The 56,810-nt window shown below is 74.1% G+C and carries 47 protein-coding genes and 1 pseudogene (1 of these 48 only partly in view); 26 read left to right on the top strand and 22 right to left on the bottom strand.

The window, feature by feature from the left end; all coding sequences use genetic code 11:
• Positions 1-1,322, top strand: the 3' portion of a protein-coding gene (locus tag PUR56_RS41135; RefSeq protein ID WP_329952733.1) for a S8 family peptidase. It extends 271 nt beyond the left edge of the window; the window shows 1,322 of its 1,593 coding nt (coding positions 272-1,593); its start codon lies off the left edge, out of view; it ends in the stop codon at positions 1,320-1,322.
• A gap of 23 nt (positions 1,323-1,345) precedes the next feature.
• Here the strand turns inward: PUR56_RS41135 and PUR56_RS41130 are convergent, their stop codons facing one another.
• Positions 1,346-2,248, bottom strand: a complete 903-nt coding sequence (locus PUR56_RS41130; protein ID WP_329952732.1) for a LysR substrate-binding domain-containing protein — start codon at positions 2,246-2,248, stop codon at positions 1,346-1,348.
• Between the two features lie 119 nt (positions 2,249-2,367).
• Between PUR56_RS41130 and PUR56_RS41125 the strand changes: the two genes are divergently transcribed.
• The 3 genes from PUR56_RS41125 to PUR56_RS41115 all read left to right on the top strand — a co-directional run bounded on the left by PUR56_RS41125 (position 2,368) and on the right by PUR56_RS41115 (position 4,925).
• Positions 2,368-3,294 (top strand): pseudouridine-5'-phosphate glycosidase, encoded by a 927-nt coding sequence (locus tag PUR56_RS41125; RefSeq protein WP_329952731.1) that lies wholly within the window; start codon positions 2,368-2,370, stop codon positions 3,292-3,294.
• Positions 3,295-3,297: 3 nt separating this feature from the next.
• Positions 3,298-4,188, top strand: coding sequence for a carbohydrate kinase family protein (locus PUR56_RS41120; protein WP_329881020.1), 891 nt, complete (start codon positions 3,298-3,300; stop codon positions 4,186-4,188).
• 299 nt (positions 4,189-4,487) lie between these two features.
• Positions 4,488-4,925, top strand: coding sequence for a hypothetical protein (locus PUR56_RS41115; protein WP_329952730.1), 438 nt, complete (start codon positions 4,488-4,490; stop codon positions 4,923-4,925).
• Between the two features lie 169 nt (positions 4,926-5,094).
• Here the strand turns inward: PUR56_RS41115 and PUR56_RS41110 are convergent, their stop codons facing one another.
• Positions 5,095-5,646: an HAD-IA family hydrolase gene (locus tag PUR56_RS41110; protein WP_329952729.1), complete on the bottom strand. Its 552-nt coding sequence runs from the start codon at positions 5,644-5,646 to the stop codon at positions 5,095-5,097.
• Positions 5,647-6,150: 504 nt separating this feature from the next.
• Between PUR56_RS41110 and PUR56_RS41105 the strand changes: the two genes are divergently transcribed.
• From PUR56_RS41105 to PUR56_RS41090, 4 genes are all read left to right on the top strand, one after another.
• Positions 6,151-6,966: a putative protein N(5)-glutamine methyltransferase gene (locus PUR56_RS41105; protein WP_329881015.1), complete on the top strand. Its 816-nt coding sequence runs from the start codon at positions 6,151-6,153 to the stop codon at positions 6,964-6,966.
• A gap of 195 nt (positions 6,967-7,161) precedes the next feature.
• On the top strand, positions 7,162-8,022 hold the full coding sequence (locus PUR56_RS41100; protein WP_329952728.1) for an NmrA family transcriptional regulator: 861 nt from the start codon (positions 7,162-7,164) through the stop codon (positions 8,020-8,022).
• A 164-nt stretch (positions 8,023-8,186) separates the two neighbouring features.
• Positions 8,187-8,756, top strand: coding sequence for an anthrone oxygenase family protein (locus PUR56_RS41095; protein WP_329952727.1), 570 nt, complete (start codon positions 8,187-8,189; stop codon positions 8,754-8,756).
• Between the two features lie 62 nt (positions 8,757-8,818).
• Positions 8,819-9,907 carry an AraC family transcriptional regulator gene (locus PUR56_RS41090; RefSeq protein ID WP_329952726.1) on the top strand — a complete coding sequence of 363 codons (1,089 nt, stop codon included), beginning with the start codon at positions 8,819-8,821 and terminating at the stop codon, positions 9,905-9,907.
• A 93-nt stretch (positions 9,908-10,000) separates the two neighbouring features.
• Here the strand turns inward: PUR56_RS41090 and PUR56_RS41085 are convergent, their stop codons facing one another.
• Together PUR56_RS41085 and PUR56_RS41080 are read right to left on the bottom strand one after the other, a co-directional pair.
• The gene (locus PUR56_RS41085) at positions 10,001-10,528 is read right to left on the bottom strand and encodes an anthrone oxygenase family protein (protein WP_329952725.1); all 528 of its coding nucleotides are present in this window, start codon (positions 10,526-10,528) and stop codon (positions 10,001-10,003) included.
• A 513-nt stretch (positions 10,529-11,041) separates the two neighbouring features.
• Positions 11,042-11,443 carry an SH3 domain-containing protein gene (locus tag PUR56_RS41080; protein ID WP_329952724.1) on the bottom strand — a complete coding sequence of 134 codons (402 nt, stop codon included), beginning with the start codon at positions 11,441-11,443 and terminating at the stop codon, positions 11,042-11,044.
• 250 nt (positions 11,444-11,693) lie between these two features.
• On the opposite strand from PUR56_RS41080, the gene PUR56_RS41075 reads away from it, so the two are divergent.
• Entirely contained in the window at positions 11,694-13,604 is a 1,911-nt protein-coding gene (locus PUR56_RS41075) for a protein kinase domain-containing protein (RefSeq protein WP_329952723.1), read from the top strand.
• Positions 13,605-13,705: 101 nt separating this feature from the next.
• Positions 13,706-14,197, top strand: a complete 492-nt coding sequence (locus tag PUR56_RS41070; protein WP_329952722.1) for a histidine kinase — start codon at positions 13,706-13,708, stop codon at positions 14,195-14,197.
• A gap of 49 nt (positions 14,198-14,246) precedes the next feature.
• On the opposite strand, the gene PUR56_RS41065 is transcribed toward PUR56_RS41070, so the two are convergent.
• On the bottom strand, positions 14,247-15,290 hold the full coding sequence (locus tag PUR56_RS41065) for an ArsR/SmtB family transcription factor (RefSeq protein WP_329952721.1): 1,044 nt from the start codon (positions 15,288-15,290) through the stop codon (positions 14,247-14,249).
• Between the two features lie 62 nt (positions 15,291-15,352).
• Between PUR56_RS41065 and PUR56_RS41060 the strand changes: the two genes are divergently transcribed.
• Positions 15,353-16,606 (top strand): MFS transporter, encoded by a 1,254-nt coding sequence (locus PUR56_RS41060; protein WP_329952720.1) that lies wholly within the window; start codon positions 15,353-15,355, stop codon positions 16,604-16,606.
• Between the two features lie 143 nt (positions 16,607-16,749).
• Here PUR56_RS41060 and PUR56_RS41055 read toward each other — a convergent pair whose 3' ends face one another.
• Together PUR56_RS41055 and PUR56_RS41050 are read right to left on the bottom strand one after the other, a co-directional pair.
• Complete coding sequence (locus PUR56_RS41055; protein WP_329952719.1) at positions 16,750-17,562, bottom strand: SDR family NAD(P)-dependent oxidoreductase; 813 nt, start codon at positions 17,560-17,562, stop codon at positions 16,750-16,752.
• A 337-nt stretch (positions 17,563-17,899) separates the two neighbouring features.
• Positions 17,900-18,106: a cold-shock protein gene (locus tag PUR56_RS41050; RefSeq protein WP_329952718.1), complete on the bottom strand. Its 207-nt coding sequence runs from the start codon at positions 18,104-18,106 to the stop codon at positions 17,900-17,902.
• Between the two features lie 462 nt (positions 18,107-18,568).
• On the opposite strand from PUR56_RS41050, the gene PUR56_RS41045 reads away from it, so the two are divergent.
• The 6 genes from PUR56_RS41045 to PUR56_RS41020 all read left to right on the top strand — a co-directional run bounded on the left by PUR56_RS41045 (position 18,569) and on the right by PUR56_RS41020 (position 25,550).
• The gene (locus tag PUR56_RS41045) at positions 18,569-19,537 is read left to right on the top strand and encodes an alpha/beta hydrolase (protein ID WP_329952717.1); all 969 of its coding nucleotides are present in this window, start codon (positions 18,569-18,571) and stop codon (positions 19,535-19,537) included.
• A 429-nt stretch (positions 19,538-19,966) separates the two neighbouring features.
• Entirely contained in the window at positions 19,967-20,332 is a 366-nt protein-coding gene (locus tag PUR56_RS41040) for a hypothetical protein (protein ID WP_329952716.1), read from the top strand.
• 425 nt (positions 20,333-20,757) lie between these two features.
• Positions 20,758-23,475 (top strand): M4 family metallopeptidase, encoded by a 2,718-nt coding sequence (locus tag PUR56_RS41035; protein WP_329952715.1) that lies wholly within the window; start codon positions 20,758-20,760, stop codon positions 23,473-23,475.
• Between the two features lie 254 nt (positions 23,476-23,729).
• On the top strand, positions 23,730-24,038 hold the full coding sequence (locus PUR56_RS41030; protein ID WP_329880997.1) for a GNAT family N-acetyltransferase: 309 nt from the start codon (positions 23,730-23,732) through the stop codon (positions 24,036-24,038).
• Entirely contained in the window at positions 24,035-24,484 is a 450-nt protein-coding gene (locus PUR56_RS41025) for an OsmC family protein (protein ID WP_329880996.1), read from the top strand. Before PUR56_RS41030 ends, PUR56_RS41025 begins: the two co-directional genes overlap by 4 nt.
• Positions 24,485-24,557: 73 nt before the next feature.
• Positions 24,558-25,550 carry a pirin family protein gene (locus PUR56_RS41020; protein WP_329952714.1) on the top strand — a complete coding sequence of 331 codons (993 nt, stop codon included), beginning with the start codon at positions 24,558-24,560 and terminating at the stop codon, positions 25,548-25,550.
• A 1,117-nt stretch (positions 25,551-26,667) separates the two neighbouring features.
• Here PUR56_RS41020 and PUR56_RS41015 read toward each other — a convergent pair.
• Positions 26,668-27,573 carry a universal stress protein gene (locus PUR56_RS41015; RefSeq protein ID WP_329952713.1) on the bottom strand — a complete coding sequence of 302 codons (906 nt, stop codon included), beginning with the start codon at positions 27,571-27,573 and terminating at the stop codon, positions 26,668-26,670.
• Between the two features lie 326 nt (positions 27,574-27,899).
• On the opposite strand from PUR56_RS41015, the gene PUR56_RS41010 reads away from it, so the two are divergent.
• Positions 27,900-28,595, top strand: a complete 696-nt coding sequence (locus PUR56_RS41010) for a CBS domain-containing protein (protein WP_329952712.1) — start codon at positions 27,900-27,902, stop codon at positions 28,593-28,595.
• Between the two features lie 344 nt (positions 28,596-28,939).
• On the opposite strand, the gene pflA is transcribed toward PUR56_RS41010, so the two are convergent.
• From pflA to PUR56_RS40985, 5 genes are all read right to left on the bottom strand, one after another.
• Positions 28,940-29,713 carry a pyruvate formate-lyase-activating protein gene (gene pflA, locus PUR56_RS41005; protein WP_329952711.1) on the bottom strand — a complete coding sequence of 258 codons (774 nt, stop codon included), beginning with the start codon at positions 29,711-29,713 and terminating at the stop codon, positions 28,940-28,942.
• Between the two features lie 77 nt (positions 29,714-29,790).
• Positions 29,791-32,061 (bottom strand): formate C-acetyltransferase, encoded by a 2,271-nt coding sequence (gene pflB, locus PUR56_RS41000; RefSeq protein ID WP_329952710.1) that lies wholly within the window; start codon positions 32,059-32,061, stop codon positions 29,791-29,793.
• 14 nt (positions 32,062-32,075) lie between these two features.
• A complete protein-coding gene (gene adhE, locus PUR56_RS40995) occupies positions 32,076-34,724 on the bottom strand; it encodes a bifunctional acetaldehyde-CoA/alcohol dehydrogenase (protein WP_329952709.1) in 2,649 nt (882 codons plus the stop codon).
• Positions 34,725-34,968: 244 nt separating this feature from the next.
• Positions 34,969-35,829 carry a universal stress protein gene (locus tag PUR56_RS40990; RefSeq protein WP_329952708.1) on the bottom strand — a complete coding sequence of 287 codons (861 nt, stop codon included), beginning with the start codon at positions 35,827-35,829 and terminating at the stop codon, positions 34,969-34,971.
• A 463-nt stretch (positions 35,830-36,292) separates the two neighbouring features.
• Positions 36,293-37,249: a proline dehydrogenase family protein gene (locus PUR56_RS40985; RefSeq protein ID WP_329952707.1), complete on the bottom strand. Its 957-nt coding sequence runs from the start codon at positions 37,247-37,249 to the stop codon at positions 36,293-36,295.
• A gap of 133 nt (positions 37,250-37,382) precedes the next feature.
• On the opposite strand from PUR56_RS40985, the gene PUR56_RS40980 reads away from it, so the two are divergent.
• Positions 37,383-38,387, top strand: coding sequence for a GlxA family transcriptional regulator (locus tag PUR56_RS40980; RefSeq protein ID WP_329952706.1), 1,005 nt, complete (start codon positions 37,383-37,385; stop codon positions 38,385-38,387).
• A gap of 522 nt (positions 38,388-38,909) precedes the next feature.
• Complete coding sequence (locus tag PUR56_RS40975) at positions 38,910-39,515, top strand: hypothetical protein (protein WP_329881521.1); 606 nt, start codon at positions 38,910-38,912, stop codon at positions 39,513-39,515.
• A gap of 113 nt (positions 39,516-39,628) precedes the next feature.
• Here PUR56_RS40975 and PUR56_RS40970 read toward each other — a convergent pair whose 3' ends face one another.
• The 3 genes from PUR56_RS40970 to PUR56_RS40960 all read right to left on the bottom strand — a co-directional run bounded on the left by PUR56_RS40970 (position 39,629) and on the right by PUR56_RS40960 (position 41,915).
• Positions 39,629-40,183, bottom strand: coding sequence for a hypothetical protein (locus PUR56_RS40970; protein ID WP_329881520.1), 555 nt, complete (start codon positions 40,181-40,183; stop codon positions 39,629-39,631).
• Positions 40,184-40,726: 543 nt separating this feature from the next.
• Positions 40,727-41,110 carry a pyridoxamine 5'-phosphate oxidase family protein gene (locus tag PUR56_RS40965; protein ID WP_329952705.1) on the bottom strand — a complete coding sequence of 128 codons (384 nt, stop codon included), beginning with the start codon at positions 41,108-41,110 and terminating at the stop codon, positions 40,727-40,729.
• Positions 41,111-41,213: 103 nt separating this feature from the next.
• Complete coding sequence (locus tag PUR56_RS40960) at positions 41,214-41,915, bottom strand: response regulator transcription factor (RefSeq protein ID WP_329881518.1); 702 nt, start codon at positions 41,913-41,915, stop codon at positions 41,214-41,216.
• A gap of 299 nt (positions 41,916-42,214) precedes the next feature.
• Between PUR56_RS40960 and chrA the strand changes: the two genes are divergently transcribed.
• Positions 42,215-43,375: a chromate efflux transporter gene (chrA, locus tag PUR56_RS40955; RefSeq protein ID WP_329952704.1), complete on the top strand. Its 1,161-nt coding sequence runs from the start codon at positions 42,215-42,217 to the stop codon at positions 43,373-43,375.
• A 92-nt stretch (positions 43,376-43,467) separates the two neighbouring features.
• On the opposite strand, the gene PUR56_RS40950 is transcribed toward chrA, so the two are convergent.
• From PUR56_RS40950 to PUR56_RS40935, 4 genes and pseudogenes are all read right to left on the bottom strand, one after another.
• Positions 43,468-44,001, bottom strand: coding sequence for a flavodoxin family protein (locus tag PUR56_RS40950; protein ID WP_329881516.1), 534 nt, complete (start codon positions 43,999-44,001; stop codon positions 43,468-43,470).
• A 327-nt stretch (positions 44,002-44,328) separates the two neighbouring features.
• Entirely contained in the window at positions 44,329-45,264 is a 936-nt protein-coding gene (locus PUR56_RS40945; RefSeq protein WP_329952703.1) for a dsRBD fold-containing protein, read from the bottom strand.
• Positions 45,265-45,276: 12 nt separating this feature from the next.
• Positions 45,277-46,630: pseudogene (locus PUR56_RS40940) on the bottom strand (nicotinate phosphoribosyltransferase).
• Between the two features lie 3 nt (positions 46,631-46,633).
• Positions 46,634-46,873 carry a DUF1918 domain-containing protein gene (locus PUR56_RS40935; RefSeq protein ID WP_329952702.1) on the bottom strand — a complete coding sequence of 80 codons (240 nt, stop codon included), beginning with the start codon at positions 46,871-46,873 and terminating at the stop codon, positions 46,634-46,636.
• Positions 46,874-46,982: 109 nt separating this feature from the next.
• Here PUR56_RS40935 and PUR56_RS43730 point away from each other — a divergent pair, with 109 nt between their 5' ends.
• Positions 46,983-47,789, top strand: a complete 807-nt coding sequence (locus PUR56_RS43730) for an Rv1733c family protein (protein WP_443034630.1) — start codon at positions 46,983-46,985, stop codon at positions 47,787-47,789.
• A 98-nt stretch (positions 47,790-47,887) separates the two neighbouring features.
• Here the strand turns inward: PUR56_RS43730 and PUR56_RS40925 are convergent, their stop codons facing one another.
• Both PUR56_RS40925 and PUR56_RS40920 read right to left on the bottom strand, forming a co-directional pair.
• Positions 47,888-50,311 carry a glycoside hydrolase family 65 protein gene (locus tag PUR56_RS40925; protein ID WP_329952700.1) on the bottom strand — a complete coding sequence of 808 codons (2,424 nt, stop codon included), beginning with the start codon at positions 50,309-50,311 and terminating at the stop codon, positions 47,888-47,890.
• A gap of 58 nt (positions 50,312-50,369) precedes the next feature.
• The gene (locus tag PUR56_RS40920) at positions 50,370-51,104 is read right to left on the bottom strand and encodes a pyridoxamine 5'-phosphate oxidase family protein (protein ID WP_329952826.1); all 735 of its coding nucleotides are present in this window, start codon (positions 51,102-51,104) and stop codon (positions 50,370-50,372) included.
• A gap of 253 nt (positions 51,105-51,357) precedes the next feature.
• Between PUR56_RS40920 and PUR56_RS40915 the strand changes: the two genes are divergently transcribed.
• The 4 genes from PUR56_RS40915 (at position 51,358) to PUR56_RS40900 (ending at position 56,711) form a co-directional block, all read left to right on the top strand.
• Positions 51,358-54,078, top strand: a complete 2,721-nt coding sequence (locus PUR56_RS40915; RefSeq protein WP_329952699.1) for a bifunctional acetate--CoA ligase family protein/GNAT family N-acetyltransferase — start codon at positions 51,358-51,360, stop codon at positions 54,076-54,078.
• Between the two features lie 189 nt (positions 54,079-54,267).
• Positions 54,268-54,552 (top strand): SHOCT domain-containing protein, encoded by a 285-nt coding sequence (locus PUR56_RS40910; RefSeq protein ID WP_329952698.1) that lies wholly within the window; start codon positions 54,268-54,270, stop codon positions 54,550-54,552.
• Between the two features lie 22 nt (positions 54,553-54,574).
• Positions 54,575-55,558, top strand: coding sequence for an Acg family FMN-binding oxidoreductase (locus PUR56_RS40905; protein ID WP_329952697.1), 984 nt, complete (start codon positions 54,575-54,577; stop codon positions 55,556-55,558).
• Between the two features lie 109 nt (positions 55,559-55,667).
• Positions 55,668-56,711 (top strand): alcohol dehydrogenase catalytic domain-containing protein, encoded by a 1,044-nt coding sequence (locus tag PUR56_RS40900; protein WP_329952696.1) that lies wholly within the window; start codon positions 55,668-55,670, stop codon positions 56,709-56,711.
• The last annotated feature ends 99 nt before the right edge of the window (positions 56,712-56,810 follow it).

The raw sequence follows: 56,810 nt of genomic DNA, 5'->3' as shown, positions 1-56,810 counted from the left end.
ACGACGCGGCGCTGCACGGTTTCGCCGCGGACCTGACCGAGCGGCAGGCACGCCGGCTGGCCGCCGACCCGTCGGTGGCGCTGGTCTCGGCGAACCGCCGGGTCCGGGTCGACGGGGAGCAGACCTCCCCGGAGGCCTGGGGCCTGGACCGGGTCGACCAGCGGCGGCTCCCGTACGACGACCGCTACACGTACCCGGACACGGCCGGGGCGGGCGTGACGGTCTACGTCGTCGACACCGGGGTGCGGATCACCTCGGAGGAGTTCGGGGGCCGCGCCTCCCACGGCTACGACGCGGTGGACGGCGACGCGGTGGCGGACGACGGCCACGGCCACGGCACCCACGTCGCGGGGACGGTGGCCAGCACCACGTTCGGCGTCGCCAAGGCGGCGAAGGTCGTCGCGGTGCGCGTCCTGGACGACAACGGAGAGGGCACCACCGAGCAGGTCGTGGCGGGCATCGACTGGGTGACGCGGAACGCCGCCCGTCCGGCCGTCGTCAACATGAGCCTGGGCAGCGACCCGGATCCGGTGCTGGACGCGGCCGTCGCCCGCTCGATCGCCGCCGGGCTGACCTACACCGTCGCGGCGGGCAACCAGGCCGTCGACGCGAACGAGCACTCGCCCGCCCGGGTGCCCGCGGCGATCACGGTCGGGGCGACCGACTCGGCCGACGCGCAGGCGTCGTTCTCCAACTACGGCCCGCTGGTGGACCTCTACGCACCAGGCGTGGACGTCACCTCGGTGTGGTACGTGATCGACTTCGAGGGGATCGGCGTCACCATGTCCGGCACCTCGATGGCCGCCCCGCACGCGGCCGGCGCCGCCGCGCTGTACCTGTCGACGCACCGCACCGCCACGCCCGCGCAGGTCACCGCGGCGCTGACCGGCGCGGCCACCGTCGACTCGCTCTACGATCTGGGTCCGGGTTCGCCCGACCGGCTGCTCTACACCGGGACGGTGCCGAACCGGCCGCGCGGTCCGAGGTTCGCCGCCCCGGCCCCGGTGGAGTTCGACGGGATCGGCACGGTCGAGGCCCCGATCACCGTCACCGGCGTGCCCGGGAAGGCGCCGCGCGATCTCGACGTCGGCGTGGACATCGGCTACTGGTGGCGGAGCGACCTCAACGTCGAGGTGGTGGCGCCGGACGGCGCGGCCTTCCTGCTCCACGCGGCGGGCAACTACGACATCGCCACGGACCTCGTCGCCCTCTACGGGGTCGACGCCTCCGGGCACACCGCGAACGGTGTCTGGCGGCTGCGGGTGACCGACATCGGGGGCTACTTCCCCGGCACGATCAGGGGCTGGTACCTGAGGTTCTGACGGCGGGGGAGCGTCCGCGCGGCTCAGCAGGTCTCCAGCGCGGACGCCTCCTCCCGGATCAGCTCGCGCAGCGCGGCGAGTCCGGGCCGGCGGTCGTCCAGGCGCCACTGGAGCTCCAGCGGCAGGGTGGCCCGGTCCGTGAGCCGGACGGTGACCACGTCCTCGGTGAGGTGGCCGGTCATCGAGGCGGGGAACAGCGAGAACGCCCGGCTCTGCGCCAGCAGGTAGAGCCGGGAGCCGACGATCCGGGCCGGGCCGACCAGCACCGGCGGCTCGACCCCGCGCTCGGCGCAGAGCGCGAGCACGTGGTCGTAGTAGCGCGGGTTCTGCTCGCGGGGCCAGAGCAGCAGCGGCAGGTCGCCCAGCTCGTCCAGCCGGACGGACGCGCGCCCGGCGAGCGGGTGGTCCCGGCTGAGGGCGATGTGCACCGGCTCCTCGGCGATCCGCTCGCGCCGGTAGCCGGGCACGTCGTCGAGGAACCGGCCGAGGCCGATGTCGGCCAGTTCGGCGGCCAGCGTCGGGGACACCCGGCCGGTGTCCACGGACAGTTCGGCCAGGAGCAGGTCGGGCAGCTCGCGCTCGGCCCGGCTGACCACGGCGGGCAGCAGCCGGTTGACCACGGTGGGGGAGGCGACGATCCGGGCCGTACCCGTCCGGGTCTCCTCGTGCAGCCGGACCCGGGCGAGCAGGGTGTCGGCCTGGGCGAGGAGGCGGGCGGACTCGGCGGCCATCACCTCCCCGGCGGAGGTGAGCCGGACCGCCCGCCGGCTGCGGTCGAACAGCTGGACGCCGACGGTCCGCTCCAACCGGGCGACCTCCTGGCTGACCGTCGGCTGCGAGATGTGCAGGCGTTCGGCGGCCCGGCCGAAGTGCAGCGTGTCGGCCACCGAGAGGAAGACCTCCAGCTGGCGAAGCGTGAGACTCATAGCCGGGAGTCTATGAGATGGCCCAGGACTCATTCTGGATCCCGATGTGACCCCTCCCTAGGCTGAGGACACCGCTGCCACACCGTGGTGGCAACGGCCCCCGAGAGAGAGCCCCTGCCATGACCGGACTGCCCATCCGTATCTCCGACGAGGTCACCGAGGCCGTCGCCGCCGGGACCCCCGTCGTCGCGCTGGAGTCGACCATCTTCACGCACGGGCTGCCCCGGCCCCGCAACCTGGAGGTCGCCCTGGAGGCGGAGGAGCGGCTGCGGGCCACCGGCGTCGTCCCCGCGACCATCGGCGTCTACGCGGGCGTGCCGACGGTCGGCCTCTCCACCGACCAGATCAGTGAACTCTCCGGGACCGACGACCTGGACAAGGCCAGCCTCCGCGACCTGCCGGTGGTCGCCGCGCTCGGCCGGCACGGCGGTACCACCGTCGCGGCCACCGCCTTCCTCGCCCACCGGGCGGGCATCCGGGTCTTCTCCACCGGCGGCCTCGGCGGCGTCCACTTCGGGGCGTCCGAGAGCTTCGACGAGTCCGCCGACCTGACCACCCTGGCCGCCACCCCGGTCACCGTGATCAGCGCCGGGGTCAAGTCGATCCTCGACATCCGGGCCACCCTGGAGCGGTTCGAGACCCTCAACATCCCGGTCATCGGCTACCGCACGCGCCAGTACCCCGGCTTCTACGTCACCGACTCCGGCCACGAGATCGCCTACCGGGTCGACACCCCCGAGGAGGCAGCCCGGGTGATCGACGCCCGTGACGGACTCGGCCTGCCGCAGGCCGTCCTGATCGCCAACCCGGTCGACCCGGCCAGGCAGCTTCCGCCGCAGGAGCTGGAGGCGCTGCTCACCCGCGCCTGGGCCGAGGCCGAGCGCCAGGGCGTCACCGGCAACGCCTCCACGCCGTTCCTGCTCGACTTCATCCAGCGCGACACCCAGGGCCGCAGCCTGGAGGTGAACGTCGAGGTGTACCGGGGCAACGTCCGGCTGGGCGGCGAGATCGCCACCGCGCTGGCCGCCGCCCGGAACGGGGCCTGACCGGTGCTCGGGGTCCTCGGTGACCTCGTGGAGGACGTCGTCGTCTGGGTGGACGGCCCGCTGAGACACGGCACCGACTCCGACGCCCAGGTGTTCCGGCGGCGCGGCGGCAGCGCCGCCAACGTCGCGGCCTTCGCCGCCGGCCAGTGTCCGACCCGCTTCCTCGGCTGCGTCGGCGACGACCCGGCCGGGCACGGGCTGGTCGCCGAACTGACCGGCCACGGCGTCGACGTGCGGGTGGCGCGCCGGGGCAGGACGGGCAGCATCGTGGTGCTCATCGACGACGCGGGGGAGCGCACCATGCTTCCCGACCGAGGTGCGGCCACCCTGCTGGAGGGCGTTCCGGACGCCTGGCTGGACGGTCTGACGCACCTGCACGTGCCCGCCTACTCGTTCGACGGCGAGCCGGTCGGGAGCACGGCGGTCGAGGCCCTCCGGCGGGTGCGCGCGGCCGGCGGCACCAGCTCGCTGGACGCGTCCTCGACCGGGATGCTCGACCGGTTCGGCCGCGAGCGCTTCCTCGCGCTCGCCGCCGATCTCGCGCCCACCCTGCTGTTCGCCAACCGGGAGGAGTCCGCGTACCTCGGACTGCTGGTCGACGGCCGCCCCGGCCCCGACCGGGCCCGGCTGGCGGCCACCACGGTGGTCACCAAGTCCGGTGCCGAGGCGACCACGATCGACGTGCCGGGGGAGGCGCCGTTCACGGTGCCCGTTCCGCCGGTCGGCGAGGTCCGCGACCTCACCGGGGCCGGCGACGCCTTCGCGGCGGGCTTCCTGGCGGCCTTCCTCGACGGCCGGCTCACCGGTGGCGGGCTGCGTGAGGCCGCCGCCCGCGGTCACCGGTGCGCCGCCCGGGTCCTGGCCTCGCCGGGTGCCTCCTGCGCGTCGGACTGACCGCCCCCGGAGCGGCTCCCGGGGCTGGCTTCCGGGGGCCGGCTCCACGGCACCCGCCGCCCGCCGCCCGGACCGGACCGCCCACCCCCGGGGCGGTCCGGTCCGGCCCGTTCGGTGCCCCGGTCGTGCCCCCGTCGGCGCCCCGCCCGGGGCCCGGTGCGCCGCGTCCGTCCGTCTGCTTCCCCTCGCCCGGCCCCGCGTACGCTCCGGACACGCCCTCGAACGGCGCAGCGTCCGGCCGCCGGGCCTCCCCGTCCGGTAGGGAATGGCTCGTCCATCGCCTACCCGAAGGGGTCGTCATGAAGATCGTCGAGTCCGCCGTCCGCGCGGTCTGTTCCGCCCTGCTCCTCGCCGCACCGCTGGTGGCCGCGCCACTGGTCGTCGCCCGGCCCGCCGCCGCCGAGGGGCCGCACAACGCGCAGGAGGCCGCCGTCTGCCGACAGGTCCTCGGCACGCTGCTCGGCGGGGCACTCGGCCTGGGCGGCCAGTCCGGCGGGGCGGTCTGCGCCGTCCATCCGGAGAAGGAGGCGCCCGCCGAGGGCGCGCCCGCCAGGATGTCCTCGGCCGCCGTCGCCTACGATCTCCCGGCGATGCGTCAGCAGGTGGCGGACCTCCGTCAGAAGGCCGTCGCGCTCGACCTCCTCGGCGAGCACGCCGCCGCCCGGGAGGCCCGCGCCCAGGCCGACGCGCTGCAGCGGAGGATCGACCGGATCGTCGAGGTCGAGGAACGCGTCTGATCCCGACCCGCCGGCCGCCCACCCGCCGCCTGCCGCCCGCTCCACACCGCCGACCCGCCGGTCGACGTCCGGGGCGGGTGTCCGGGGTGGGCGGCGTGGTCCGGTCACTCGTCCAGGAGCGGTGCGAGGGCTCGCCGCAGATCGTCCGGCTCCCGGAAGTCCACCGCCGTCATGCCGATCCGGCCGCCGCGACGTTCGCCGGGCCGTCGTCGACGAACAGGCAGCGGTCCGGCGCGACCCCGGCCCGGCGGGCCGCGACGTGGAAGATCTCCGGGTCGGGCTTCGCCACCCCGACCCGGGCGCTGTTGACGACGCCTTCGGCGAGGTCGCCCAGCCCGGCCGCCGCGAGGTCCTCCTCCAGCCAGAGCGTCGCGTTGCTGACCAGGAGCACCGGCACCCGCGTCCGGGCCTTCCGCAGGAGCCCCACCACGGTCGCGTCCACGCGGGCGGGCGCCCGGGTGAGCGCGGCGGCCAGCGCCCGGGCCCGGGCGGCCGGCAGCACGGCCGTCAGCCCGCGGGCGACCTCGGCGGCCCACTGGTCCCGGGTCAGCGCACCGAGGACCAGGCGCAGGGCCGTGCCGTCGGCGAACGCCATCGCGGCGGTGGTGCCGGGCGACAGCCCGGCCTCCTCTTCCAGACGCCGCACCGCGCCGTGGTCGACGAAGCGGATCACACCGTCGACGTCGCACAGGACGGCTTCGGGTTGCCGAGGGATCGTCATGGACTCTGCGTACCAGCCCGGGGCGGCCACCGCCAGAGGGCCGGTTCCGTGCGGTCCGTGCGAGGAGGTCCGGAGCGCCGGCCGGTCCCGGCGCCGGGAGTCACCGGGAGGCGGCAGGAGTCGTCGGGAGGCACCGGCAGGTGCCGGACCGGGGCGGGAACAGGCCGGCGCCACCCCGGGGATCCGGCCCGGGCGGCACACGACGGTTCGTGCCCTTCCCGGGCATGCCCCGCCGGTCCTCCCGGCGGATCCGGTCCCGCCGTGTCGGCCCCCCGCATGGGGTAGGGTGGCGGGCGCCGCAGAAGAACGCGCTCGAACGGGAGGTGAGACCCATGACCGCTGTGCCGGAACGGGTGCTCCCCGGCCGTGACCGCGACGCCTCCGCGTCGTACGCCTAGCAGCACCATCGCAGGCCGTACCACGTGGAGCAGGTCGCCGTACGGCGACGGATGCGCGGGTAGCCCCGAGACGGATGTCCTCACACCTGTTCTCCGAGGGGTTTCCTTGTCTGTTGTTTCCTCCGCCTCGCTGCGCTCGTCCGTGACCGCCCGACTCCGGGCCGCCGGTTGCGTGTTCGCCGAGGACGAGGCGCGCATCCTGCTCGCCGCCGCCGGGTCCGCCGCCGAACTGGCCGTGATGGTCAGCGACCGGGCCGCCGGCCGCCCGCTCGAACACGTCGTCGGCTGGGCCGAGTTCGCGGGTCTGCGGATCGCCGTCGACCCGGGCGTGTTCGTTCCCCGGCGGCGCAGCGAATTCCTGGTCCGCACCGCCGTCGCACTGACCGCCCCCGCACTGACCGGCGAGGACGCGCTGGTGGTCGACCTCTGCTGCGGCAGCGGCGCCCTCGGGGCAGCGCTGGCCGCCTCGGCGGGCCGCCCCGTCACCCTCCACGCCGCCGACCTCGATCCGGCGGCCGTCCGCTGCGCCCGCCGCAACCTCGCCGCGGCCGGGGCCGAGGTGTACGAGGGCGATCTCTTCGAGGCGCTGCCGACCGACCTGCGCGGCCGGGTGGACGTCCTGCTCGCCAACGTCCCGTACGTGCCCACCGCCGACGTCGAACTCCTCCCGGCCGAGGCCCGGTTGCACGAGGCCCGGCCCGCGCTCGACGGCGGCACCGACGGGCTCGACGTGCTGCGCCGGGTGGCGGCGGACGCCCCGCACTGGCTGGCCCCGGGCGGCACGCTGCTGTTCGAGACCAGCGACCGCCAGGCGGCGACCGCCCTCGACGTGGTCACCGCCGCCGGTCTGACCGCCGCCCTCGCGTTCGACGACGACCTCGACGCCACCGTGGTCACCGCCACCCGCCCGGCGGCCGGCTGACACCGCCCCCAGGTGCCCCGGGACCGGACGCCCGCCGGTCCCGGGGCACCTGGGGAACGGAGGAGCCAGGGGCACCGGTGCACGGGAGGCCGGTGCGGGCGGGGCGCACGGTGCGGGAGGGGCGTAGACGCGCGCACATGCGACTGAGACCGGCGGCCATGTTCCGTCACTTCCGGGCGGAGTTGACTGATGGCCATGAGCGAAGACACCAAGAACACGCAGACCACCACCCCCACCCCCACCACCTCCGGCACCACGGTGCTGGTGACCGGCGGCACCGGCAAGACCGGCCGACGCGTCGCCGACCGCCTGACGGCCCTCGGCCACACCGCGCGGATCGGCTCGCGCACCGCTCCGGTCCCGTTCGACTGGAGCGACGAGTCGACCTGGGACGCGGCACTCGACGGCGTCACCGCCGCCTACCTGGCCTACTACCCGGACCTCGCGTTCCCCGGCGCGGTCGAGACGGTCGGGGCCTTCTCCCGCCGGGCCGCCAAGGCAGGGGTCGAGCGACTGGTCCTGCTGTCCGGCCGCGGCGAGGAGGCCGCCCAGGCAGCCGAGGAGGCCGTCGCCGGGGCCGGCACCGGCTGGTCCGTCGTCCGGTGCGCCTGGTTCAACCAGAACTTCTCCGAGAGCTTCCTCCTGGAGGCCGTCCTGGCCGGCGAACTGGCGCTGCCGGCCGGGGTCGCGGACGAGCCGTTCGTCGACGTCGACGACATCGCCGACGTGGCGGTGGCGGCGCTCACCGAGGACGGCCACCACGGCCAGGTCTACGAGCTGACCGGACCGCGCCTGCTCTCCTTCGCCGACGTCGCCGCCGAACTCTCCGCAGCGTCCGGGCGGGAGATCCGCCACAGGGCGGTCACCCCGGACGAGTTCCGCGAGGTCCTGGCCGGGATCGGCCTGCCCGGCGAGTTCGCGGACCTGTTCACGATGATCCTGGACGGCCGCAACGCCTTCCTGGCGGACGGGGTCCAGCGGGCGCTCGGCCGCCCGCCGCGCGACTTCGCGGACTACGCGCGCGCCGCCGCCGCGTCGGGTGTCTGGAACACCTGAGCCGGCCCCGGGCCCGCCCGGTTCCTCCGCAGCCCGGTCCCGGCCCGGTCCGGGGATCCCACCGCGATCCCCGGGCCGCTGCCCGCCGGTCCGCCGCCGCTCCCGCCCGTAGTCCTGATGGCACCCCCCACCCGTAGTCCTCACCACACCCCCGAGGAGTCCCCGTGTCCGCCGCCGCCCCGACCCGTGTGAACGCCGCCGCCGCGGCCACCGCTGTGCCGACCACCGGCGCCTCCCGCGCCACCGGCCCGGTGCTGGTGGCCGCCACCGCAGCCATGGGCCTGATCTCCGGCCTCCTCTTCGCCTTCGACGTCGCCGTCATGCCCGGCCTCGCCGCCGGCGACGACCGCACCTACGTCACCGCGATGCAGAACATCAACACCGCGATCACCAACCCGGTGTTCGGCGCGGTCTTCCTCGGGGCCCTCGTGGTGCCGGCCGTGGGCACCTGGCTGCTGCGCCGCTCGGGACAGTCCGCCGCCGCGCTCTGGACGGCCGTCGCGACCCTGCTCTACACCGCCGCCGTGGTGGTCACCGCGGTGGTCAACGTCCCGCTCAACGACCGGCTGGCGCAGGCCGGGGACCCCGCCGGGGGCATGGACACCACGGCCGCGCGTGCCGCGTTCGACTCCGTCTGGACCACCGCGAACATCGGCCGCACCCTGCTCTGCACGGCCGCCGTCGTCGCCCTCTCCCGCGCCCTCCTGCTGCACCGCCGCCCCGCGTCCCGCTGACCGGTCCGGTCCACCGGACTGACGTGTGATCAACCCGCGCTCTCCGTCTAGGCTTGATCCTCATGGACACCCTGACCGGGCTGCTCGACGGCCCCAAGGCCCGTGGCGCGTTCCTGCTGCGCTCCGTCCTCAGCGCCCCGTGGTCCCTGCGGATCGAGGACCGCGCGCCGCTGTCGGTGATCACCGTGCTGCAGGGCGCGGCCTGGATCCGGCCCGACGGCGGGGATCCGGTGCTGGTCCGGCCCGGTGACCTCGCGCTGCTGCGCGGGCCCGACGCGTACCGCCTCACCGACGGCGGCGCCGACGGCCTCCCCGCCGGCCCCGCCGGTGTCCCCACCGCCGGCGCCGTGCTCGCCCCGCCGGCCCCGGGGGAGGCGGCCGAGATCGTGATCGGCCCCGGCCAGGTCTGCTCGCGCGACGGCGTCAGCGTCGCCACCGAGATGGCCCTCGGCCTCCGGACCTGGGGCGAGACCCGGCCCGGCGACGAGCAGCCCTCGGTCCTGCTCACCGGGACGTACCAGGAGGAGCACGAGATCGGCCGCCGGCTGCTCGCCCACCTGCCGACCCTGCTGGTCCGCCCCGCCGGGGTGAACACCACCGAGGACACCCTGGTCCGCCTGCTGGCCGCCGAGGTCACCCGCGCCGAGCCCGGCCAGGAGGTGATGCTGGACCGGCTGCTGGACCTGCTCGTGGTCGGCGCGCTGCGCGGCTGGCTCTCCTCCCCGGACGGCGGCGCGCCCGCCTGGCTGCGGGCCGAGCACGACGAGGTGGTCGGACCGGCACTGCGCCTGCTGCACGACGACCCCGCCCGGGCGTGGACGGTCGCCGGGCTGGCGGCGGAGGTCGGGGTCTCCCGCGCCGGGCTGGCCCGCCGGTTCACCTCGCTGGTCGGCGAGCCGCCGATGGCCTATCTGGCGAACCGGCGCCTGGCGACCGCCGCCGACCTGCTGCGGGACCCCGGGCACACGATCGCCTGGGTGGCCCGCCGGGTCGGCTACAGCGACGCGTTCGCGCTCAGCACCGCGTTCAAGCGGGTGCGCGGCCTGACCCCGCAGGAGCACCGCCGGCTCGCCGGGGCCGTGGCGCCGGCCGCCGGATCGGACTCCGCCCCGCCGCAGCCGGCGGTGACGACCGTCGTGCTGGCCGGCTGACACGAACACGCCGGTGGCGCCGTCCCCGGTGCGGGACGGCGCCACCGGCGTGCCGGGCCTGCGCCGACCGACCTCCCCGGAGCGGGGGCGGTCTCAGTTCGCCGTGGTGTGGCAGTGCAGGACCAGGGCCCAGCAGAGGAACCCCAGCGCCGCCGTGCAGAGCAGCGCCCGCGCGGTGTTCCACCGCACCCACCGTGCCTCGAACCGCCCGCGGACCCGCACCGGATCCGCGATTCGCTCCGGGTCCCCGGCGGCGGCCAGTGCGTTGTTCAGGGGGATGTTGACGATCCTCGTCACGGCCAGCGATCCCGAGTAGCAGACCAGTGCGCCCAGGGTGGCCGGGAGCACCCGGTGCCCGTCGGCCGGCAGGTGCAGCGCCACCGCGAGCGCCGTGAAGACCAGCGCGCCGAGGAACCCCAGCAGGAACCAGCCGTTGAGGATCGCCACGTTGATCCGCTGCATCACCTGGATGAACGTCAGGTCGTCGGTCGTGCGCAGCCCGGGCATCACCGAGCAGGCGTAGGCGTAGAACAGCCCGGCGCTCAGTCCGGTGGTGATGGTCGCCGCCACCAGGGTGAACACCCGGATCGCCTCCATGCAGCCCCTTCGTCCGTCGGTCACTCACCGCCACCGCCCGGTCGGCGGTCGCGCCCCGGCCCCGCGGGCCGGTGTCCAGTCGATCATCCGGCATCGAACGGCCGTTTGCCCACCGAATTGCCCGAGCTTCCGGCCGTGGTGACGCGCAGTCATCTCCGGGTTCGTGCGGGCCGGCGCGGTTCACGGGGCCGGACCGCTCGGACGGTGCCGTTCAACCAGGTGACCGAACTCTGCCCGATCGGCCAGACCACCGCGCAGACCGTCCTCGGGGACTCCTTCCGTGCCGACGGGTCCCCGCCCACCGGCCTCCGCTTCCGGACGGCCGTCGACGGCCGGCGGGCCGATCCCCGGACCCGACCGGAGTCACCCCGTCCCGGAGGGGCGGCCGGGGGACCGGCGAGCGGTCGGATCTCCTCCACGCGCGGTGACGCTACCCGATCAACGGGCCAGGCGCCGCCGCCTCTTGCTCCGGTGCCGACCCGCTCCCGGGCGGTCGGGATCGCCTCACGGGGGGCGTGGGCCGGGGTGCGTGCGGGCTCAGCGCGGGCCCGGGGGAGCGGCGGGCGGCGTCGGGCAGTGGCCGACGCGCGGCCCCGCCGGGTGCGGGCGGCTGAGGAAGGACCAGAGGACCCAGCCGGTCAGGCCGGTGCGGCCGACCACCACCCGGCTCCAGCGGGCGCCGAGCGGTGAGATCCAGGTGTCGACGATCTCGACCCGGTCGCGGCACCGGGCCAGCCCCAGGACGGTTTCGTTGACCGAGTGGTCACGGCGCACGTTGACGGCGCTCGCGGCCACCTCCCAGGTGCCGGAGCCGCCCGGTGGCGGGGCGTCGGCCCGTCCCGCCGCCGGGTGGTGACCGGTTCCGGCGGCCACCGCCGGGAGGGAGAGGACCAGCAGGGAGAGCGCGGCCCAGGCGGTCTTCCCGACGTGTAGAGGCATACCGGGAGAACGAGCCCGCCCGGCGTGCGCGGACCGTGTCGCGCCAGTGCCACCCGGACGGCGGTTGCGGCTCGCCCACCCGGGTGCAACAACGACGACCGCCGCCGCTCCCGCGGTGCCCCGGGCCGGGAGCCGGCCGGTCGGTGGGCCGGTGCGTCAGCGGGGCGGACGGCCGGTCGTAAGCAGGTCGGACAGCAGGTGGGACCGGGTGGTGGGCACGGTCGGGCCGTGGGCCCCTACCATGTGCGCCATGAACACTGGGGGGCCGGAGACACGGCTCATCGACGACCGCTTCGAACTGCTGGAACGCCTCGGTGGCGGGGGCATGGGCCTGGTCTGGCGGGCCCGCGACACCATGCTGCACCGCGAGGTCGCACTCAAGGAAGTCCGGCCGCCCGACCCGGCGATGGCTGCCGCGGACCCGGTCGGCGCCCTTGAGCTGCGCGAACGCGTCCTGCGCGAGGCCCGCGCGCTCGCCCGCCTCCAGCACCCCAACGTCGCCGTGATCCACCACATCGTGGACACCCCGGGCCACCCCCACCCCTGGCTGGTCATGGAACTGGTCAGCGGCGGCAGCCTCGCCGACCGGATCAGCAGGGGTCCGCTCAGCGTCCCCGAGGCGGCCCGCATCGGCCGGGGCGTCCTCGCCGCACTCCGCGCCGCCCACGCCGCCGGCATCCAGCACCGCGACGTCAAACCCGGCAACGTCCTGCTCCGCCCGGACGGCACCCCCGTGCTCACCGACTTCGGCATCGCCGCGGTGCAGGACTCCACCGCCCTCACCGCCACCGGCGCGCTCATCGGCTCACCCGAGTACATCGCCCCCGAACGCATCCGCGGCGAGGAGGGCAACCCCTCCTCCGACCTCTGGTCGCTCGGCATGATGCTCTACGTCGCCGTCGAGGGGCACCACCCGCTGCGGCGCGCCACCACGCTCGCCACCCTCGCGGCCGTCCTCGACGAACCGCTGCCCCCGGCCACCCGCTCCGGCGCGCTCGGCCCGGTCCTGGCCGGACTGCTGGCCCGCGACCCCGGACTCCGGCCCGACGCCGACCAGCTCGACCGGGCCTTCGCCGCCGCCGAACAGGGGGCCGGCCTGGGGGTCGGGCACGGTCCGGGACCGGTGCTGTCCGCTCCCACGGCCGGCTGGGCGCCCACCCACATGGACACCCCGCACCCCTCGGCGGGCGGGCCCGTCCCCACCGGTCCCGCGGTCGCGGGGACGGATGCCACCGGATTCGCCGTCAACGGGTTCGGGGTCGACGGCTCCGGCACCGGCGGCTTCGGCACCAACGGCTCCGGCACCGGCGGCTTCGGCACCAACGGCTCCGGTACCGACGGCTTCGGTACCGGCGGGCCCCACCGGAGGGACTCCGCCACCACCGGCAGCCACCACGGCCCGACGTCCACCCACTACCTCGGCGGTACCACCCGGGCCGGCCGGGGCGACCGCTCGACGACCGCACCGGAGCGCCCCGCCCGCCGCCGCACCGGCGCCGCGGTGACCGTCGCGGTGGCGGGCGTCGCGCTGGCCGGAATACTCGTCTGGTGGCTCCGGCCGGAGGGCGGCACCGTCGCCGGTCCGAACACCGCCCCGAGCACCTCCGGCCTCCCGGGCGCGTCCCCGACGTCGACGGGCTCGGCCGCCCCGGTGGACCCGCCGCCCGCGGCGACCACCCCCGCCGCGCCGACCACGAAGCAGACGGCCAAGAACACCCCGGCCCCCAAGGACCTGATGACCCCCGACGGCGTCCGTACGGTGGTCGCCGCGGTGACGGCCCAGTCCGGCAGCACCAAGGTCAAGCAGCTCACCGTCTACCCCAACTACGCCAGCGCCCAGGTGCCGACCGCCGACGGCCGCGGCTACGACTGGATCGACTACCGCGACGGCGCGACGACCCGGCGGGTCGGCGGATCGATGGGCAAGGACAAGCCGGTCGACCTCGCCCAGTACGACTGGGACGTCATTCCGGCGCTGCTGAAGAAGGCCGACGAGTCGCTCAACGTCAAGAACCCGACCAGCCGCTACCTGATCATCGACGCCTGGTCGAGCGACGGTGTGGCGAGCATCCGGGTCTACCTCTCCGACGCGTACAGCAACGGCGGTTACCTGTTGGCGGACAGCAAGGGCAACGTCCGCCGCGCCTACGCGGCGGACTGAGCGCGGGCGGCCCCGGACGGTGGACCACCGCAGGGCGGGCCGCCCGGGGCTGGACCAAGCTGGACTGGCCCCACCCCGCCGTGAGAGGAGCCGTCGAGGCCATGAGCGAGAACCACCACGTCCTGCTGCTCGACTTCACCGACCGGGAGTCCTGCCGGGCCGCCTTCGAGGACGCCGAGCACCTGCCGGGCCTGCGCCAGTCCGCGATCGTGGAGCGGCTGGCGGACGGCACCCTCGACTTCCCCGTCAGCCAGGTCCGCGGCGCGGGCGCGTCGACCGTCGGTGCGGGTGTGGTCGGCGGCCTGGCCGGCCTGCTGGCCGGACCGATCGGCGGGCTGCTGGGCTGGGCGGCCGGAACGGCGCTCGGCAGCGCCGCCGAGAACCGGCGGGACACCGACGGCGGTGCCGGACTGATCGTCCTCAGCGAGCAGGTGGAGAACGGCCACAGCCTGCTGGTCCTCGACGTGGTCGAGACCTCGCCGGAGCCGGTCGACCGGCTCGCCGAGCGCCACCACGTCCAGGTCCGCCGGATCCCGGCGGACGAACTGGCCGCGCGGGTGAAGCAGGCGCGGCGCGCCGCCGAGGAGTCCTGAGCCGACCGGTCCGTCGCCCCGGGCGGGTCCGGCCGGGGCCCGGGTCCCGTCAGGACGGTTCCGTCCCGGCCGGGCAGGCGTCCAGCAGGACCCGGCCCGCCGCGGTGAGGACGTACGGCACCGAGCGCCCGACCCGGCGTCGGTGCGCGAGGCCGGCCTCGCGCAGGATCCGGAGGTGGCGGCCCACCGAGCCCAGCGGGAGCCCGGTGAGCGCCACCAGCTGGGAGGTGGTCCTGGGTACGTCGAGCTGGGTGAGGAGCCCGGCCCGGGCCGGGCCGAGGAGTGCGGCCAGCGCCTGCGGCACCGGGCGCCGCCCCCCCTCGGCGAGGACGCCCGCGCAGGGGTAGACGACCGCGTACCGCCGGCCCGGACGGGCCCGCCGGCCGTCGACCGGCGGGGCGTCCCAGCAGACCCAGCTCCGGCTCGGGGTGACGGGGACGAACAGCAGCTGCGCACCGGCGAGTTCCAGCGGAGGGCTGTCGGACGGGGTGACCTGCAGGCGGCTCCCGCCGAGCCAGCGCAGGCCGGGGCGCATCCCGTCCAGGGCGGCGGCCCACCCGTGGGTGCCGTGTCGGGCGGTCCGGGCGAGGGCGTCGGCCTCGATGATCCGCCTGCGGTGCGGCCAGGACGGCCGGACCGTCTCCGTCCACACCCACGCCAGCAGGTCGGCGGCGCGCTCCGCCAGGTCGTCGCGGCGCAGCAGCTCCGGCACCGGACCGCCCAGGGCCTCGGCGAGGTCGGCCCGGACGACGCCGGGCGGGGTGGCCCGGACCGGCTCCAGCTCCCGTGCGAAGGTCGCCCCGCCCCCGCCCCCGCCCCCGCCCCCGCTCTCGCCCTCGGCGGCGGGCGTCGGGGTGAGGAAGGTGGCGTTCCGCCGGGGGCCGAGGGCCGCGCCGACCAGAGCGGCGGTGACCGGGTCGGCGGCCGAGCGTTCCCGGTACCGGGGCAGGTGGGCGTCCAGCCACCGGCGCTCGCCGGGGTGCGCGGCGGTGCCGTGTCGCAGGGTCTTGAGGGCGGCGACGGTCTCGGCGAGCGGTGAGACGACGAACCGGCTCTGCGCCAGCGTGTCCGCGTCGACCTGCCACCACCCCATGCGTTTTCGCCTCCCTGCGAAAACCTAACGCCCCGCACGCCGGGCCGACGAGACTCCCCGGCATGCGTACCTACCGAGAGCTCTTCCGGGCGGGGGAGTTCACCCCGCTCCTGCTGGCCTCGGCCGGGCAGACCGCGGCCCAGACGCTGGGCGGTCCGGCACTGGGCCTGCTGGTGTTCCGGCGGACGGGCTCCCCGTTCCTCTCCTCGCTGGCCATGTTCGGTCCGGCCCTCGGGCAACTGGTCGGCGCGGTCACCGTGCTCTCGGCGGCGGACCGGCTGCCGCCGCGCGCCGCGCTGACCGGGGTGGCGCTCCTCCTGGGTGCGGGCACGGCCGCGCTGGCCGTCCCCGGGATGCCGCTCTGGGCGCTGTTCCCGGTCCTGCTGGCGCTCGGCGTGGCCGGCGCGGTCGGCGGCGGTGCGCGGTACGGGCTGCTCGACGACATCCTGGCGCGCGACGGCCGCCTGCTCGGGAGGTCCGTCCTCGGCATGTCGGCCGGCGTCCTCCAGATCTGCGGATTCGCGGCCGGGGGCGTCCTGGTGACGGTCCTCTCCCCACGCGGCACCCTGCTCGTGGCAGCCGCCCTCCATCTGCTGTCCGCGGGGGTGGCGCGGTTCGGGCTGGGGCGGCGGCCGGCCCGGGCGTCCGGACGGCCGTCGGTGGCCGAGACCTGGCGGACCGACGTGCTCCTCTGGTCCTCGGTGCCGCGCCGGTACGTGTACCTCGCGCTCTGGGTGCCGAACGGTCTGATCGTCGGGGCGGAGGCCCTCTACGTGCCGTACAGCCCGCACGGGTCCGGCCTGCTCTTCGCGTGCGGCGCGCTCGGGATGCTGGCCGGGGACGCGGTCGTCGGACGCTTCCTGCCGGCCCGCCGGCGGGAGGGCTGGGTCGTGCCGCTCTGCGTCCTGCTCGCCGCCCCCTACCTGTTCTTCCTCCTGGAACCGGGCCTGCCGGTCGCGGTGGCGCTGGTCACGGTCGCCACGTTCGGGTACGCGACGGGCCTGCTGCTCCAGGACCGGCTGATGGAGCTGACCCCCGGGCGGCTCGCCGGGCAGGCACTCGGGCTGCACACCTCGGGCATGCTCGCCATGCAGGGGGTGGGGGCGGCCGTCGCCGGAGCCCTGGCCGAGTCGACCTCCCCGGCCACCGGCATGGCGGCGACCGCGGCCCTGTCGCTGGCCGTGACCCTGCTGCTGGCACCGGGGCTGCGCAGCGGCGGCCGGACCGGCGGCCGGACCGGCGGCCCACGAGGAAGGCTGCGGCGGATCCCGAGGTGGAACCCGCAGCGAGACCTGCGGCGCGAACCGTCCGGGTGAGGTCGTGGACCCGGCCGCCGAGCCACTCCCCGCCGAGCCGCCCCCTGGTGAGCCGCTCCCCGCCGCGCCGCCCCCTGGTGAGCCGCTCCCGGCGACGGCGGAGGTGGCCCGGGCCGGGAGGGCCCGGCCGGCCCCGGGCGGGGTCAGGCGTCCCGGCGCGGCTCGACCCGGAAGTCGAAGGCGGTGGTGCCCGGGTCGAGGGCGGTGACCCCGCCGTCGACCGTGAGCACCGCGCCGTTCACGTAGCTCGCGGCCGGTGACAGCAGCCAGCCGACGGCCGCGGCGACCTCCTCCGGTTCGCCGGGCCGGCCCGCCGGGCTCAGCCGGGTCGCCACCTCGTAGGCCTCGTCGACGCCGCCCGCCAGTCCCGCCCGCTCCGCGAGGCGTGCCATCGGGCGGTCGGCCATCTCGGTGCGGACCCAGCTGGGGCAGACGGTGTTGGCCCGCAGCCCGAGCCGGCCGTAGTCGACGGCCAGCGAGCCGCAGAGCTGCAACAGCGCGGCCTTCGAGGTCGCGTAGGCGGCGTTGGCGGCGCCGTTGCGCAGGGCGGAGACCGAGGCGACCGCCACCACCGCCCCGCGCGAGTCCAGCAGGTGCGGCAGCGCCGCCCGGAGGAGGAGGAACGGGCCGGTCACGTTGGTCCGCATGACCAGCTCCCAGTCCTCCGGCGTCACGTCGCCGACCGAGCCGGGCCGGCCCACTCCGGCGTTGAGCACCAGCCCGTCGAGCCGTCCGAAGGCGGCGACGGCCGCCGCCACGAGCTCCCGGACGCCGTCCGGGTCGGTGGTGTCGGACACGTGGGCGAGCGCGCCGGTCTCCCGGGCGACGCGCTCCAGCGGCTCGCCGCGCCGGCCGGAGACGACCACCTGGTGGCCCTCGTCGCGCAGCAGCCGGGCGGTGGCCGCGCCGATCCCGGTCCCGCCGCCGGTGACGATGACAACGCGCTGTTCCGCCATGGGCCGGCGCCTCCGTGGACTTCGATGATCATCGGACCGTCGGATCCTACGCCGACGGCCCGTCAGCTTCGGAGCCGGGCCGCCCGGGCCAGCGGGGGCGGTTCACACGTCGGCCGGCCGTTCGCCGCGGCCGGGCCCTGCTGGACCCGGGTGCCGGGGCCGGGCCGGCCGGAATTGCGGGGCGAGGTGTGCCGCCCGCGCCACGGCGGCCCCCACGCCGATCCCCCCGCCTCGTCGCCGGGACCGGGATCGCGTGAGGGCCGCGCGGGCGTCCGGGGAGCTCCCGGACGGGTGGTGCCGCCGACCGGCCGTTCGGGGCCGGGTGCCGAGCGACCCGTCAGGCGATCGGCACGACCTGCTCCGCCTGCGGCCCCTTGGGCCCCTGGGTGACGTCGTATTCGACCCGGGCCCCCTCGGCCAGCTCCTTGAAGCCCGTGGTCTGGATCGCGGAGAAGTGGACGAACACGTCCGGGCCGCCGTCGTCCTGCGCGATGAAACCGAAGCCCTTCTCGCCGTTGAACCACTTCACAGTGCCTGTTGCCATCAGTGCCGATCCCTCGTCGCATCCTGCGGCGCGACCCGCGCGCCGGCCGGGCCCCTGTACGGGCGACGGCGTCTGAAGCATGCATTCCTGAGGTGCTCCGAGAACCCGTTTCGACTCCGTGTCAACGAAGCTCACCCGTTCGTGCGACCGGGAGAACGGCGGCGTCACCGCCGGCGCGACGCACCCCGTGACGCACGCCGGGCCGCACCCCGCGACGCACCCCGTGACGCACGCCGGGCCGCGGCGCGGGGGGAGCGACGGCTCCGTCGGGCGAGGCCGACGGCGAACCGCTGCTCCGGGGGAGGGGCACGGCTCCTGACTCCGTTCGGGGCCGGTGTGCACGGACCGTCAAGCGCCGTGCGCGCCGGGCGAAGCCGGTCGGGGACCCCTGGCCTACGGTCGGTCGTGCCGCCTCCCGCCGAGGTCGGCGCACCGATCCCCCCGTACCGAAGAGGCCGCACCATGACCGATTCCGCCCCCGCCACCCCCGTCCTGGAGCCCGCCGCCGCGGCGTTCGCCGCGGACACCGCCAAGCCCCCGTTCCTCTTCCAGCTGCCGCCCGAGGAGGGCCGGGCCGCCGTCGACGAGGTCCAGTCCGGCGGGAGCGCCCGCCCGGACGTGGACGACGAGTGGGTGACCGTACCGGGCGGCCCGACCGGCGAGGTCCGGGCGCGGATCGTCCGCCCGGCCGGTGCGGTGGGCGCACTGCCCGTCGTCCTCTACATCCATGGCGCCGGCTGGGTCTTCGGCAACGCCCACACCCACGACCGGCTGGTCCGCGAACTGGCCGTCGGCACCGGCGCGGCGGTGGTCTTCCCGGAGTACGACCGGGCCCCGGAGCACCGTTACCCCGTCGCCCTCGAACAGAGCTGGACCGTCGCCCGCTGGGTCGTCACCGAGGGCGCGGCCAAGGGCCTGGACGCCACCCGGATCGCCGTCGCCGGCGACTCGGTCGGCGGCAACATGAGCGCCGCCCTCACCCTGCTCGCCAAGGAGCGCGGCGGGCTGCCGCTGGTCCACCAGGTGCTCTTCTACCCGGTCACCGACGCGGCCTTCGACACCGCCTCCTACCACCGGTTCGCCGAGGGCTACTTCCTGCGGCGCGACGGCATGCAGTGGTTCTGGGACCAGTACACGACCGACGAGGCCCAGCGCGCCGAGATCACCGCCTCGCCGCTGCGCGCCACCCTCGAACAGCTCGCGGACCTGCCGCCGGCCCTGGTCGTCACCGGCGAGGCGGACGTCCTGCGCGACGAGGGCGAGGCCTACGCCAACAAGCTGCGCGCGGCGGGCGTGCCGGTGACCGCCGTCCGCTTCCAGGGCATCATCCACGACTTCGTGATGCTTGACGCGCTGCGCGGGACGCGGGCCGCCGAGGCGGCGATCTCGCTCGCCGCGGCCACCCTGCGCGAGGCCCTCGCCGAGCGCTGATCCTCGTCCCCGTCCCCGTCCCCGCCCTTGTCCCTGTTCGTGTCCCGTCCCGCCTTGCGACGTGCCCGGTCGCGCTGCCGCTCCTGGTCCCGGCTTCGGTCCGGGCCTGCCGGCAGCAGGGCAGGGGTTCGGGGTAACACGCCGGTGGCTTTCGTCCGGCTGCTCCCGGTTCCCCGTGCTCCGGACGTCCGGGGGCCGGGGCCGGGGCCGGGGCCGTAGGGACGGGCCGTGGTGGTTCCTTGGGGTCGACTCCTCCGCCCGCCTGGCGCGCCGCGCCCGTCGGATCCGGGACGGTGCGTCAGCATGCCGGACAGGCCGCGGCGGCAGGTCCGACGCCTCCCGGTCCCAGCCGTCCGTCCACGCATCGGGGTGCCGCCGGTGGGGCGGCTCCCGCGCGGCGGCCGCCCCGAGGATCCGGAGTTCCAGAAGATGATCACAGTGTTCCGCATCGACGCGCCCCCGACCGGCATCGAGACCGGGGAGGGCGGGGCCGAGGTCACCCCCGAGCAGATCGAGGAGGAGATCCGGGCGCGACAGGCTTTCGTGGACGCGGTCTCGCCCTACCTGGCCGCCCTGCCGGGCCGGCCGATCAGCCACTCCGGCAACGTCGAGAAGGTCGAGCTCCTCGGCGCGGACGTGACCACCCGGCTGAACCGGTACCTGCTGCTGGTGACGGTCGACGTCGGCGACCCGCGGATCGACTTCGACTCGTTCGTCCCGGCCGGCACCACCGTCACCCCGGTGATCGAGGGTCTCCGCCCGGTCGCCCAGTGGCCGGCCGCGGGCCGGTCCTGAGCTCCTCCGCCACTCCTGAGTACCTCTGACCGACTCTGACCCGGGGTCCGGCCCGGCGGTATCCGGCCGTACCCGGCCGGTCCCGGGACTCCCGGCCGGTACGGCCGAACCTCCGGCCCCCTGTGGAACACGGCCCGGTGCGCGGCACGACCGCGCACCGGGCCGTGCCGCGTCGCGGGCCCGAACGGCCCCCCATAGGTCAGTCATCGACATATGACGCCTGATGTCCTATGGTCGGTGCACGGCGGGCCGTCGGGGGTTGGAAGATCCGATGCGCCTGGTGCTGCATCGCGCCGGCCCGCCCCGTTTCGCCCTCCCGGCAGCCTGTCGGCCGGGCGTGAGCCGGCGTGCGGGCCCGTCTCCCGCCGGCCGTTTCCACTGAATCGTGGTCCAGGGGAGGATCCGTAGTGCTCCACCGTTCCCGCATGCCCAAGGTGCTCGGCGTCGGCACCGCCGTCGTGCTCGGCCTGGGGCTCGGCGTCCCACCGGCGTTCGCCGGACCGGCCGCCGAACCCGACCCCGTGCCCGGCCTGGTCGCCGGTCGGGACACCGCCGCGCCCCAGCTCGTCACCGGCCTGTCCGAGCCCGCCGTCGGCGCCGACCCGGCCGGCGCGGCACTGGCCCACCTCGCCGCCCACCCGGACCGCTACCGCGTGGACCCCGCCCAGCTGGCCGAACTCGGCACCGAGCGGGCCTCCGACGGCCGGCGCACCGTCAGGTTCGAGCAGCGGTACGGGGGAGTCCCGGTGCTCGGCGGGCAGTACCTGGTGCACCTCACCGGCGACGGAGCCGGGCAGCGGGTCGAGTCGGTCGGCGGGAAGTACTTCACCGGCCTGTCCGCGCCGACCGCCGCCACCGTCCCGGACGCGGTGCTGCGCGAGCTGGCCCTCACCTCGGTCGACGACCCGGGCGCCCGGGCCGGAGCCACCGCGGAGGACCGCGGCCTGGTGATCCTGCCCGGCGACACCGGCCGCCTGGCACGGCACTTCACGGTGCGCGGCGCCGGACCTGACGCCGCAGGCCGCCCGGCCCGCGAGGTCTACGTGGACGCCACCGCCGGCGTGATCGCCCTCGCCCACGACGCCCGCTCCCCGTACCCGGCGGGCGGCGCCGCCGCCCGGGCGGAGAGCACGCCCGGCGCCCCGGCGACCTCCCCCGAGGCCGCCACCGGCACCGCCCCGGACGTCCTCGGCCGCTCCGCCAAGGTCAACATCGTCCGCCTCCCGGAAGGGAGTTACCAGCTCGTCGACGTCACCCGGTCCGCCTCGCTCACCACCTACGACGCGGCCGCGCGCGACGAGTTCGACTTCAACGGAGGCATCCCCGCAGGCGTCCTCCCGCCGGTCTCCCCGACGCCGGACTTCCCGGCCGGCACCGGCACCAGCGGCGCCACCGACGCCCATCTCAACGCGGGCGCGGTGTACGACTTCTACCGTGACCGGCTCGGCCGGGAGGGCCTGGACGGCAAGGGCGGCGCGATCACCTCCGTCGTCAATCTGACCTCCGGCGGCAAGCCCATGGTGAACGCCTACTGGGACGGCTCGAAGATGCTCTACGGCGCTGCCAGCGACAAGCGCCACCCGTTCTCCGTGGCGCTCGACGTGGCCGGCCACGAGATGACCCACGGCGTCATCGGGAACACCGCGAACCTCGTCTACCTCGGCCAGTCCGGCGCGATGAACGAGGCGCTCGCCGACTACTTCGGCAACGCCATCGAGGTGACCACGCGCGGGACGGCGATGAACGACCCGCGCGCCGCGCTCCTCGGCGAGAGCCTCTGCCTGACCGGCACGCCCGAGGACTGCGCGGACCGCCGGATGGACGACCACCGGACCACCGTCGACGACTACCTCGGCGTCTCGCCGTCCCTCGACAGCGGCGGCGTCCACCTCAACTCCACCATCTTCTCCGGCGCGCTGTGGGACATCCGGCGCACCCTCGACCCGCTCACCGCCGACCGGCTGGTCTACCGCGCGCTCGCCGAGTACCTCACCCCGGTCGACGACTTCGTGGACGGCCGCAACGCGGTGCTCGCCGCCGGCCGGGCCCTCGGCCTCAGCCGGGTCCAACTCCGCACCGTGGCCAACGCCTTCGACGCACACGGGATCCGGGCCGGCTGGCAGCAGCGGATCGGCCTGGACAGCCGGGTGCTGCTCCGCGACGCCTCCACCGTGAGCATCGCCCCCGCCGCGGCCAAGGGCCGCTGGGTGGCGGCCACCGCCGAGAAGGGCGGCAAGGGCTCCCTCTCGGTCTTCACCGGCGCCGTCACCGGCGGCGGTACGCCGACCAGGATCAGCCCGGCCGACGGCCGTTCGCACGGCTGGCCCGCCACCGACGGCACCTCCGCCGCCTGGGCCTCCATGGGGGCCGACGCGCAGGGCAGTTGGGGGATGGAGGTCTTCGCCCGCCCGCTGAACGGCGGCGAGCTCCGCAGCGTCCACCGCGGCGCCAACCAGTACATCTCCGAGGTCCAGGTCTCCGGCGGGACCGTCGCCTTCCGGGTGAACGACTTCGGGTCCGGCCGGACGTGGATCCAGCTCCACCGCGACGGGGCCCCCGCCGTGGAACTCCCCGTGGCGGACGACCACGACGTGACCGCACTCAGTCTCAAGGACGGCCTGCTCGGCTGGAGCGAGGACTGGACGACCGGTGAGACCCGCTCCTCGGCGGCCACCGTGTACTCGGTCGCCGAGGGCAAGGTCGTGGCCCGGTACCCCGCCGCCGGCGGGGCGTCGGTCTCCTCCACCGTGCTCGCGGGCGGGCGGGTGCTCTGGGTCGAGACCCCCGCCGACCGGACCGGGCGCAGCTCGATCCGGTCCGGTGCGCCGGACGGATCCGGCGTGACGGAGCTGCTCCCCGGCGACTCGACGTACGCGAAGCTGCGCCCCACCATCACCGCCTCCGACCGCGCCGTCACCTTCGGGTACCGGGACGGCGACCGGCCGGCCGGTGGCTGGTCCAACGCCGCGCTGTCCAAGATCTGGCAGATCCCGATCACCGGCGGCACCCCGCAGCGGGTCTCCTGCAACCGGGGCGGCCAGTACCTGCCGGCCGCCGACCAGGGCACCCGGGTGGTCTGGCTGGACGGCTCGGCGGGCCGTACCGACCTGGTGGTCCGCGACCGCCCGGCCGGGTCCTGCTGACCCGACCCACCCGATCCACCTGACCGGGCGACCCACCTGACCGGGCGACCCACCTGACCGGGCGACCGCCCGACGACGGCAGATCCCGATCTGCCTCCCGGAACCGCCGGCTCGCGCCGGCGGACGGCCGGCCACCGGACCCCCGCGGTGGCCGGCCGTTGCCGTTGCCGTTGCCGCTACCCAAGGGTGTTGATCCACTATTAGTTGAATGATAAATTAGATGCATCGACCACTGAGCGAGCCCAGGAGGAACGATGTCGACCACCAGTGTCGCCGACAACCCCGAGAAGTCCCGCTACGAAATCACCGCCGACGGCGAACTCGCCGGCTTCGCCGAGTACCACCGCTACGAGGGCGAGATCGCCTTCATCCACACGGAGATCGACGAGCGGTTCGGCGGCCGTGGCCTCGCCGGTGCCCTCGCCCGCGCGGCCCTCGACGACGCCCGGGCCCGGGAGCTGGCCGTGCTCCCGTACTGCCCCTTCATCCGCGGCTGGCTGGGCAAGCACCCGGAGTACACCGACCTGGTGCCGTCCGCCCAGCACGAGCGGTTCGGCCTGTGACCGCCGCACCGGCCGCCGGCACCCCGGACGCCACCGCGGGTGAGTTCGTCCGGTCCGCCGCCGCCGTGGCCACCAGCACCGGCGACGACTACCGGGTCGACATCCGCTCCGGCCGCCACCGCCTGTCCGCCGACGAACCGGAGTCGGCCGGCGGCGCCGACACCGCCACCACCCCCGTCGGCCTGCTCCTCTCCGCCCTCGGCTCCTGCACCGCGATCACCCTGCGGATGTACGCCCAGCGCAAGGACTGGCCGCTGAAGACCGTCCGCGTGCACCTCGGCTACGAGAAGGGCCCCGAGAAGGCGGTCCGCATCACCCGGCGCATCGACCTCGTCGGCGACCTCGACGACGCCCAGCGTGCCCGGCTGCTCGACATCGCCGACCGGACGCCCGTCACCCGCGCGGTCTCCGCCGGCACCCCCATCGTGCCCGCCGCCCGGCACTGACCGAGCGCCGAGCCCTCGGCACCGTCCGACCCCCGGCGCCTCCCGCGCCCCGACCCAGGGAGTACGGCCCACCATGGCTGAACCCGTCCGCGACCCCGCCGCCCCATCGTCCGCTCCCGCGCCCGCGCCCGCGGTCCGGGGCGGGCACGAGTCCACCCCCGGCGGCCCGGTCCACGAACTGCTGGCCCCGCGCGAGACCGCGCTCGGCGGCAGCACCGTGGTGCGCCGGCTGCTGCCCAGCCTCGGGCGCCGGATGGTCGGTGCGTGGTGCTTCGTCGACCACTACGGGCCGGACGACATCGCGGAGGAGCCCGGCATGCAGGTGCCGCCGCACCCGCACATGGGCCTGCAGACCGTCAGCTGGCTCCACCAGGGCGAGGTCCTGCACCGCGACAGCCTCGGCAGCCTGGCCACCGTCCGCCCCCGCGAACTCGGCCTGATGACCTCCGGCCGCGCCATCTCCCACTCCGAGGAATCCCCCCGCCCGCACGCCCGCCTCCTGCACGGCGCCCAACTCTGGGTCGCCCTCCCCGACACCCACCGCCACACCGCCCCCGCCTTCGAACACCACCCCGACCTCCCCCACGTCACCGCCCCCGGCCTCGACGCCACCGTCATCCTCGGCACCCTCGACACCGCCACCTCCCCCGGCACCACCCACACCCCCCTCGTCGGCGCCGACCTCACCCTCGCCCGGGGCACCCACCACCGCCTCCCCCTCGAACCCGACTTCGAGTACGCCGTCCTCACCATGTCCGGCCACACCGAGGTCGACGGCCTCCGCCTCGACCCCGGCGCCATGCTCTACCTCGGCACCGGCCGCCCCCACCTCCCCCTCCACGCCCACACCGACGCCACCCTCCTCCTCCTCGGCGGCCACCCCTTCGAGGAGAAACTCGTCATGTGGTGGAACTTCATCGGCCGATCCGGCGAAGAAATCACCCAAGCCCGCAACGACTGGGAAACCGGCACCCGCTTCGGCGACGTCCACGGCTACGACGGCCCCCGCCTCCACGCCCCGGCCCTCCCCGACATCCCGCTCAAGCCGCGCGGGCGGATTCGCTGACCTGCGGAAACGATGGCAAGGCGCGTGTTGGACGGGCTGCGGTATCGTCCGGCCTGCCTGCTTGGAACGTTGACTTCCGGGGATTCGGAGCAGTCATGCCGCCGGCGGTGGAGCAAATGTGGGGGGTCTTCAATCCTCATTTCTGGCTGGGTGTAACAGGGGCTGATCGGATCGATGCTGACCTCTTGCTGACGTTCCTGACAGCCAATCAGTCAATTGGTCTGGACCTCATGGCATCTCCGCGCCGTTGCGCGGCGACAGTGTGATCCGGGTAGCCGGCAGGTCGAGCACGTCGACGGGGCGGCGTACGCCGACGCGGTGTCGGGGTGCGCCGCCCTGGAGCGGTGCGGGGCTGCGGGGCGGCAGCCCAGAACGGGCGCCGGGGCGTAGGCCTCGCGTCAAGGACGGGTGCACCGGGACGTACCGGGTCTCCACTGGAACTGCGGGCCCGGTTCGGCGCTCCGCACCCGCCCGGAAGGAAGCGTCCACCATGAGCGAGCCCCAGACCGTCGTCGCCGTCGCGAGGCCGCCGCACGGCGTTGGACAGCCCGCTGCCGTCCTGCCGCGCCGCCCGGACCGGGCGCCCGTCCTCGCCCTCCGGTCGGCCGGCGTCGAAGGCGTGGGTGAGCGAGAGGAAGTGTCCGCGTCCGACGTGGACGGCGCAGGCGAGGTGCGCGGGAGGGGCACATTGCTGCATCGCCATGCAGTACCTCGACTGAGGGCGCTTCCGCCGCAGCGCTGATCACGCTGGGTGAACAGACACGGCAGCGGGGCGGGTTCGGCCGGCGGTGGCGCACGCGGAGGGGCGGATCACGCCGACGGCGTGTCGGGAGGCGCAGCCCATCGGTCGGGAAGCCGGAGGAACAGGCCGCGAGGGTCGTCCCGGTGGGGGCGGATCACGGTCGAGGACTGTCTGTGGTCACAAGCAGTCGAGTGCCGTTGGCCCAAGGCACCAGACGGCGGCGAGCCGTCCGTTGTGGCCGGTCTGCGTGCTGAGAAGGAGGATGCGCCGGCCTGGCTGCGTCCTCACTTTCCCGGCCCTGTCGGTGCCGCCGCTCGTCAGCGAGGTCCCCCTGACAGTCGGCATGGCCGTCGACCGGTGGCTCCGCGTCCGGTCTCAGCCGTAGGAGACGACCGCGACCGGACACTGCACGTGGTGGATGGCGGCGTGTGCGACCGGGCCGACGTGGGCGCCGATTGGCGAACGTCGAATTCGGCGGCCGACCACGAGGAGGCCGGCGCCGGCTGCGGCCTCTACGACACCGGCCGCCGCGTTGTCGTGGACGAATGCCGTGTTCACGGTCACCCGGGGACAGCGCGACCTCCAGGGGGCGAGCGTGTCCGTGAGCTGCCGCTGTTCGAGGGCGGACAGCTCCCCGTACATGCTCTCTACGGCGGCGAGCGCCGTGTACTCGCTGCTGATCGGCGGCGCCCAGGCGTGGACGATCCGGAGCTGCACCGAGCGGAGCCCGGCGGCATCGAAGGCGAAGGCGATGACATCGTCGCAGGGGTGCCGGAGGTCGAGGCCGAGGACGACGTCGCCGTCGTCGGCCGCGTCCGGCGACGCGGTCGCCTGCTCGTCCGCCTCTGCCCGTACCAGGACGACCGGGCAGCTCGCCCGGCGCAGCACCTCCTGGCTCACCGAACCGACCAGGAAGCCGCGGACGGTGCTCAGCCCGCGCGAGCCGAGGACCAGCATGGTGGCGTTCCGGCCGGCCGCTTCGAGGGCCTCGGCCGGATCCTCACGGACGTGCGCCGAGGTGATCTCGGCGCCAGAGGCGAGGACGGCACGGAGCTCCGCCTCCTTGGCGGCCAATTGCTCCCGGCTCCAACTGATCGCGTCGTCGGTGCCGAGGACGTCGGTGTTCGGCCACGGCCAGGCCTGGACGAGTACGAGCGGCAGTCCGCGGAGCAGCGCCTCGCGGGCGCCCCATCCGGTCGCGGCCACGCTCTCCGGCGAGCCGTCGAAACCCACCACGATCGGTCCGCTCACAGGACCCTCCAGGGTAGGGGCGTGGGTCATGAGGGAGACGGTGGCCGGCCGAGCCCGGGCCTCGTTCGGGTCGGCAACCACTCCCGGCCGGGTCCGCCACCGTGCTGGGCCGGAGCGAGGGCGTCATCCCTCCTTCCATGGTGGGGCCGACGACGCGAATCGGCACGGGCAGACGGTGGGGCAGGTCCGGCGGGGCGAGGGGAAGCGGCCGTTCCGTGCATGCCGGGGTGCCGGTTGTCCCGGGTCGAACCGGCCCTGGCGGCAGGGACCGTCCGGCCCTGTGCGGAGGCGCCCCGCGGGCGGAGAGTGAGGGCGGGGCCCTCCGTACGGGCCCGATCCAGGGAGGAGTGAGGACGATGCAGCACCGCAGCGTCAGCGATGTCATGACCCGCGAGGTCGTTACCGCCCGGCCCGGCACGCCGTTCAAGGAGATCGCGGCACTGTGCCACCACAACGACATCACCGCGATCCCGGTCGTGGACGACCAGAGTCGGCCGATTGGCATGGTCTCCGAGGCGGACCTGATCCGCAAGGCGGCCGTGCTGCCGGACCAGGAGGGCCGTTACCCGGGCCGCAGGCTGGACACGAAGGACCGCGCCCGTGCCGAGGCCGAGACCGCAGGTGGGCTGATGACCAGCCCGGCCGTCACCGCCCGGCCGGGCTGGTCGGTGGCCGAAGCGGCGCGGGCCATGGACAAGCACCGGGTCAAGCGTCTGCCCGTGGTGGACGAGACCGGCCGCCTGGTCGGAATCGTCAGCCGCCGCGATCTGCTGCAGGTCTTCCTGCGGCAGGACAGGGCCGTTGCCGAGGAGATCGTCCACGACGTGCTGGGCGAGACCCTCCGGCTCGCCCCCGAGGACGTCCGGGCCATCGTCCAGGACGGTGTGGTCACCCTGACCGGCCGCCTGCCGCGACGGAGTCTCGTTCCGATCGTGGAACGGCTCTGCCGCGCGGTGGACGGTGTCGTCGCCGTCCACCACACCCTCGACTGGACCGAGGACGACACCGAGCCCCGGTTGGAGCACCCCCGTGCCTACCGGGCCGCCCGGTAGCGGGGGCTGGGGAAGCGGGTTGTCCTGAACCGCCTGCCGGTCGGCGCCGCACTGGCGCCGACCGGCAGGCGACTGCGATCCGACCGCCCTCCTTGGGTCTTCCCCGGGCCACCGAAAGTCCTTACGCCCGTGCGAGTAGCCCGGCCGCCGGCGGCCGGGCTACTCGCACGGGCGCCGTAGCGGTGCCGGGCGGCATCGGGCAGTGCCGAATACGGGCCTCTCCGTCGTCGGTTGACCGTAGGCGGCGTGTGTCCGGCAAGCCGGGTGCAGGCGGCGGGGTGGTGTCGCTCACCTGCCGTGACAGGTCGAACGGCGCGGGAGTGACGTGCCCGGGCCGGGGTGCGTCAGATGGCGTGCAGGCCGTGCGCCTCGAAGACGGCGCGGGCTTCGGCGGTCCGACCGGGTGTGGGCACCGGGGTGTTGGCGAGCGGGAAGTCGAGGCCGAGGGCACGCCACTTGGCGGCGCCGAGCTTGTGGAAGGGCAGGATGTCGACCCGGGTGACGTTGCCGAGCGAGGCGGTGAAGGCGGCGACGCCCTCGATGTTCTCGGCGGCGTCGGTCAGGTGCGGGACGAGTACGAAGCGGACCCAGACCTCGGTGCCGAGGCCGGCCAGACGGCCGGCGAACTCCAGGGTGGGGGCCAGTTCCTGCCCGGTCAGGTGCCGGTAGAGCGCGTTGTCCCACGACTTGATGTCGAGGAGGACGAGGTCGGTGTCGGCGAGCAGCGCGTCGGTGGCGCGGGAGCCGAGGAAGCCGGAGGTGTCCAGTGCGGTGTGCAGGCCGAGTTCGTGCTTGAAGCGGTGCAGCAGCTCGCCGGTGAGCTCGGGTTGGAGGAGCGGTTCGCCGCCGCTGACGGTCGCGCCACCGCCGGAGGCGCGGATGAAGGCGGTGTAATCGGCGGCTCCCCGGACGATCTCGTCGGCGGAGGAGCGCTGACCGTCGCGCATGTGGCGGGTGTCGGGGTTGTGGCAGTACAGGCAGCGCAGCGGGCAGCCGGCGAGGAACGCGACGAAGCGGGTGCCGGGGCCGTCGACGCCCGTCGACAGGTCCCAGGAGTGCAGTGTGCCGGTCACCGGGCGCCGGGTGGCGGCCCGGCCGGCCGGGGTGGACTCGGCCATGGGGTGTACTCCTTCGGCAGGGCGAGGTGCCGGCGCCCCGGTCGGGGAGGCGTCGGCACCGCTGCGGGTGGTCGTGGCTACAGCGCGTCGTGGAAGGTGCGGCCGATCACGTCGAGCTGCTGTTCGCGGGTGAGGCGGACGAAGTTGACCGCGTAGCCGCTGACCCGGATCGTCAGCTGCGGGTACTTCTCCGGGTGGGCCATGGCGTCCACGAGGGTGTCCCGGTTGAGGACGTTGACGTTCATGTGGAAGCCGTGGCAGGCGACGTAGCCGTCCAGTACGCCGACCAGGTTGGTGATCCGCTCCGCCGCGGTGCGTCCCAGGGCTTGCGGGGCGACGGTGTTGGTGAGCGAGATGCCGTCCTCGGCGTGCTCGTACGGCAGCTTGGCGACGGACAGCGCGCTGGCCACGTAGCCGTGGCGGTCGCGCCCGTTCATCGGGTTGGCGCCGGGGGAGAACGGTTCGCCGGCCCTGCGCCCGTCCGGGGTGTTGCCGGTCTTCTTGCCGTAGACCACGTTGGAGGTGATGGTCAGCACGGACTGGGTGTGCTCGGCGCCGCGGTAGGTGGGGTGCTTGCGGACCTTGCCCATGAACTCCTCGACGAGCCGGACCGCGATCGTGTCGACGCGGTCGTCGTTGTTGCCGTAGGTGGGGTGGTCGCCCTCGATCAGGTAGTCGGTGACCAGCCCGGTGGAGTCCCGCACCGGGGTCACCTTCGCGTACTTGATCGCGGCGAGCGAGTCGGCGGTCACCGCGAGCCCGGCGATGCCGCAGGCCATGGTGCGTTTGACGTCGCGGTCGTGCAGGGCCATTTCGAGCCGCTCGTAGGCGTACCGGTCGTGCATGTAGTGGATGACGTTCAACGCGTGGACGTACGTCTCGGCGAGCCAGTCCAGTTGCTCGTCGAAGCGGGCCAGCACCTCGTCGTGGTCGAGTACGTCCCCGTCGACCGGGGCTGTGGCCGGGCCGACCTGTTCGCCGGACTTCTCGTCCCGGCCGCCGTTGATCGCGTAGAGCAGCGTCTTGGCGAGGTTGACCCGGGCGCCGAAGAACTGCATCTGCTTGCCGACCTCCATGGCGGAGACGCAGCAGGCGATCGCGGTGTCGTCGCCGAAGCGCGGACGCATCAGCTCGTCCGACTCGTACTGCACCGAGGAGGTGTCGATCGACACCCGGGCACAGAACTCCTTGAACCCCCGCGGAAGTTGTGGGGACCAGAAGACGGTCATGTTCGGCTCGGGGGCCGGACCGAGGTTGTACAGGGTCTGCAGGTAGCGGAACGAGGTCCGGGTGACCAGGGTGCGGCTGTCCGTGCCCATGCCGCCGATCGACTCGGTGACCCAGGTCGGGTCGCCGGAGAACAGCTCGTCGTACTCGGGGGTCCGCAGGAAGCGGACGATCCGCAGCTTGATGATGAAGTCGTCCACCAGCTCCTGGGCCTGCTGCTCGGTCAGGAGACCGGCCTCCAGGTCGCGCTGGAGGTAGACGTCCAGGAAGGTCGAGGTGCGGCCCAGCGACATGGCCGCGCCGTTCTGCTCCTTGACCGCCGCCAGGTAGGCGAAGTACAGCCACTGGACGGCCTCACGGCCGGTGCGGGCCGGCCCGGAGACGTCGTACCCGTAGGCCGAGGCCATCTCCTTGAGTTCGCCCAGGGCCCGGATCTGCTCGGCGAGTTCCTCGCGCTCGCGGATCGTCTCCTCCAGCCGCGCCGGATCGCTCGGAGCGGCGTCCAGCTCCGCCTTCTCGGCGAGCTTGGCCTCGATCAGCCGGTCCACGCCGTAGAGGGCGACCCGGCGGTAGTCGCCGATGATCCGTCCGCGTCCGTAGGAGTCGGGCAGGCCGGTGATGATGCCGGCCTTGCGGGCGGCCCGGATCTCGGGGGTGTAGGCGTCGAAGACCCCGGCGTTGTGGGTCTTGCGGTACTGCGTGAAGGTCTTCTCCAACTGCGGGTCGACCGGGTAGCCGTAGGTCCTCAGCGCGCCCGCGACCATCCGCCACCCGCCGTTGGGCATGATCGCGCGCTTGAGCGGGGCGTCGGTCTGGAGCCCGACGATCAGCTCCTTCTCCCGGTCGATCCAGCCCGGGGCGTGTGCGGTGATGGTGGACGGGATGTCGTGCGCCACGTCGTGGACGCCCTTGGCGCGCTCCTCGGGGAAGCGCTCGGTGATCCGCCGCCACACCCCGGCGGTCCGCTCGGTGGGGCCGGCCAGGAAGCCGGCGCCGCCCTCGTAGGGGGTGTAGTTGTGCTGGATGAAGTCGCGGACGTCGATCGCGTCCCGCCAGGCTTCACCGTGGAAGCCCTCCCAGGCCGGGGCGGTGGCCGGGTGCGTGTGCTGCGAAGTGGTCATCTCGGTGTCCCTTCTCAGGCCTGGTCGCCGTAGTAGGCCTGGCGCATCAGCCGCTGCATGTCGGCGAGCATCGGCATCCTGGGGTTGGCGGGGGCGCACTGGTCCTCGTAGGCGTTCATCGCCTGCTGCGGCAGGGCTGCCAGGAAGGCCGCTTCGTCGACCCCTGCCGCCTTGAACGAGCGCGGGATGCCGGCGCGATCGCGCAGGTCCTCGACCGCCGCGGCGAGCGACTCCACCCCCTGCTCCGGGGTCGCGGCCGGCAGGCCGAGCATCCGGGCGATCGCCTGGTAGCGCTCCGGGGCCACGTAGCTGCGGTACTTCGGCCAGCCGGTGACCTTGGTCGGCGCGGAGCCGTTCCAGCGGATCACGTGCGGCAGCAGCAGCGCGTTGGTGCGGCCGTGTGCGACGTGGAAGGTGGCACCCAGGGTGTGCGCCATGGCGTGGACGGCGCCGAGGAACGCCGAGCCGAAGGCCATGCCGGCGATGGTCCCGGCGTTGTGCATCCGCTCCCGGGCCTCCGGGTCGTTCGGGCCGTCGGTGACGGCCCGCTCCAGGTTCTCGAAGATCAGCCGGATGCCCTGCAGCGCCAGCCCGTCGGTGAAGTCGTTGGCGTAGACCGAGACGTAGGTCTCGATGCAGTGGGTCAGCGCGTCGAACCCGGTGTCGGCGGTGACGTGGCTCGGCAGGCGGGTGGTGAGGTCCGGGTCGACAATGGCCACGCTCGGGGTGAGTGCGTAGTCCGCCAGCGGGTACTTCTGGCCGGTGTTGGTGTCGGTGATCACCGCGAACGGGGTGACCTCGCTGCCGGTGCCCGACGTGGTGGGGATGCACACGAGCTTCGCCTTCTCGCCCAGGTCGGGGAAGGTGAAGGCACGCTTGCGGATGTCGAAGAACTTCTCCTTCAGGTCGGAGAACTCGACCTCCGGGTGCTCGTACATCAGCCACATCACCTTGGCCGCGTCCATCGGTGAGCCGCCGCCCAGCGCGATGATGGTGTCCGGCTCGAACTCCCGCATCAGTTCGGCGCCCCTGCGCACCGTGTCGATGCTCGGGTTGGGCTCGACGTAGTCGACCACCCGCACTTCCACCGGCTCCCGGCGGCGGTCGAGCACGCCCCGGATCCGCTCCAGGTGGCCGATCGCCACCATGGTGTGGTCGGTGACGACGACGATCCGGTGCGCGTTCGGCATGCTCGCCAGGTACTTGACGGAGTTGCGCTCGAAGTAGATCTTCGGCGGGACCTTGAACCACTGCATGTTGGTGTTGCGCCGCCCGACCCGCTTGATGTTGAGGAGGTTCAGCGCCGAGACGTTCCCGGCGACGGAGTTGTGCCCGTAGCTGCCGCAGCCCAGGGTCAGCGAAGGGGTGAAGGCGTTGTAGACGTCGCCGATGCCGCCCTGCGAGCTGGGCGCGTTCCAGACGATCCGGCAGGCCTTGACCGCGTGACCGAACTCCTCGACGAACGCCGCGTCCCGGGTGTGCACCGCGGCGGAATGGCCGAGCCCGTCGAACTCCACCATCGAGGAAGCCAGTTCGACACCCTCCCGGCGCGAACCCGCGGTCAGGACGGCCAGCACGGGACAGAGCTTCTCCCGGGTCAGGGGCTCCGAGGGACCGACCCGCTCGCAGTCGGCCATGATCACGGAGGTGTCGGCCGGCACCTCGAAGCCCGCCGCCTCCGCGATCTGCGCGGCCGAGCGGCCCGCCGCCGCCGCGTTCAGCCGTCCGCCGGAACAGGCCGCGCCGTCACCGGCGCCGAACAGGTACCGCTCCAGCAGTGCCTTCTCCTCGGCGCTCGCGTGGTGCGCCTTGAGCCGCCGGAACTCGGCGAGGGCCTCCTCGCGGATCTCCGCGTCGAGCACGACGGCCTGCTCGGAGGCGCAGATCATGCCGTTGTCGAAGGTCTTGGACAGCACGATGTCGTTCACCGCCTGCCGGAGGTCCGCGCTCCGCTCGACGTACGCGGGGACGTTGCCCGCACCGACGCCCAGCGCGGGCTTCCCGCAGGAGTACGCGGCCCGGACCATTCCGTTGCCGCCGGTGGCCAGGATGGTGGCCACGTCCGGATGGTTCATCAGTTCGCCGGTGGCCGCCATCGACGGCTCCTCGATCCACTGGATGCAGTGTGCCGGAGCTCCGGCCGCGACCGCCGCGTCCCGGACCGTCCGGGCCGCCTCGGCGGAGCAGCGCTGCGCCGAGGGGTGGAAGGCGAAGACGATCGGGTTGCGGGTCTTCAGCGCCAGCAGGCACTTGAAGATCACGGTGGAGGTCGGGTTGGTCACGGGGGTGATGCCGGCGACGACGCCGACCGGCTCGGCGATCTCCACGATGCCGTCGATCTCGTCCCGGTACACCACTCCGACCGTCTTCGTCCGGGCCATCACGTGGGTGACGTTCTCGCAGGCGAAGACGTTCTTGACCGCCTTGTCCTCGAAGACTCCGCGTCCGGTCTCCTCCACGGCCAGGACCGCGAGCGCCGTGTGCCGGGCCAGCGCGGCCAGCGAGGCCTTCTTGACGACGTGGTCGACCTGCTCCTGGGTGAAGGAACCGTATTCCTGCAGGGCCGTCAGGGCGCCCGCGACCAGCAGGTCGATCGCGGTGGGACGGGTGGGAGGAGTGCTCGCGGGGGACTGTTCGGCCTCGTTCGTGGGGCGAGGGGACATGGTGGACTACCTCTCCGGGGCATCGTCCGACGACGGGGCGCCGGCGGGGTCGCGGGCGCCTTCTACTCAAGGGTTGCTCGTGCGGGGTGGGAGCGGATCGGTCCTTCGGGACCTGGAATCGGTCCGAAGGTCCCTGGCGCGGCGCGCAGTTGGTCCCGGTGGTGCATCCCTCGGGGACCGCGGTGCGGCCTCGGGGACGGCGGCGGCATGTGACGCACCGCCCACCGCCGCCGTTACGGTCCGCTCAGTCGTGCGGCACGACGGCGACGGGGCTGTGCGCGTGGTGGAGCACCGACTGCGTCACCGCCCCCAGCCGGGGCGCCGCCAACCGGTGCTTGGGCGTGCGCCGTCCGAGCACGACCAGGGACGCGCTGCGGGAGGCCTCCACCAGAGCCCTGGCAGGGCTCCAGGCGCACACCTCCGCCTCAGCGTGGACACCGGGGTACTTCTCCCGCCAACGGGCCAGGGCGTCCTGCAGGCGCACGTGCTCGGTGGCCGCCAGTGACTCCCTGATCTGCCGCTGGTCGACGGGAGCCTCCGTCGCGTACGGGCCGTGCGGCGTGGTCCGGCTCTCCACCACCCGCAGCACGGAACCGGTCCCGGCGGCGTACCGGAAGGCGAAGTCGAGCACGGCGTCGCACGGCCGGTCACCCGCCACGCCCACGACGACGTCGGCGGGAAGTCCTTCCGGGCCGTCCTCCCCGGCACGGACCAGCACCACGGGGCAGGTGGCACGGGCGGCGGTGCGCAGCCCGACGGAGCCGACCAGCAGGCCGGTGAAGCCGCCGAGGCCGCGTGACCCGAGGACCAGAAGCTCCGCCCGTCGGCCGATGGCGGCGAGCGTCTCCGCCGGGTACCCGGGGCGGATCTCGCACGACACCTCCAGCCCGGGCAGCGCGGCCGTGACCCGGTCGCGGATCGCCGCCACCGGCTCAGGGACCACGGTGCCGCCGCCGAGGTCGCGGTCCAGGGCGTCGACCTCCGTTCCGGCGACGTGGACGATGCGTAGACCCAGCCCCGATCGCCGGGCTTCCCGTGCGGCCCACTCGGCCGCCGCAGCGCTGGGCACCGAACCGTCGATCCCCACCACCACACCGTGCGACATGACTGCAACCTCCCTTGTCCCGGGCGGGCCGTGGCGCCGGTGCGCACGGTCCCGTCCGGCGACAAGCGTCCCGCCGGTCCGTGGCCCGGCCACAGGGCCGAGCAGTCCCACCCCGGTGCCGAAGGTCCCGGGTCCGCGGCCCGCAGGCGAAGGCACCGCACTCCGGGCAGGCACGAGCAGCTTCCTCCGCCGTGGCCGGATGCACCCGGCGGGTGCCGTCCTCAAGCCGTTCGACCCGTATGACGGACACCCCGTCGAGGCCGAGCAGCAACGACGCTTCGTTGGGCAAGCCCGTGGCTCCTGCTTGATCTCTCCCCGGAGAAGAAATGATCACGCGCTCGATGGCGAGGCAGCAACGGCCCGGGGCTGTCGTTGCGGCGGATCGGCTCTGGCCGTCGGGTCACTGGCGCTTCGCAGGGCAGTGTGCTCAGGCGTCATGACGTGGGCCCGGATCAGGTGGTGGTCATGCGGCCGCGTCGACGAGGGCCTGGAGCAGGCGCTGGGGGTCTTCGGCGATGCGGTTGCAAACGTAGAGCCACCACTCCGTGCCGAAGACGATGTACTCCCGGGTGGGGTGGCCGCGCTCGGCCATGGCTTGGAGGCGGTCGGGCCCGAGGCCGAGGAGGGCCTCGAACTCCCAAGGATCGGAATCGGTGCCCTTCCCTCCGAGGTGCTGGTCAACGCGGTTGATCAGATCCCAGTCGTGCGTGGCGAAGGAGCACAGATGGCCCGAGTCGGCCAACTGTTGCGCATACGCAAGATAGGCGGCGGTCAGGGCCGGAGCCTCGCGCCGGTGGGCGATGGCCTCAGATTCGAGGAAGGCGCCCTTGACCAGGCGGATGCGGCCGGGACGGGAAAGCAGCTCCGGCAGGTCGTCTGCGGTGCGATACAGGCGTGCCTGGACGGTGATGCCCACATGGTCGAACCGCTCGCACAGCTTGCGGTGCAGCGCAAGAACCTCGTCGGTCCGGTCGGAGCCTTCAGCCGAGATCACCATCTCCCGCCCGGTGTCGGCGGTGGCCTGGGCAAGGCGGGAGGCGTTGGCAAGGGCAAGCTCCGCATCGACGGCGAGGCCGATGTGGGACAGGTCGAGGGAGATCGAGCACCCGGGTGGCAGCAGACGGGCCGCGGAGAGGAACGTGTCGGTCTCTTCCGTGGCTCGCCGGGGGTCGCGGCAGCTCTCGCCCATGTACTCCACGTTCACGCGGTGGCCTGCGGCCAGGACCTGCTGCGCCCGAGCCAGGGCGTCGGGCAGGGTTTCACCGGCCACGTACCGCCGCGCAACTTTGCGGGCCAGAGGGCCCAGGACCGGGTCGCCTGGGACGCGCCACTTCAGTTCCTCGTCGAGCGCGAGCCCACGGAGGACTTGGGCAGCCTGTGACGAGAGGGCAGCGTTGGTGGCGGGGGTCTGCGTGGTCATGCGCTGTGCCTAGCTGTTCGCGGGATGGATGAACGCCTGCGAGCCTTCCAGAGCGGTGCTCCCACCTGAGAGTGGCAGAAACGACAGGTAAGCTGAAATTTCTGCCACCGTGGTGAGAAGGGATCGGGAATCTGTGCTTCACGACGTCGCCGTCCTGGCCCTCCAGGGTGCCCACGCGTTCGAGCTGGGCGTGTTCTGCGAGGTCTTCGGGATCGACCGCAGCGACGACGCGCTGCCCGCGTACGACTTCGCTCTTGTCTCGGCCACCGGCGACAGCGTGCCGACCCGCCACGGCTTCGAGGTGCGGGCCCGGCACGGCCTGGAGCGGCTGGCTTCGGCGGACCTCATCTGCGTCCCGGCCTACGACCTCAATGTGCGCCAGCCGGACCACCTGACCGAGGAACTGCGGGCTGCTGTGAAGCGTGGCGCCCGGGTCCTGAGCATCTGCACCGGGGCCTTCCTCCTGGGCGAGGCCGGGCTGCTCGACGAGCGACGCTGTACCACGCACTGGCGCTACACCGACGAACTCGCCCGCCGCCACCCGCGTGCCCGGGTCGAGCCGGACGTGCTCTACGTCGACGAGGACCCGGTCATCACCGGCGCCGGCACCGCCGCTGGCGTCGACACCTGCCTCCACCTCATCCGCAAGGAGCACGGCAGCGCCGTCGCCAACGCCATCGCCCGCCGCATGGTCACACCCCCGCACCGGGACGGCGGCCAGCACCAGTACCGCCAACGCCCCCTCCCCCGGGAGGGGACCGGGTCCCTCGCCCCTGTCCTGGCCTGGGTGGAAGCCAACCTCGACCAGGACCTGACCGTCGACGCAATGGCCTACCGTGCCCACCTCTCCCCACGGACCTTCGCCCGACGCTTCCGGCAGGAGACCGGGACCACGCCGCTGCAATGGCTGACCGGGCAGAGAGTCCTGCTCGCGCAGCACCACCTGGAGACCACGGACGACCCAGTAACCGCGATCGCCCACCGCACGGGCTTCGGTACCGTCGACAACCTCCGCCACCACTTCGCCCGTCACCTCGGCACGACGCCCCAGGCGTACCGGCGGGCGTTCAGAGCCCTGCCCACCAACCGACGATCCGCGCCCCTCACAGTTTCACGAGGGCCGCGCAGTACTGACTGATCGCTGTCCGGTCCTGAGAACAGAACCAGGTCGGCAAGCCCGTCACTCACCGTGACTGCACGGCGGTGGCCCAGACACTGTGCACCGCTCACGATCGAAGACCCGGCAAGCCGGTGCCGAGTTCGCCGCCGTCGTCGTCGCTCCGCCGCCGTCCCACCGAGCGGCCGCGACGGAGCGGGCCGCGGCCGCCCGCTCCGGCGCCCGGCGCCGGATGGACCGACGGAGTGCGACGGCGCGCCATACCGCGCGGGGAGTGCGACCGCACCGGGACTGTCGTTCCCGCAGTCGGGACCAACGGCCCGCAGACCGGTGAGGTGCCCGGGGCGCAGGCTTCGAGTGGACACCGGGACCGCGAGCGCACCGACCGTCCGTGCCGCCCCTCACCACGGGCGGGACGGCCACGGGCGCCCGGACCGGACAGCGTCCCGAACTTCTGCTCGACCCGAGTCGGTACCGGGTGCTCCGGCGAACCGGCTCGAACGGACCGCCACCGCCGAACCGTCCCAGCAGAGGAGAGCCGACATGGCCACCCAGCACGCCCACGCGCCCCTGACGCCCCGCCGCACCACCTTCCGTCGCACCGTCGCCCGGCAGACCGCCGCCCGCACCGTGTCTGCCACGGCCGCCGCCCTCGCCACCGTGCGACTGGCGCTCGGGGCGCTGTTCCTCTGGGCCTTCCTCGACAAGACCTTCGGCCTCGGCTACGCCACCTCCGACGGCCGTGCCTGGATCGACGGAGCCTCACCCGCCCAGGGCTTCCTGAGCCACGTCGGAGCGGGGCCGTTCCGCGAGGCCTTCCACGCGCTGGCCGGCCAGGCCTGGGTGGACTGGACGTTCATGCTGAGCCTCCTCGGCCTCGGGCTCGCACTGATCGGAGGCGTCGGGCTGCGGATCGCCGCGGTCGGGGGCACGACTCTGCTCGCCCTGATGTGGGCCGCCGAGTGGCCGCCCGCCCGCCACTTGGCCGACGGCACCGCGAGCGGATCCACCAACCCGCTGCTCGACTACCACGTCCTCTACGCCTTGGTCCTCATCGTCCTGGCCGTGACCGGCTCCGGCGCCACCTGGGGCCTCGGCCGCCGCTGGGCGGCGCTACCGGTGGTCCGTGACAACGCCTGGCTCCGCTGACGTCCGCTCACCATCCGCCCCCGGGCCGGCCGCGACCTCCGTCGCGGTCGGCCCGCTTGCTGCCGGGTGCCCGGTGACGTCCCGGAGCCGGCCGACGGACACCTCGGGCCGGGTCAGGGGCCGACGGTGAGAGTCGTCTGGGAGGTGGTGTGGTCGATTCCGGCGCCTGCGCAGGCCAGCGGGTCGAGACTCGGCACGATGGTGATCTGCTCGGCGGGCAGGCCCGCGAACCGCCCCGCCGTGATCGTGCCCGTGCGGACCGACGCGCTCTGCCCGCCGATGCTGGTCAGGGTGGTCGTGTACGGGAAGGTGCTGGTCTGTCCGTTGTCCCAGGTGAAGATCCGGGTGCCGCTCTGGGTGGCGACGCCCGAGGAACAGGACTGGGACGGGTTGCTGAAGCTCTCGTCGTAGTGAGCGGACGTGACGGACGCCCCGATGCCGAGGCACGACCCCGGGCTTGCCAGGGCACCGAAGTCACCGTGAGCGGTGATGTCCGTGGGCTTGGCCGTGTTCGTGAGGGGAGGCGAGTAGCTGATCTGCGACTGCCCGGTGCAGGTCACCGTGGTGAGGAGCGGCGCCGCGGCGGCGGTCCCCGTGGCCGAGAACGGCAGGAGCAGAACGGTGGTGAGGCCGGCGGCGGTGAACGTGAGCGCTGAGCGACGAAGCATCGGGGAGCACCTCTTCGGGGCGTGGAGAGCGGGGAGAGCCGGCGCGGGAGTAGGAGGACCTGGCGTCCCTGCGCCAGGTGAAGTGCCGGTCACCACCCAGACTGCGGTGCGGGGAAGCGGGCGCAAGCCGTGTGCCCTTCCTGGCCGGTCCGGGTCACCCGGGAGCGTCGGGCGGTAGCTCCGACAGAGCAGTCCGCCTGCCCGGCACGGAAGCCGCCGGCCGGCCGGACGACCTCGTCCGCCGAGCGTCGTCGGATCCGCGGGGAACGGGTGGACGGGTGCTGTCACGTCGCAAGGCGGGTCTGCCAGAATCGACCGGCCGGGGGCAGGGGACGAGGGAGGCCCGCGTGGGTGGGGACGAGGTTCGGTCGCGTATCCCGCAGTTGAGGCTTGATGAGCTGCTGGAGGAGCCGAGAGCCTGGGGGGAGTCTTCGAGCTGACGAGCCCCGAGGCCGGCGGTACCAGGTTGGCCTGGTCGGTGCCGCTGGTGCACTGACCCGGTTCTCGGGCGGGGTGTTCGACGTTCGGCGTGCCGAGGTCCGGTCAGGGCCGGGCCGGGCGCGTCGACGGGAACAGGCGGCCGCTCACCAGTTCGGGGAGGATCCGGACGGTGACCGTGTCGGTCGGACCCTTCGCCGTGTGATCCGGCGCGACGTCGGCGCGGCCGAGGACGGTCACGCTCCAGCCGGTGCCTTCGGCAGCGTTGAGCTCTCCTGCCTCGAAGGCGACGATCGCGCCGGATACCGCACGGACCAATTCGGACTCGGCGCCGGCGCTCAGCAGCACGCTGCCGTCGGCGCCGAGGCTGTAGCGGGCGGGCTGAACGGCGGGCAGTGCACCGACGGTGTAGACGACCCGGCCGACCGCGAGGCCGGCGAGGCGTCGTCGGCATTCCCACTCGTCCAGCCTTGTGGAGTGAGGTGTCATGACATCGATGGTGCCTTCGCACCGGGCGCCGGGGGAGAGGCCGTTGGTCCCCGGTGACGCTGCCGACCGGACCTGCCCGGTCGGGTGTCCCGGGGCGGCCGGTTCAGCGGTTGGGCCGACCGGTCGGCTGCGTGCGGTCGGCCAGGGTCTGGTTGGCGATCAGGGCGGCCTGGACACGCCGCTCCACGCCCAGCTTGGCCAGCAGGCGGGAGATGTGGTTCTTGACGGTCTTCTCGGCGAGATAGAGCCGCTGGCCGATCTGCCGGTTGGTGAGCCCCTCGCCGACCAGCGCCAGGACCTCCCGCTCGCGCTCGGTGAGCTGGGGGAGGCCGGAGCTCGATGCGGTGACGGCGTCTCCGCGCAGGCGGGCCATCAGCCGGGTGGTGGCGCCGGGGTCGAGCATCGACTGGCCGGAGGCGACGGTGCGGACGGCGGAGACGAGGTCGGTACCACTGATCTGCTTGAGGACGTAGCCGGAGGCCCCGGCCATGATGGCGTCCAGGAGCGCATCCTCGTCGTCGAACGAGGTGAGGATCAGGCAGGCCAGGTCGGGCATGCGGGAGCGCAGTTCGCGGCAGACCGTCACCCCGTCGCCGTCCGGCAGCCGCATGTCGAGTACCGCGACGTCGGGGCGCAGCGCGGGGACACGGGCGAGCGCCTGCTCGACGGTGCCGGCCTCGCCGATCACCCGGAGGTCGGGCTCGGCGTCCAGCAGGTCGTGGACGCCGCGGCGGACCACCTCGTGGTCGTCCAGCAGGAACACCTTCACCGGGCCGCGCGCCCCAGCCGCAGGACTGTCCGCCATCACCACTCCAACCTCCCCGTGGGCCCGCCCTGGCGGCAGGTCGCGTGTGAACCTCCGCTAAGTCTGGCGTGACCGGGGGCGGTTCCGATAGGGCGGGACGGCCCTGTTTCGTCGGGGCGCCGGGAATGGCAGGGGAGCTGCGGCGATTGGCGCGGGGAAGCCGGGGCGTCACAAGGCGGTCTCCACCGGCAGGCCGGGCGGCACCGATTGTTCAACCGCCCCCGGTAGTGTCACCGCACCGAGGCAGTACCGGTGACGTGGGAGATGGGCGGGATGTGGCGGCGGACGAGGACCGGGGCGTGGGTTCGGTCCGGGTTGGGTTGGGGACGATAGCGCGGGAGTGGGGAAGGATCGGCTGCATCGGGTTCGGTGGCCCGCCCACTCACATCGCCCTGCTGCGGAAGCTGTGTGTCGAGCGGCGGGGGTGGATCGCGGCATCGGAGTTCGAGGACTCGATCACCGCGACGAACCTGCTCCCGGGACCGGCCTCCACCCAGTTGGCGATCCTCACGGCCTGGCGTCTGAGGGGTGTGCCCGGCGCGCTGGTCGGCGGGCTGTGTTTCATCGTGCCGGGCCTTGTACTGATCCTGGCCCTGGCCGCGCTGTTCCTGTCCGGGAACCCGCCGCTGTGGGTGCGAGGGGCAGCCGCCGGTGCGGGGTCCGCGGTGGCGGCGGTCGCCCTGCAGGCGGCCTGGTTGCTCGCCCCGGCGAGTTGGAAGCGCGCGGGGACGGATCGCCCGGCACGGGTGCGTTGGGCCGGGTACGCGCTCGCGGGTGGGACTGCTGCGGCGCTGACGGGCCCGTGGCTGGTTCTGGTGCTCCTGGCGGCCGGCCTGGCCGAGGTCGCCGTCCGCACCCGCGGGAGGCAGGGGCCAGGTCGTCCGGTGGTGTCCTGGCCGCTGCTCGTTGCGGCTCCGGCGCTCGGTGGCGGCACGTTGGCGTTGGCGTGGGTGGCGTTGAAGGTCGGTGCACTGTCGTACGGCGGCGGGTTCGTGATCATCCCGCTGATGCAGGCCGATGCCGTCGACCGTTACCACTGGATGAGTGACGGCCAGTTCCTCAACGCGGTGGCGCTGGGGCAGATCACGCCGGGCCCGGTGGTGCAGACCGTCGCGGTGGTCGGGTACGCGGCTGCCGGAGTGTGGGGCGGACTGCTCGCCGCCGTGGTGGCGTTCGGCCCGTCGTTCCTGTTCGTGGTCTTCGGAGGGCGGCACTTCGACGGACTTCGGGCCAGCGAGCGGGTACAGGCGTTCTTCACGGGGGCCGGACCCGCTGTGATCGGTGCGATCGCCGGGTCGGCGATTCCCCTCGCCTCGGCGCTGCGGCACGGCTGGCAGTACGCGGTGCTGGCCGGCGCCTTGCTGTGGCTGCTGGCCGCTCGCAAGGGCGTGGTCGGCGCCCTGTGCGGAGCGGGTGCGCTGGGAGTTGTCGCGGCGCTGGTGGGCTGGGCGGTCGTCTGACCGCGGGGCAGTGTGCGGGAGCCTGCGCATCGCCACCACGGCATCCCGGGGGAACCCGTCGGGCCGCCACGACCGGGGCGGCCGGTGGCCCGTCAGACCAGGCCGGCGCCCCAGGCACGGGCGCGGTCGAGTTCGCCCGCCCGCAGGGGGCCGTCGGCATCCTCGACGATGAACCCCTCGGGTTCCGCCAGCACGTCGTAGTGGTGGCGGGAGAGCCGTTGCGCTATGGCGTCCGCCGCGCCGCCGCTCATCCGCATGTCGGCGCGTGTGTCGAAGGCCGCTGCGTGGGTACCGGGCTCGGTCTTCGGGAGGTCGTGGAACCACGTGCGAAGACCGGGCCCCTCGGCCGTCGAAGCGGCCTCCCGAGCGGCGTCCTCGTGGTCCTCCTTCCTCGCCTCGGCCGTGGCGGCCATCCTGCGGCTGAGACCGGAGGACATGCCGTGCATGTGTGTCGGGCCGCCGACCACCAGGAGATCGGCGGTCCGCGTCATGTCGGCGTCGGCCTCTGCCACCGGGATGCAGTCGACCGCCGCGTCCGGGGCGGCTTCGTGGACGCCTGCGGCGATCGCCTCGGCGATCTCACGCGTGTTGCCGTACATGCTCTCGTACACGATCACTGTGTGCATCGCTCTCACCTCTGCTTCCATCGTCCTCCGCTACGCCTTCTACTGGCGTGGGTCGTTCGGCCCTGACCGTGCCGCCGACAGGACCGCGGCCGCCGGGTGTGCGTCGGCGGTGGAGGACGAGGGCCACACCGGACGGCGGATCCCGTGCGGCGCGGTGCCGGTCGCCGGCCCGGCGGCCGCGTCGACAAGGACGCCGGGGGCTCCGTTGCGGGCGGAGGCCCCGGCCGTCAGGGTTCTCCGGTGCGGCAGACCCGGCACGGTCGAAGCGCGTCCGCGAGCCCGTTCCGCTCCGGCACCGCGGCGGGGCCGCAGCGGTGCTCGCCCCGGTCAGGAACGGGGCGGTGTGTCGTCGTTCGCAAGCGAGTCGCTCCGGCCGGCGCGGAGGAGCTGGTTCCCGAGGTCCAGCAGGGCGCGTCCGGCGGCGTACTCGTCGCCGATCTCCGGCACCGGGTCGTCATCGGGATTGCGGTGGGCCGTGGTCCGGCTCTCCAGCGTGTTGTCGCCGGTGTCGAGGACGGCATGCACCTTCGTGACGTCCCCCTCCTCGAAGAGGTCCAGGCGGAGGTTCCACCGCTTGGTTCGTACCGGCCGGGGTGCGGTGCTCTCGGTCATGTCCGGTTCCGTCCGTTCGGGGGCCGTCCGTCGGGCAGGTCCGGTGGGTGCGCGGTGCCCGACCGGGCGGGAGTGTCCGGTTCCTCCATCGTCCGACCGGGGCCCGGAACCGGCGAGCGGGGCGGTCGCCCGTTCCCGGGCGACGGATTCGGTCCAGCGGTCGACGTCGTGCCAGTCCCGGTGGTCGCCGAACCGCCCGCCCATCAGTCTGAAGACCAGGCGGCCGAGGGCCGGCCAGTGGTCGGGCTCCACCGCCCCCGCGAAGTCGTGGTGGTCCCGTGGGGTGACGGCGCTCCTGACGGCGGCCGGTCCTGCGGAACCCCTTCTGGCGCGTGGCGCGCGCAGCCGCGCGGCGACCCAGGGGCGGAAGGCGCTTCCCTGCTCGCCGAGCAGGCTCACGCTGAAGGTCCAGAGCCGGAGGGTGCCCAGCGCTTGTACGTTCCGTTCGACGAAGTGGACGGCGGGGGGAAGCCACTTCCCGTTGTGGATGGCGCTCCCGAGCACGGCCGCGTCGAAACCCTCCGGGCCGGCATCCCGGTCCAGAGCCGTCAGGACGACATGGTGGCCGTGGCCGCGCAGCCCGGCGGTGATTCGTTCGGCGATGCCGAGGGTGGAACCGTGCTGGCTGGCGTAGCCGACGAGAATCCGCATGCGTGTCTCCGCTCAACGGCCGGACGCTTCGTTCGGCGCTTCCCGAAGGCGGTCGTCCAGCCGCTGCCGGGCCTCGGCGCCGTATCGGCGAAGGCGCTCGGAGACGCCCGCGACCGGCGGCCGCGGACGATCGATCCTGCGTGCTGCGGCCGGTAGCTCGGCCACGTCACGGTCGAATGCGGCCCGGGCCCGGGCGAGAGGGGGGGCGCGGGCCTGTCCGGTCCCCTTCCGACATCACCGTCTCCAACAACGGTGCCGCACCGGGCGGCGCCGGTTCGTCCCGCAGCGCGATCGTGTCCGCGCACCCGGGCCCGCGGAACACCTGCTTCGCGCCCGGGGCGGTGGCCTTCCCGGCGGACAGCTTCATCATCGGCTTCCCGGCGTACGCGACCAGCTTGTAGGCCGCGTCCAGGTAGGGCGCGTCCGCGGACACTCCGACGAGCGTGCCGACGGCGAACACGTCTATCGGTGCTTCGGCGTGGACCAGGCGGTCGATGCCGTACTCGTCCAGACCGCCGCTCGCCGTGACGCCCACCAGCGGCAGCCCGGCAGCGTCGAGGATCCGCCTCGTCTCGACGGCCAGGGCCCCCAGGTCCCCGCTGTCCAGTCGTACCGAGCAGTTCTCCTGGAGCCCGAGCTCCCGCAGTACCCGGGCCGCGGCCCGGACCCCGTTCGCGGTGTCGAACGTGTCGACCAGGAAGGTCACCGGCCCCGGGTGCGTGCGGGCGAAGGCGCGGAAGGCCGTCTTCTCGTCGCCGAAGGCCTCGATGTAGGAGTGCGCCATCGTTCCGACCGCGCGCAGGCCGTAGGTACGGGCCGCCGCCACGTTGCTCGTCCCCGCGAACCCCACCAGGCCGCCGAGCCTCGCCGCCTGCTCGGCTGCCTGCACGCCGTGGGCACGGCGCAGGGAGAAGTCCACCACCGGGCGGCCGCCGGCGGCGAGTACGCAGCGCGCCGCCTTCGAGGCCACCGTGGTCTGGTGGCAGACCTGGTTGAGCAGGTACGACTCCACCAGTTGTGCCTCGGGCAGTGACGCGGTCACCTCCAGCAGAGGTTCGTCGGGCAGGACGACACGGCCCTCCGGTACGGCCCGTACCTCGCCGTTGAAGCCCAGCCCCAGCAGTGGTTCCAGGTCCGCCAGGGGCCGGCCGAGCGCGGTGGCGAACACGGCCACGTCCTCTTCGTCGACGCGGAGCCCGGCGAGGTAGTCGAGCGCCGGTTCCAGACCGGCCGCGACGAGGAATCCACGTCCGGGGGGCAGGTGCCGGACGAACAGGCTGAAGGTCGCGGGCTGCGTCATCCCCTCGACGAGGTACGAGTGGGCCATCGTCACCTCGTACAGATCGGTGATCCGAGCTGTCGACACGGGTCAGGGCTCCGGCCGGAGCCGCGTCCCGACGGCGCTGTGCTCCCCGCCCCGGAGACCGAAGCGATGGACGCGGGCGTCGGGGCCGGGGAAGTACTCGGTGGTCCTGCCTGTGTCCGACCAGCGCACGTCGTAGGGCGGAGTTCCGTCCGGGTGGTGCAGTCCCACGATCTCGCCGTCACGTCGTGCCACCCCCGGACGGGTGCCCTCGATGATGATCTGGTCTCCCACTGACGCCTTCATTTCGTGCTCCCTACGACCTGCTCCCCACGACGTGTGTCCGCCGGGCCCGGGCGGTACCCGGCTCCGCGGGTGAGGGCCACTGCCGGCCCCGCATCCGTGCCCTACTCCCATGGCACCACGTTCCGCGCGGACGGGTAGGGCCGGTCGGCCCCGGAACGCTGCCCGTGAAGCCCTCCGCCCACGGCCGCCGCAGGTCGGGACGGTGGACCGTCAGGCCCTTGGCCGGGCGGTGGTGCCCGGAGAGACTGGTGGCACCGGTCCGGCCGGATCGATCGAGGTGACGAGGAGGCGGGCCATGCCGGCGCCATCCACGACCACCGTGCGCCCGGCCGCGCGAACCACCCTCAGGCGGCATCTCCGTCGTGCCGTGGGGCGGGACCCGAATCCCCTGTGCCGTCGGGTGGACAGGGAGTTCAGCCGCCTGGCCGCCGCGATGGCGATGGCGGTCGTCGGCGCGTTGGCGGTGGCTGCCACGATCGCGATCCTGGTGTTCCAGCGGGAGAACCGGACGGCACAGCAGGTGGAACAGCACCGGCACGGTGTCACGGCCACGACCGTCGGCCCGGCACAGGACGACGGCGCCGGGACCGGGGGCGCCCGGGCACACACCCCGGCGACCTGGAACCACCCGATGACGGGCCCGGGCAGCGGCCTGATCACAGTGCCGGTCGGCACTGCTCCCGGAACGGCAGTGCCGCTCCTGGTGGACGACCACGGCCGACCCGCCGCTCCGGCGAAGAGCCCGCAGGCGATCACCGCCGACGCCGTGGGCGTCGGCCTCGGCTCCCTGACCGGCATCTCCGTGGTGGCGGCCGGCGGGTACGTGATCCGCCGTCGTGTGCTGGAGGACCGTGCGGAGCTGGGCTGGGAGCCGGAATGGGAGCAGGTCGAGCCGCTCTGGTCGGGGCGCCGGTGAGGCAGACCGCCCTGCGCCGGGGCGGCCCACCGTGCGCGGGAGGGTTCCGTCGGCCGCGCCGACCTCCTCGTCCGGCCGTCCGTCGTTCCGGCCGGGGTTCACAGCGGGAAGGTGTGGTCCTCCCCGGGCCGGATGAGGGTCGGGGCGCCCCGGAACCGGACCTGGACGGGCTCCTGCCTCCCCTCCGACAGGCTCACCGTCACGGCCCGCCGGTTGGTGGCGATCACGACGCCCCAGTGGCCGCGGTAGCGCAGTTCCAGCTCCAGCCGGCCGAGGGCGGAGGGCAGGCGGGGATCCAGCCAGAGGGCGTCCTCGCGGATCTCCAGGCCGGTGTAGCAGCGTTGCAACAGGTCCACCGCGCCGGCCATGGCGCCGAGGTGGACGCCCTCCGCGGTGGTGCCGCCCTGGGAGTCCCGCAGGTCGGCGACCAGGGCGTCGCGGAAGTGCCGCCACGAGGCGCGGCGGTCGGAGCGGGTGAGCACCCAGGCGTGGACCACCGAACTGAGCGTCGAGCCGTGCACGGTGCGCCGCAGGTAGTGGCCGGTGGTGCGGCGCAGCAGCTCGTGGCCGGCGGGGTAGCCGAGGTGGCGGAGCAGGTCACGCACCTCGCGGGCGGAGAACAGGTACCAGAGCATGAGGACGTCCGCCTGCTTGGACACCCGGTAGCGGTTGGTGGTGTCGCCCTCGGCCTCCAGGATCCGGTCGAGTCGTCGCAGGTCGGGGTAGCGGTGCCGGTAGGCAGCCCAGTCGAGTTCGGCGAGGCGCTCGTAGCCGGCGAACTGGCTCGGCACGCCGTCGTGGAAGGGGACGTGGAGGCGTCGCCCGACCTCGCGCCAGCGGTCGAGTTCGGTGCCGTCGAGGGCCAGTCGTGCCAGCAGGGCGTCGCGCCGGTAGCCGGGCAGGACGGCGAGGGTGTCGAGCGCACGGGCGAGCACCCAGGAGGCCAGGACGTTGGTGTACGCGTTGTCGTCCAGGCCGGGGCGGTCCGACCACGGGTAGGCGTCGTGGTACTCGTCCGGGCCCAGCACCCCGCGGATCGAGTAGCGGCCCCGCGAAGCGTCGTAGGTCGCGGCCGAGGACCAGAACCTGGCGATCTCCAGCAGGGTCTCGGCACCGGCCTCGGCGAGGAACTCCGAGTCGCCGGTGGCCTGGTAGTACTGCCAGATGTTGTAGGCGACGGCCGATCCGACGTGCCGCTGGAGGCGGCTGTGGTCGGGGAGCCAGCGGCCCGACATCGGGTTGAGGTGCAGCCGCTGGGACTCCTCGCGGCCGTCGCTCGCGCTCTGCCACGGGAACATCGCGCCGCGGAGGCCGACCTCCCGGGCGGCCTGGCGGGCCGCGTCCAGGCGCCGGTGGCGGTAGCGCAGCACGGCTCGTGACAGCTCGGGGAACCGCAGGTTGAGCAGTTGGAGGACGAACAGCTCGTCCCAGAAGACGTGGCCCCGGTAGGCCTCGCCGTGCAGGCCGCGGGCCGGGATGCCGACGTCGAGGTCGACGGAGTGTTCGGAGTACGTCTGGAGGACGTGGAAGAGGTTCAGGTGCAGCGGTCCGGCGCCCTCGAAGTCCGCCTCGATCCGGCAGCGCCGCCACAGCTCGGCCCAGCGGAGGGTGTGCGCGGCCAGGAGCTCCTCGAATCCGGGAGCCTGCCCGGCCAGCAGGCACGACGCCTGCAGGGGGGTCCCGATGGCCGGGTCGTGGGAGGTGTGGACCGCCACTGTCTTCTCCACCGTCACCGGGTGGCCCGGCCGGGTGTCCACGGTGAGGATCTGGGCCGCCCAGCCCGCCCGGACGTCGGCGCGGCGGTCCGGGATGACGGGTACGCCTTCCCGGCGGAGGGTGGTGCGAGCCGCGAGCGCGATGTGCAGCGGCGAACCGGCGGCCGCGACCTCCAGCCAGAGCGACCCGTCCTGCCCCGAACCCTGGCCGGCGGGCACCAGGTGGCGGGCGGCCAGGCCGCGGTAACGGGCGACCCCGGTGTTGGTCACGGTGCCGTCCAGGGCGGAGCGGATCTCCAGCGGGCCGGACCAGTTCTCCGGGGTGAGCGTGGTCTCCAGGGCGAGCAGGTGCGGCTGCGCCTGGCTGGCGAGGCGGCGCTGTACCAGCCGGGTCCGGCGGCCCTCGGCGTCGACGACGAGGGCGTGCCGGGTCAGCAGTCCGCGCCGCAGGTCCAGCTCCAGGGTCTGCGCGGCGGGCGGGCCGGTGAACCAGGAGCCGCCGGCCGGACGGAAGGTCAGGGGCAGCCAGTTCGGGGTGTTGATCAGGTCCTCGTTGGTGACCGCCCGGCCCGCGACCGTCGAGGACGCGCGGTCGTAGCAGCCGGCCAGGTACGTGCCGGGGTAGTGGACTCCGTCGGCCGTCGACTCGGGTGCAGCCCCGCGGCTGACGACGTAGCCGTTGCCGGTCGCGCAGAGCACCTCCCGCAGGCCCTCCTGGGCCGGGTCGAAGTCCTCGTAGCGCAGGGTCCATGGGTCGGGCATCACCGGGTCGGGTGCCGGGAGGGCGGGGACGGCGTCCGGTTCCACGTGGGGGCCTCCGTCCTGTCGGCTCCCTTCCAGTCTGCGCAGCGTGCCGCCGGGGCGCTCACCGGCCGCCGTCCGGGACTGCCTCCTCCGGTTCCTCCGGCGTGTGGACGGCCCGGCCGGTGACGGATGCCGGCCGGAGCCGCACCCACACGTCGCGCGGCCCGCCCGCCCACGGGTCCGGGCCGTCGCGCCGGACGAGGTGTTCGATGGCCTCCGGCTCGTCGAACGCGGTGGCCCGGCCCATGGCCAGGACGCTCCAGCCGGTGCGCGACGCGTCGTCGATCCGGTCGACCTCGAAGGCGATCCGTGCGCCCAGGACGGTGGCGAGGACACCTCTCGCGGAGGTGCGGAACAGCAGGCTGCCGTCGAGTACGCGGTAGTTGACCGGCAGCACGACCGGTCCCTCGGCCGTGGTGAACGCGACCCGCCCGACGCCGCCCGGTGCGAGCCTGCCCCAGCATTCCGGGACCGACAGGTCGGTCAGGACCGGGCGTGCGGCGGCGGCGGCCCGACTGGGTGGCACGTCGAGTCCGCCGCCGAGCAACTGCGAGGAGGTCGTTTCGAGCGCGTGGGCCAGTCTCAGCAGGGCCCCGGCCTCGACGGCGACCGGCGACGACTCCAGGTACTCCTCCGCCATACCGGCTCTTGCGGCCGCCTCCGCGCGGCTGAGGCCGAGCTGCCGACGGCGCAGGGCGATCCGGCGCCCGGTGTCGCCGGGGCCGGCCGGGGTGTCCTCGGCCTCGTGGGATCGGAACGGACGGGCCCTACTCGGCTCCCCGCCCTTGACTGTCATGAACACGGTTTGCCCCTTTCGTCACCCGGACCGTCCTGGCACGGTCGTCGACGCCGGACGGCTGGCCGGCCTTCCTCCAGGATGCGCGCCCGGGCCGTCGGGCGGAGAGGGCCGCTGGGCCCCACCGGGCGCCGGGTCGGCCCCGGCGATCCGGGCCGGAAGGCGGGCCGGTCGGCCCGTTCCCGGCGGGAACGGCCGTGCGGAAGCTGGAGGAGTCCTGACCGCCGGGGCCGAGCCGCAGAGGAGCCACGCCATGCCCTCCCTCCCGTACCCGCTGCCGAGCGCCGAGGCACTGATCGCCGACGGATCGACGGTCGGGATCCGCCAGATCGGGTCGTCCGACCGGGCGGCCGTGCTCGACCTGCACGCCAACCGGATGTCGGCCGAGAGCCGACGGCTGCGCTTCTTCGGCGCCAGTCGGCGGGCCCCGGAGCTGGCCGCGGAACGGCTGTGCGGCCAGGACCGACCGGGGCTGCTCGGGCTCGGCGCCTGGTCGGGGGACGAACTGGTCGGCGAGGCCGACAGCGAGGTCCTCGACGACCCGGCCACCGCCGAGCTGGCGCTGGCGGTGGCCGACGAGTGGCAGCACAGGGGAGTCGCGACCCTGCTGCTGGAGCACCTGGTCCACGCTGCGCGCGCCCGGGGCGTCCGCGTCTTCGAGGCCGACACGCTCGCCGGCAACAGGGCCGTCCACCGGGTCTTCGCGGATCTCGGGCTGCCGGTGCACCGTCGTCTCGAACAGGGGGAGATCCGGGTGCGGGTACCGCTGGACGAGAACGACGAGCACTACCGGGAAGCGGTGGACGAGCGCGGCCGCCACGCGGACGTCGCCAGCCTCGGCCCGCTGCTGCGACCGGCCGCGGTCGCCGTCGTGGGCGCCTCGCGCCGACCGGGGTCGGTCGGGCAGACCGTGCTGCGGAAGATTCGCCAGGGGGGCTTCGCCGGGTCTGTGTGGGCGGTCAACCCGTCCGCCGGGGAGGTCGCGGGGGAGCCCGCGTTCCCGTCGGTGAGCGCCCTTCCGGCCGTTCCTGACCTCGCGGTGCTGGCCCTGCCGGCGGCTGCGGTGGCCGGCGTCGCCGAGGAGTGCGGCCGGGCCGGCGTCCGGGCGCTGGTGGTGCTCACCTCCGGCCTCGGGCCGGACGATGCCGTTCGGCTGATGCGTGCCTGCCGCCGGTACAGCATGCGGATGGTCGGCCCCAACAGCCTGGGCATCGCGCAGACCGACCCCGCCGTGCGGCTGGACGCGGAGTTCGGCGGCGCGTTCCCCCTCCCCGGCACCGCCGGTGTGGCCGTCCAGTCCGGCGGTGTCGGCATCGCGTTGCTGAAGCGGCTGGCCTGGCTCGGCATCGGCGTCTCCGGGTTCGTCTCGCTCGGTGACAAGTACGACGTCAGCGGCAACGACCTGCTCCAGTGGTGGGAGGAGGACGGCCGCACCGACCTGGCGCTGCTGCACCTGGAGTCCTTCGGCAGCCCGAGGGCCTTCGCGCGTACGGCCCGCCGCGTCACCCGGAAGCTGCCCGTCCTCACCGTCGACGCCGGACGCTCGCCGGCCGGCCGCCGCGGCGCGGCCTCGCACACGGCGGCGGCCGCCACCCCGACCGTCACGAGGGAGGCGCTGTTCCGGCAGGCCGGGATCACCGCGGCCCGCAGCATCGACGAACTCGTCGGGACGGCGGCGCTGCTGCACGCCCAACCGCTCCCCGCACCACGCGGAGCCGTGGCGGTGGTCTCCAACGCCGGCGGTGTCGGCATCCTGGCCGCCGACGCCTGCACCGACGCGGGCCTCGTGCTGCCCGAACTCGCACCGGGCCTCGTGGAGTCCCTTCCGGACGGAGCCTCGGCGCGCAACCCGGTCGACACGACGGCGGCCGTGGGGCCCGCCGAGATGGCACGTTGCCTGAAGGCGTTGGAACGGGACAGGGCCGTCGACGCGCTGCTGGTCTGCCTCGTGCCCACCGCGCTCGCCACGACCGGTGACCGTGACCCCGTGCGGGCCCTCCTCGACGGCCCGGCCCGGCACGGGGTCCCGGACGTCGCGGTGCTGCTCGACCAGCAGGTACCCGTTCGCTACCTGACGTGCGCCGACGGCGGCCTGCTGCCCGCGTACTCCGACACGGTGGCCGCCGCCCGGGCGCTGGTGCACGCCCGCGACCGGGCCCGTTGGCTGGCCGAGCCGTTCGCCGCCGAGGCCGACGTACCCGGCTGCGACCCGGATGCCGCCAGGTCCATGGTCGGGGCCCACCTCGCGGCCCACCCGGACGGCGGTTGGCTCTACCCCGTGGCCACGGCCGACCTCCTGGACTGCTACGGCCTGCCGCTGATCACCTCGGTGTGGGCACCGGACGAGGGCACCGCCGCGGCCGCAGCCGAAGGTCTGCGCGGGCTCGGGCACAGGGGGGAGGTCGCGATGAAGGCCTATTGGCCCGGCCAGGTCCACAAGAGTGCCGCCGGCGCCGTGCGCACCGGGCTCGCCACGGACACCGACGCCAGGACCGCCTTCCGTCGGTTCGGCGAGCAGTTCGGCGGTCGGCTGAGCGGTGCGGTGGTGCAGCCGATGGCCGCGCCGGGTGTCGAGCTTCTCGTCGGCGTGGTCCAGGACCGCGTCTTCGGCCCGCTCGTCGTGCTCGGCATGGGCGGCACCGCCGCCGACGTCCTCGCCGACCGGTCCGCCCGCCTCGCGCCGCTCACCGAGCACGACCTCACCACCATGGTCACCGAACTCCGTGGCGCGCCCCTGCTCTCGGGCCCTTCGGGCGAGCCCCCGGTCGACCTGGCGGCGGTCCGTGACGTCCTCGCCAGGGTCTCCCGGCTCGCCGCCGACCTTCCCCAGCTCGCCGAGGCGGACCTCAACCCCCTGATCGCCCGGCCCGACGGCGCCGTCCGCGTCGACGCCCGCGTCAGACTGGAACCCCGCCCGTCGTTCGACCCCTACCTACGACGACTGCGCCGACCGGCCGCCGCACGGGAGGGGTGAGGCAGGGGGCGTGTCGCCGACGCCCCGGCGCCCTGTGCGCGGGGCCGATCGGCCCACTGAGCGGGCCCGGGCCGCACCGGGTCCGACCGGCCCCGCGCACAGGGCCGGTCGGCCCATGCACGGCCCGGGCCCCGGATGCACGGTGGAGGTGGGGCAGCAGCCCCACCCCGTCCGGCCGAGGAGCCCACGATGACGTACTGGAACGATCACGGCATGAACGGCTGGGGCTTCGGCCTGATGGCCGTCGGGATGCTGCTGTTCTGGGGACTGGTCGTCGTGGCGGTCGTCCTCCTCGTCCGCCACCTGGTGCAGGCCCCGCAGCATCCGCAGGGCACGCACCCCTCCCCGCCGCCCGGACGCATTCCGCCCGAGCAACTGCTCGCCGAGCGCTTCGCCCGCGGGGAGATCGACGCCGACGAGTACCGCCACCGCCTGGAGGTACTGCGTTCCGGCGACAGCCCGCCCGCCGGCTGACGGCACACCCCGGGAGCCCGCCATGACCACCCTCGCACTCGACGCCGCGACCCTGGAGAAGCTGGTCTCCGCGGCCGTGGCCGCACCCTCGATCCACAACAGCCAGCCCTGGCACTTCCGGCTCGATCCGGCGACCTCGGTCCTGGCGGTGCGCGCCGCACGGGAGCGCGCCCTGCCGGCCACCGACCCCGAGGGACGGGCGATGCACATCTCCGTCGGCGCGGCGGTGCTCAACCTCCGGGTCGCCGCCCGCCACCTCGGCTGGGCACCCGAGGTCCGCCTGCTGCCCGACCCCGCCGACCCGGACCTGTTCGCCGCCGTCCGCCTGGACGAGACGTCCCCGGTCCGTCTCCCCGGCACGGAGGTCCTGTACGACGCGATCTGGCGCCGCCACTCCATCCGCACGCCGTTCACCGACCGGCCCGTGCCGGCCGACGTCCTGGACCAACTGGTGGCAGCGGCCCGGGGGGAGGGGACGATCCTCCGCCTCCCCGGCCGGGAGGAGACCGACCGGCTGCTCGAACTCACCGCCGAGGCCGAGCGCCGCAGCACCACCGACCCCGCCCAGCGGACCGAGAGCCGCGACTGGATCCGCAGCGGGGACATCCCGGCCTACGGCATCCCGGCCCGCGCCCTGGGCCCGCAGGACAGGGAGGGCCACCTGCCGATGCGGGACTTCGCCTCCCTGCGCCCCGCCGAGCACCGACCGCCGGCCACTTTCGAGCATGAGCCGCGCCTCGCGGTGCTCACCACCGAGCACGACCACCCCGAGGACTGGCTGCGCACCGGGCTCGCCCTGGAACACGTCCTGCTGACGGCCACCGTCCACGACGTACGGGCCTCGCTCCTGCACCAGGTGATGGAGTGGCCGGACCTGCGCCCGGTGGCCCGGGAGCCTCACCTGGGGCCCGAGCATGTCCAGATGCTGATCCGCCTCGGCTACGGCCCGGAGGGAACGCCGACCCCCCGTCTGGCGCCAGGCGAAGTCCTGGACCCCGAGACCTAGCCCCACCCGCCCTATGGCGACCACCCGTCGCAGGGCAACGCTGGACGGGAAGGCGGGACGGCGCAACTGCCGTTCCGCACCGGTGAGAGATGATGGGAGTGACCAGGACATGAAAGCGCTGACCTACCACGGACCGGGCCGCCGGACCTGGGGCGAGGTACCGGATCCAGCCGTCCTGGACGCCGAGGACGCCGTCGTCCGGGTGGACGCGGTGACCATCTGCGGCACCGACCTGCACATCCTCAAGGGCGACGTTCCCGAGGTCACCGACGGACGCGTCCTCGGTCACGAAGCCGTCGGCACCGTCATCGAGACCGGCCCCGGTGTCCGGACCGTCAAGGCCGGGGACCGCGTCCTCGTCTCCTGCATTTCCGCCTGCGGTCGCTGCGCCTACTGCCGCACCGCACGCTACGGGCAGTGCATCGGAGGCGGCGGCTGGATCCTCGGCCACCTGGTCGACGGCTGTCAGGCGGAGTACGTCCGCACACCCTTCGCGGACAACTCCCTCCACCGGCTGCCCGAGGGCGTGTCCGACGAGGACGCCCTGCTGTTCGCCGACATCCTCCCCACCGCCTACGAGGTCGGAGTCCAGAACGGGCGGATCGGCCCCGGCGACACCGTGGTGGTGGTCGGCGCGGGCCCGATCGGCCTCGCCGCCATCATCACCGCCCAGCTCTACAGTCCGTCCAGGATCATTGCCGTCGACCTCGCGGCCGGCCGACTGGGCGCCGCGACGCGCTTGGGCGCCGACGTCGCGTTGACCGTGGCGGAGGCTACCCCTGAGCCAGTGCGGGCGCTGGGCAGGGACGCCCTGGGAGTGGACGTGGCGATCGAGGCGGTGGGCGTTCCCGACTCCTTCGAACTCTGCACCCGCGTAGTGCGGCCCGGAGGGCGGGTGGCCAATGTCGGCGTGCACGGCAAGCCCGCCGTCCTCCACTTGGAGACCCTCTGGATCCGCGACGTCACCATCACCACCGGCTTGGTCGACACGCACAGCACCCCGCTGCTGCTCGACATGCTGGCTGCCGGGCGGTTGGACGTATCCGGGCTGGTCACCCACCGCTTCGGCCTCGACGAGATCCAGGAGGCCTACGACGTCTTCGCCGATGCCGGTGGTAGCGGCGCCCTCAAGGTCGCGCTCTTCCGGACGTGACCGGACACGGCGAGCCAAGGAGTGCGCGGTGAACCAGAAGCCCGACATCGAGGGCGCCCCATGTGACGCCCCTGCCGAAACCGTGCGCGTGACCTTCGG

It is taken from the genome of Streptomyces sp. BE303 (assembly GCF_036290945.1).
In the GTDB taxonomy this organism is placed as follows: Bacteria; Actinomycetota; Actinomycetes; order Streptomycetales; family Streptomycetaceae; genus Kitasatospora.
The sequence above is the reverse complement of the archived record's forward strand: the minus strand, read 5'-3'. Positions and strand labels throughout refer to the sequence as shown.

Coding starts and splice junctions, on each gene's coding strand:
- PUR56_RS41010 (WP_329952712.1), top strand. CDS start 27,900: ATGCAGCACCGCAGCGTCAGCGATGTCATGACCCGCGAGGTCGTTACC.
- PUR56_RS41110 (WP_329952729.1), bottom strand. CDS start 5,646: ATGACGATCCCTCGGCAACCCGAAGCCGTCCTGTGCGACGTCGACGGT.
- PUR56_RS40945 (WP_329952703.1), bottom strand. CDS start 45,264: ATGCGGATTCTCGTCGGCTACGCCAGCCAGCACGGTTCCACCCTCGGC.
- PUR56_RS41015 (WP_329952713.1), bottom strand. CDS start 27,573: ATGACCCACGCCCCTACCCTGGAGGGTCCTGTGAGCGGACCGATCGTG.
- PUR56_RS41045 (WP_329952717.1), top strand. CDS start 18,569: ATGACCGATTCCGCCCCCGCCACCCCCGTCCTGGAGCCCGCCGCCGCG.
- PUR56_RS41030 (WP_329880997.1), top strand. CDS start 23,730: ATGTCGACCACCAGTGTCGCCGACAACCCCGAGAAGTCCCGCTACGAA.
- PUR56_RS40935 (WP_329952702.1), bottom strand. CDS start 46,873: ATGAAGGCGTCAGTGGGAGACCAGATCATCATCGAGGGCACCCGTCCG.
- PUR56_RS40900 (WP_329952696.1), top strand. CDS start 55,668: ATGAAAGCGCTGACCTACCACGGACCGGGCCGCCGGACCTGGGGCGAG.
- PUR56_RS41075 (WP_329952723.1), top strand. CDS start 11,694: ATGAACACTGGGGGGCCGGAGACACGGCTCATCGACGACCGCTTCGAA.
- PUR56_RS41130 (WP_329952732.1), bottom strand. CDS start 2,248: ATGAGTCTCACGCTTCGCCAGCTGGAGGTCTTCCTCTCGGTGGCCGAC.
- PUR56_RS41065 (WP_329952721.1), bottom strand. CDS start 15,290: ATGGGGTGGTGGCAGGTCGACGCGGACACGCTGGCGCAGAGCCGGTTC.
- PUR56_RS40910 (WP_329952698.1), top strand. CDS start 54,268: ATGACGTACTGGAACGATCACGGCATGAACGGCTGGGGCTTCGGCCTG.
- pflA (WP_329952711.1), bottom strand. CDS start 29,713: ATGGCCGAGTCCACCCCGGCCGGCCGGGCCGCCACCCGGCGCCCGGTG.
- PUR56_RS40950 (WP_329881516.1), bottom strand. CDS start 44,001: ATGCACACAGTGATCGTGTACGAGAGCATGTACGGCAACACGCGTGAG.
- PUR56_RS40975 (WP_329881521.1), top strand. CDS start 38,910: ATGGCCACCCAGCACGCCCACGCGCCCCTGACGCCCCGCCGCACCACC.
- PUR56_RS41115 (WP_329952730.1), top strand. CDS start 4,488: ATGAAGATCGTCGAGTCCGCCGTCCGCGCGGTCTGTTCCGCCCTGCTC.
- PUR56_RS41035 (WP_329952715.1), top strand. CDS start 20,758: ATGCCCAAGGTGCTCGGCGTCGGCACCGCCGTCGTGCTCGGCCTGGGG.
- PUR56_RS40960 (WP_329881518.1), bottom strand. CDS start 41,915: ATGGCGGACAGTCCTGCGGCTGGGGCGCGCGGCCCGGTGAAGGTGTTC.
- adhE (WP_329952709.1), bottom strand. CDS start 34,724: ATGTCCCCTCGCCCCACGAACGAGGCCGAACAGTCCCCCGCGAGCACT.
- PUR56_RS41055 (WP_329952719.1), bottom strand. CDS start 17,562: ATGGCGGAACAGCGCGTTGTCATCGTCACCGGCGGCGGGACCGGGATC.
- PUR56_RS40905 (WP_329952697.1), top strand. CDS start 54,575: ATGACCACCCTCGCACTCGACGCCGCGACCCTGGAGAAGCTGGTCTCC.
- PUR56_RS41020 (WP_329952714.1), top strand. CDS start 24,558: ATGGCTGAACCCGTCCGCGACCCCGCCGCCCCATCGTCCGCTCCCGCG.
- PUR56_RS40915 (WP_329952699.1), top strand. CDS start 51,358: ATGCCCTCCCTCCCGTACCCGCTGCCGAGCGCCGAGGCACTGATCGCC.
- PUR56_RS40965 (WP_329952705.1), bottom strand. CDS start 41,110: ATGACACCTCACTCCACAAGGCTGGACGAGTGGGAATGCCGACGACGC.
- PUR56_RS41060 (WP_329952720.1), top strand. CDS start 15,353: ATGCGTACCTACCGAGAGCTCTTCCGGGCGGGGGAGTTCACCCCGCTC.
- PUR56_RS41100 (WP_329952728.1), top strand. CDS start 7,162: ATGAGCGAAGACACCAAGAACACGCAGACCACCACCCCCACCCCCACC.
- pflB (WP_329952710.1), bottom strand. CDS start 32,061: ATGACCACTTCGCAGCACACGCACCCGGCCACCGCCCCGGCCTGGGAG.
- PUR56_RS40920 (WP_329952826.1), bottom strand. CDS start 51,104: ATGACAGTCAAGGGCGGGGAGCCGAGTAGGGCCCGTCCGTTCCGATCC.
- PUR56_RS41080 (WP_329952724.1), bottom strand. CDS start 11,443: ATGCCTCTACACGTCGGGAAGACCGCCTGGGCCGCGCTCTCCCTGCTG.
- PUR56_RS40990 (WP_329952708.1), bottom strand. CDS start 35,829: ATGTCGCACGGTGTGGTGGTGGGGATCGACGGTTCGGTGCCCAGCGCT.
- PUR56_RS41090 (WP_329952726.1), top strand. CDS start 8,819: ATGGACACCCTGACCGGGCTGCTCGACGGCCCCAAGGCCCGTGGCGCG.
- PUR56_RS40970 (WP_329881520.1), bottom strand. CDS start 40,183: ATGCTTCGTCGCTCAGCGCTCACGTTCACCGCCGCCGGCCTCACCACC.
- PUR56_RS41050 (WP_329952718.1), bottom strand. CDS start 18,106: ATGGCAACAGGCACTGTGAAGTGGTTCAACGGCGAGAAGGGCTTCGGT.
- PUR56_RS43730 (WP_443034630.1), top strand. CDS start 46,983: ATGGCACCACGTTCCGCGCGGACGGGTAGGGCCGGTCGGCCCCGGAAC.
- PUR56_RS41040 (WP_329952716.1), top strand. CDS start 19,967: ATGATCACAGTGTTCCGCATCGACGCGCCCCCGACCGGCATCGAGACC.
- PUR56_RS41070 (WP_329952722.1), top strand. CDS start 13,706: ATGAGCGAGAACCACCACGTCCTGCTGCTCGACTTCACCGACCGGGAG.
- PUR56_RS41125 (WP_329952731.1), top strand. CDS start 2,368: ATGACCGGACTGCCCATCCGTATCTCCGACGAGGTCACCGAGGCCGTC.
- PUR56_RS40985 (WP_329952707.1), bottom strand. CDS start 37,249: ATGACCACGCAGACCCCCGCCACCAACGCTGCCCTCTCGTCACAGGCT.